This is a genomic window from Nocardiopsis sp. FIRDI 009 (genome assembly GCF_003386285.1).
Lineage (GTDB): Bacteria > Actinomycetota > Actinomycetes > Streptosporangiales > Streptosporangiaceae > Nocardiopsis.
On record NZ_QPNC01000004.1, the window covers coordinates 1 to 57,671 of the forward strand.

At 72.5% G+C, this 57,671-nt stretch carries 43 protein-coding genes (1 of these 43 running past the window's edge); 20 read left to right on the top strand and 23 right to left on the bottom strand.

Annotated features, from left to right (window positions below):
• Window positions 1–84: 84 nt before the first annotated feature.
• Window positions 85–1,293 carry an amidohydrolase family protein gene (locus DVR05_RS02365; protein WP_116244140.1) on the bottom strand — a complete coding sequence of 403 codons (1,209 nt, stop codon included), beginning with the start codon at window positions 1,291–1,293 and terminating at the stop codon, window positions 85–87.
• 373 nt (window positions 1,294–1,666) lie between these two features.
• A complete protein-coding gene (hflX, locus tag DVR05_RS02370; protein WP_116244141.1) occupies window positions 1,667–3,199 on the bottom strand; it encodes a GTPase HflX in 1,533 nt (510 codons plus the stop codon).
• 337 nt (window positions 3,200–3,536) lie between these two features.
• Between hflX and aceB the strand changes: the two genes are divergently transcribed.
• The 3 genes from aceB (at window position 3,537) to DVR05_RS02385 (ending at window position 7,989) form a co-directional block, all read left to right on the top strand.
• On the top strand, window positions 3,537–5,141 hold the full coding sequence (gene aceB, locus DVR05_RS02375; RefSeq protein ID WP_116244142.1) for a malate synthase A: 1,605 nt from the start codon (window positions 3,537–3,539) through the stop codon (window positions 5,139–5,141).
• Window positions 5,142–5,251: 110 nt separating this feature from the next.
• Window positions 5,252–6,715: an FAD-binding oxidoreductase gene (locus tag DVR05_RS02380; RefSeq protein ID WP_116244143.1), complete on the top strand. Its 1,464-nt coding sequence runs from the start codon at window positions 5,252–5,254 to the stop codon at window positions 6,713–6,715.
• A gap of 68 nt (window positions 6,716–6,783) precedes the next feature.
• Entirely contained in the window at window positions 6,784–7,989 is a 1,206-nt protein-coding gene (locus DVR05_RS02385) for an FAD-binding oxidoreductase (protein WP_116244183.1), read from the top strand.
• A gap of 15 nt (window positions 7,990–8,004) precedes the next feature.
• Here the strand turns inward: DVR05_RS02385 and DVR05_RS02390 are convergent, their stop codons facing one another.
• The 4 genes from DVR05_RS02390 to DVR05_RS02405 all read right to left on the bottom strand — a co-directional run bounded on the left by DVR05_RS02390 (window position 8,005) and on the right by DVR05_RS02405 (window position 12,524).
• Window positions 8,005–8,604 carry a GNAT family N-acetyltransferase gene (locus tag DVR05_RS02390; RefSeq protein WP_116244184.1) on the bottom strand — a complete coding sequence of 200 codons (600 nt, stop codon included), beginning with the start codon at window positions 8,602–8,604 and terminating at the stop codon, window positions 8,005–8,007.
• 109 nt (window positions 8,605–8,713) lie between these two features.
• Complete coding sequence (gene dapF, locus DVR05_RS02395; protein WP_116244144.1) at window positions 8,714–9,538, bottom strand: diaminopimelate epimerase; 825 nt, start codon at window positions 9,536–9,538, stop codon at window positions 8,714–8,716.
• Between the two features lie 89 nt (window positions 9,539–9,627).
• Window positions 9,628–10,626, bottom strand: a complete 999-nt coding sequence (locus DVR05_RS02400) for an enediyne biosynthesis protein UnbU (RefSeq protein ID WP_116244145.1) — start codon at window positions 10,624–10,626, stop codon at window positions 9,628–9,630.
• The gene (locus DVR05_RS02405) at window positions 10,623–12,524 is read right to left on the bottom strand and encodes a VCBS repeat-containing protein (RefSeq protein ID WP_116244146.1); all 1,902 of its coding nucleotides are present in this window, start codon (window positions 12,522–12,524) and stop codon (window positions 10,623–10,625) included. Before DVR05_RS02405 ends, DVR05_RS02400 begins: the two co-directional genes overlap by 4 nt.
• A 205-nt stretch (window positions 12,525–12,729) precedes the next feature.
• Here DVR05_RS02405 and DVR05_RS02410 point away from each other — a divergent pair, with 205 nt between their 5' ends.
• Window positions 12,730–13,158, top strand: coding sequence for an SgcJ/EcaC family oxidoreductase (locus DVR05_RS02410; RefSeq protein ID WP_116244147.1), 429 nt, complete (start codon window positions 12,730–12,732; stop codon window positions 13,156–13,158).
• A 182-nt stretch (window positions 13,159–13,340) separates the two neighbouring features.
• On the opposite strand, the gene DVR05_RS02415 is transcribed toward DVR05_RS02410, so the two are convergent.
• Genes DVR05_RS02415 through DVR05_RS02425 form a run of 3 tightly spaced genes read right to left on the bottom strand, consistent with a single transcriptional unit; the run spans window position 13,341 to window position 17,087 of the window.
• Window positions 13,341–14,501 carry an epoxide hydrolase family protein gene (locus tag DVR05_RS02415; protein WP_198659006.1) on the bottom strand — a complete coding sequence of 387 codons (1,161 nt, stop codon included), beginning with the start codon at window positions 14,499–14,501 and terminating at the stop codon, window positions 13,341–13,343.
• Window positions 14,498–15,898 carry an NAD(P)/FAD-dependent oxidoreductase gene (locus tag DVR05_RS02420; protein WP_198659007.1) on the bottom strand — a complete coding sequence of 467 codons (1,401 nt, stop codon included), beginning with the start codon at window positions 15,896–15,898 and terminating at the stop codon, window positions 14,498–14,500. Before DVR05_RS02420 ends, DVR05_RS02415 begins: the two co-directional genes overlap by 4 nt.
• Before the next feature lie 16 nt (window positions 15,899–15,914).
• The gene (locus tag DVR05_RS02425; protein WP_232831942.1) at window positions 15,915–17,087 is read right to left on the bottom strand and encodes an acyl-CoA dehydrogenase family protein; all 1,173 of its coding nucleotides are present in this window, start codon (window positions 17,085–17,087) and stop codon (window positions 15,915–15,917) included.
• Window positions 17,088–17,299: 212 nt separating this feature from the next.
• Between DVR05_RS02425 and DVR05_RS02430 the strand changes: the two genes are divergently transcribed.
• Window positions 17,300–18,658 carry an extracellular solute-binding protein gene (locus DVR05_RS02430; protein ID WP_116244149.1) on the top strand — a complete coding sequence of 453 codons (1,359 nt, stop codon included), beginning with the start codon at window positions 17,300–17,302 and terminating at the stop codon, window positions 18,656–18,658.
• Entirely contained in the window at window positions 18,655–20,196 is a 1,542-nt protein-coding gene (locus DVR05_RS02435) for a methyltransferase domain-containing protein (RefSeq protein WP_116244150.1), read from the top strand. Before DVR05_RS02430 ends, DVR05_RS02435 begins: the two co-directional genes overlap by 4 nt.
• Window positions 20,197–20,274: 78 nt before the next feature.
• Here the strand turns inward: DVR05_RS02435 and DVR05_RS02440 are convergent, their stop codons facing one another.
• Window positions 20,275–21,633, bottom strand: a complete 1,359-nt coding sequence (locus DVR05_RS02440; protein ID WP_116244151.1) for a condensation domain-containing protein — start codon at window positions 21,631–21,633, stop codon at window positions 20,275–20,277.
• 243 nt (window positions 21,634–21,876) lie between these two features.
• On the opposite strand from DVR05_RS02440, the gene DVR05_RS02445 reads away from it, so the two are divergent.
• The 10 genes from DVR05_RS02445 to DVR05_RS02490 all read left to right on the top strand — a co-directional run bounded on the left by DVR05_RS02445 (window position 21,877) and on the right by DVR05_RS02490 (window position 34,225).
• Window positions 21,877–23,112, top strand: a complete 1,236-nt coding sequence (locus DVR05_RS02445; RefSeq protein WP_116244152.1) for an acyl-CoA dehydrogenase family protein — start codon at window positions 21,877–21,879, stop codon at window positions 23,110–23,112.
• The gene (locus DVR05_RS02450) at window positions 23,112–24,464 is read left to right on the top strand and encodes an FAD-binding oxidoreductase (protein ID WP_116244153.1); all 1,353 of its coding nucleotides are present in this window, start codon (window positions 23,112–23,114) and stop codon (window positions 24,462–24,464) included. Before DVR05_RS02445 ends, DVR05_RS02450 begins: the two co-directional genes overlap by 1 nt.
• A 15-nt stretch (window positions 24,465–24,479) precedes the next feature.
• Window positions 24,480–25,700 carry a cytochrome P450 gene (locus tag DVR05_RS02455; protein WP_116244154.1) on the top strand — a complete coding sequence of 407 codons (1,221 nt, stop codon included), beginning with the start codon at window positions 24,480–24,482 and terminating at the stop codon, window positions 25,698–25,700.
• Between the two features lie 245 nt (window positions 25,701–25,945).
• On the top strand, window positions 25,946–27,466 hold the full coding sequence (locus DVR05_RS02460; RefSeq protein ID WP_232831943.1) for an MFS transporter: 1,521 nt from the start codon (window positions 25,946–25,948) through the stop codon (window positions 27,464–27,466).
• A gap of 156 nt (window positions 27,467–27,622) precedes the next feature.
• Complete coding sequence (locus tag DVR05_RS02465) at window positions 27,623–28,639, top strand: alcohol dehydrogenase catalytic domain-containing protein (RefSeq protein ID WP_116244156.1); 1,017 nt, start codon at window positions 27,623–27,625, stop codon at window positions 28,637–28,639.
• 14 nt (window positions 28,640–28,653) lie between these two features.
• Complete coding sequence (locus DVR05_RS02470) at window positions 28,654–30,021, top strand: ABC transporter substrate-binding protein (protein ID WP_116244157.1); 1,368 nt, start codon at window positions 28,654–28,656, stop codon at window positions 30,019–30,021.
• A complete protein-coding gene (locus DVR05_RS02475; protein ID WP_116244158.1) occupies window positions 30,011–31,783 on the top strand; it encodes a non-ribosomal peptide synthetase in 1,773 nt (590 codons plus the stop codon). The genes DVR05_RS02470 and DVR05_RS02475 overlap by 11 nt, the downstream gene beginning before the upstream one ends.
• Window positions 31,780–32,856, top strand: a complete 1,077-nt coding sequence (pdhA, locus tag DVR05_RS02480; RefSeq protein ID WP_116244159.1) for a pyruvate dehydrogenase (acetyl-transferring) E1 component subunit alpha — start codon at window positions 31,780–31,782, stop codon at window positions 32,854–32,856. The genes DVR05_RS02475 and pdhA overlap by 4 nt, the downstream gene beginning before the upstream one ends.
• Window positions 32,853–33,845, top strand: a complete 993-nt coding sequence (locus DVR05_RS02485) for an alpha-ketoacid dehydrogenase subunit beta (RefSeq protein WP_116244160.1) — start codon at window positions 32,853–32,855, stop codon at window positions 33,843–33,845. Before pdhA ends, DVR05_RS02485 begins: the two co-directional genes overlap by 4 nt.
• 5 nt (window positions 33,846–33,850) lie before the next feature.
• A complete protein-coding gene (locus DVR05_RS02490; protein ID WP_116244161.1) occupies window positions 33,851–34,225 on the top strand; it encodes a biotin/lipoyl-containing protein in 375 nt (124 codons plus the stop codon).
• Window positions 34,226–34,281: 56 nt separating this feature from the next.
• Here the strand turns inward: DVR05_RS02490 and DVR05_RS02495 are convergent, their stop codons facing one another.
• The 9 genes from DVR05_RS02495 to DVR05_RS02535 all read right to left on the bottom strand — a co-directional run bounded on the left by DVR05_RS02495 (window position 34,282) and on the right by DVR05_RS02535 (window position 44,284).
• Window positions 34,282–35,820 (bottom strand): 4-hydroxyphenylacetate 3-hydroxylase family protein, encoded by a 1,539-nt coding sequence (locus DVR05_RS02495; RefSeq protein WP_116244186.1) that lies wholly within the window; start codon window positions 35,818–35,820, stop codon window positions 34,282–34,284.
• A 90-nt stretch (window positions 35,821–35,910) separates the two neighbouring features.
• Complete coding sequence (locus DVR05_RS02500) at window positions 35,911–36,726, bottom strand: TIGR03084 family metal-binding protein (RefSeq protein ID WP_232831944.1); 816 nt, start codon at window positions 36,724–36,726, stop codon at window positions 35,911–35,913.
• On the bottom strand, window positions 36,723–37,754 hold the full coding sequence (locus tag DVR05_RS02505) for a carboxymuconolactone decarboxylase family protein (protein WP_116244162.1): 1,032 nt from the start codon (window positions 37,752–37,754) through the stop codon (window positions 36,723–36,725). The genes DVR05_RS02500 and DVR05_RS02505 overlap by 4 nt, the downstream gene beginning before the upstream one ends.
• 29 nt (window positions 37,755–37,783) lie before the next feature.
• A complete protein-coding gene (locus DVR05_RS02510) occupies window positions 37,784–39,436 on the bottom strand; it encodes an FAD-dependent oxidoreductase (protein WP_116244163.1) in 1,653 nt (550 codons plus the stop codon).
• Complete coding sequence (locus DVR05_RS02515) at window positions 39,433–40,002, bottom strand: DUF5987 family protein (RefSeq protein ID WP_116244164.1); 570 nt, start codon at window positions 40,000–40,002, stop codon at window positions 39,433–39,435. The genes DVR05_RS02510 and DVR05_RS02515 overlap by 4 nt, the downstream gene beginning before the upstream one ends.
• A gap of 43 nt (window positions 40,003–40,045) precedes the next feature.
• Window positions 40,046–41,392 carry a cytochrome P450 gene (locus tag DVR05_RS02520; protein WP_198659008.1) on the bottom strand — a complete coding sequence of 449 codons (1,347 nt, stop codon included), beginning with the start codon at window positions 41,390–41,392 and terminating at the stop codon, window positions 40,046–40,048.
• Window positions 41,389–42,393, bottom strand: a complete 1,005-nt coding sequence (locus tag DVR05_RS02525) for a DUF1702 family protein (RefSeq protein ID WP_369974487.1) — start codon at window positions 42,391–42,393, stop codon at window positions 41,389–41,391. Before DVR05_RS02525 ends, DVR05_RS02520 begins: the two co-directional genes overlap by 4 nt.
• Before the next feature lie 88 nt (window positions 42,394–42,481).
• The gene (locus DVR05_RS02530) at window positions 42,482–43,456 is read right to left on the bottom strand and encodes a DUF1702 family protein (protein ID WP_116244166.1); all 975 of its coding nucleotides are present in this window, start codon (window positions 43,454–43,456) and stop codon (window positions 42,482–42,484) included.
• Window positions 43,457–43,459: 3 nt separating this feature from the next.
• Window positions 43,460–44,284, bottom strand: coding sequence for a helix-turn-helix transcriptional regulator (locus DVR05_RS02535; protein ID WP_198659009.1), 825 nt, complete (start codon window positions 44,282–44,284; stop codon window positions 43,460–43,462).
• Between the two features lie 788 nt (window positions 44,285–45,072).
• On the opposite strand from DVR05_RS02535, the gene DVR05_RS02540 reads away from it, so the two are divergent.
• A complete protein-coding gene (locus DVR05_RS02540) occupies window positions 45,073–45,729 on the top strand; it encodes a TetR/AcrR family transcriptional regulator (protein WP_116244167.1) in 657 nt (218 codons plus the stop codon).
• Here the strand turns inward: DVR05_RS02540 and DVR05_RS02545 are convergent.
• From DVR05_RS02545 to DVR05_RS02560, 4 genes are read right to left on the bottom strand one after another with little or no spacing between them, the layout of a single operon-like run.
• The gene (locus DVR05_RS02545; protein ID WP_198659010.1) at window positions 45,726–47,348 is read right to left on the bottom strand and encodes an acyl-CoA carboxylase subunit beta; all 1,623 of its coding nucleotides are present in this window, start codon (window positions 47,346–47,348) and stop codon (window positions 45,726–45,728) included. The two genes, DVR05_RS02540 and DVR05_RS02545, sit on opposite strands and share 4 nt — an antisense overlap.
• Window positions 47,345–47,863 carry a flavin reductase family protein gene (locus DVR05_RS02550; RefSeq protein ID WP_198659011.1) on the bottom strand — a complete coding sequence of 173 codons (519 nt, stop codon included), beginning with the start codon at window positions 47,861–47,863 and terminating at the stop codon, window positions 47,345–47,347. The genes DVR05_RS02545 and DVR05_RS02550 overlap by 4 nt, the downstream gene beginning before the upstream one ends.
• A 1-nt stretch (window position 47,864) precedes the next feature.
• Complete coding sequence (locus tag DVR05_RS02555; protein WP_116244169.1) at window positions 47,865–48,341, bottom strand: thioesterase family protein; 477 nt, start codon at window positions 48,339–48,341, stop codon at window positions 47,865–47,867.
• The gene (locus DVR05_RS02560; protein ID WP_116244170.1) at window positions 48,341–54,187 is read right to left on the bottom strand and encodes a type I polyketide synthase; all 5,847 of its coding nucleotides are present in this window, start codon (window positions 54,185–54,187) and stop codon (window positions 48,341–48,343) included. The genes DVR05_RS02555 and DVR05_RS02560 overlap by 1 nt, the downstream gene beginning before the upstream one ends.
• 255 nt (window positions 54,188–54,442) lie before the next feature.
• On the opposite strand from DVR05_RS02560, the gene miaA reads away from it, so the two are divergent.
• From miaA to DVR05_RS02575, 3 genes are all read left to right on the top strand, one after another.
• Entirely contained in the window at window positions 54,443–55,447 is a 1,005-nt protein-coding gene (miaA, locus tag DVR05_RS02565) for a tRNA (adenosine(37)-N6)-dimethylallyltransferase MiaA (RefSeq protein ID WP_116244171.1), read from the top strand.
• 158 nt (window positions 55,448–55,605) lie between these two features.
• On the top strand, window positions 55,606–56,442 hold the full coding sequence (locus DVR05_RS02570; RefSeq protein ID WP_116244172.1) for a TetR/AcrR family transcriptional regulator: 837 nt from the start codon (window positions 55,606–55,608) through the stop codon (window positions 56,440–56,442).
• Window positions 56,439–57,671: the 5' portion of a cytochrome P450 gene (locus tag DVR05_RS02575; RefSeq protein ID WP_116244173.1), read on the top strand. The gene runs 45 nt beyond the window's last position; the window shows 1,233 of its 1,278 coding nt (coding positions 1–1,233); the start codon lies at window positions 56,439–56,441; its stop codon lies off the right edge, out of view. The genes DVR05_RS02570 and DVR05_RS02575 overlap by 4 nt, the downstream gene beginning before the upstream one ends.

Consider the following 57,671-nt stretch of genomic DNA (forward strand, 5'->3'; position numbering starts at 1 on the left):
AGGGCGACGAAGAGGGAGGCGCCGCGGCCGAAGGCCGTCCGTTGAGGGTGGTGGAGGGCGACGGGCGGGCCCGGACGGACACCGCTAGTGGATCGTCCGTCCGCCCTGCCACACGCGCAGGGTGTTCAGACCCATCGACCATGCGAACGCGCCCTCGTGGTCCGCGTCCCACTGCACCAGGTCGGCCAGGGAACCGGGGGTGAGCACACCCCGGTCGACCAAGCCGAGCGCCCGCGCTCCGCCCGACGTGGCCGCGTTGAGCGCCTCCTGGACGGTCATCCCGAACATGGCGACCGCCAGGGAGATGACCAGCGGCATCGACGTCGCCCCCGCCTGCCCCGGGTTGTGGTCGGTCCCCAGGCCCACCGGCACACCGTGGTCGAGGAGCGTGCGCACGGGCGGGGTGCGGCGTTCGTGCAGCGACGTGGTGGGACAGGCGACCACCGGGGTGCGCGTGGCGGCCAGCGCGAGGATGTCCTCCTCGTCGGTCTCGTGCAGCAGGTCCACCGAGGAGCAGCCCAGGTCGGCGGCCATCCGCACGGCGCCGTGCCGGGGGCGGGAGCAGGCGTGCAGGGTGGTGCGCAGCCCCACGGACTGGCCCACGCTCAGCAGCATCCGCGCGTCGTCGGTGGTGAACTGCTGGTTGTCGCAGTACACGTCGACGCCGTCGGCTCCCGCCACGGCGGCGTCGCTCAGCCAGGACGCGGCCGTGCTCACGTACTCTCTGGGGCGGCCGAAGAACTCGGGCGGGACCCCGTGCGCCGGGAAGAACGTGACGTGCAGGCGCGGCATCCCGGGTTCCTCCTCCAAGGACCGCAGCAGGCGCACGTCGGCCAGTTCGCCGTCCCGGGTCAGGTGGTAGCCGGTCTTGGCCTCCACCGTGGTGGTACCGGTGATCACCCAGTGGCGGAGCCGTTCGCGCACCGCGTTGCACAGGGTCCAGGGGTCGGTTCCGCGCGTGATGGTCACCGTGGTGGACACCCCGCCGCCCGCGGCGAAGATGTCCCCCTTGGAGGCGCCCTTGGCCCACATGTTGACCTCGGCGTACCGGTCGCCGGCGTACACCGGGTGGCAGTGCGCGTCGACCAGCCCCGGTGTGATGAGGCCGCCGCCGATGTTCACGACGTCGTCGACGTCGGTGAGGTCGTCGAACACACCGGGGAGGCGCTGGGGCAGGTCGGCCGCGGGGCCGACCCAGGCGACCCGGTCGTCGTTGATCAGCAGGGCCGCCTTGGTCAGCAGCTCGTTCCCGGTCCACAGCCGACCGATGTTGGTGAGGAGTACCAGCGTCATGGGTTCGCGTCCGCCGGTCAGGTCCGCCGCTGGGGGCTGGCGACACGGTCGTGGGGTACACGGGCGGACATGGCGACCTCGTATCTGGAGCGAGCCGACTGAGCCGGGTGGGGCGGCCGCGGGGCCGCCGGGGCCGTGTCAGCGGTAGGGATCTCAACCGTCGGAGGGGACGGCGGCCGCTGACGGCCGGTGTGATCCAAAACCGTAGTCCATTCCCGGACCCCGTGTACACCTCCCTGGAGGACGAATGCGAGTGTTTCCCTGCAATACTCGCGAGTCGCGAGGGTGACACACGCCACCACGACACACGACGGCCGGGGCACCCGTGTGCCCCGGCCGTCTCACGCAGCCCGCGGATGCGGGCAGTCGTCCCTCACGCCGTGCTGGGCGCGTACTCCCCCAGCTTGGCGGCGAGCAGTTCGGGAACGAACGCGTGCAGCCGCGTGCCCTCCCCGGTGTGCTCCTCGCTGAGGACACGGCCCTCCGCGTAGGCCTTGGCCACCAGGTCGCCGCGCGAGTAGGGCACCAGCGCGCGTACCTCGTGCGCCAGTTCGGGCAGCGCCTCGGCGAGCGCCGTGACGAGCCCGGCGACGCCCTCACCGGTGCGTGCCGACACCTCGACGACGTCGGGGTAGCGGGTCCGCAGCACCTTGAGCACGTCGGGGTCGGCGGCGTCGACCTTGTTGACCACGATGATCTCGGGGACGTCGGTCGCGTCGATCTCGGAGAAGACCTCGTGGACCGCCCTGATCTGCTCCTCGGGATCGGGGTGCGAACCGTCGACCACGTGCAGGATCAGGTCGGAGTCGCCGACCTCCTCCAGCGTGGACCGGAACGCCTCCACCAGCTGGTGCGGCAGGTGCCGGACGAAGCCGACGGTGTCGCTCAGGGTGAAGCCGCGGCCGTCGGGCGTGCGCGCCTGGCGGACGGTCGGGTCCAGGGTGGCGAACAGGGCGTTCTCCACCAGCACCCCGGCGCCGGTCAGCCGGTTGAGCAGGCTCGACTTGCCCGCGTTGGTGTATCCGGCGATCGCCACCGACGGGACCTCACGGGTGCGACGCACGTCGCGCTTGACCTCGCGGGCGGTGCGCATGTGGGCGAGCTGCCTGCGCAGCTTGGCCATCCTGTCGTTGATGCGCCGTCGGTCGGTCTCGATCTTGGTCTCACCGGGTCCGCGCAGACCCACACCGCCGCCGGAGCCGCCGCCGGAGCCGCCCGCCTGACGGGACAGCGAGTCACCCCAACCGCGCAGTCGCGGCAGGAGGTAGTTGAGCTGGGCGAGTTCGACCTGCGCCTTGCCCTCGCTGCTGCGCGCGTGCTGGGCGAAGATGTCCAGGATGAGGGCGGTGCGGTCGATGACCTTGACCTTGACGACGTCCTCCAGCTGACGCAGCTGGCCGGGGGTGAGTTCTCCGTCGCAGATGACGGTGTCGGCCCCGGTGGCCTCGACGATGTCGCGCAGTTCGGCGGCCTTGCCCTTGCCGATGTAGGTGGCCGGGTCCGGCTTGGGGCGGCGCTGGGTGAGCCCCTCCAGGACGAGTGCCCCGGCGGTCTCGGCCAGGGCCGCGAGTTCGGTGAGCGAGTTGTCCGCGTCGGTCTGGGTGCCGTTGGTCCACACTCCGATGAGGACGACGCGTTCCAGGCGCAGGGTCCGGTACTCGACCTCGGTGACGTCGGTGAGCTCGGTGGACAGACCCTGGACGCGGCGCAGCGCGTGACGCTCGGCGAGTTCCATCTCGCCCCGGTCGGGCGTGTCCCCCGGGGCGGTGCCGCGATCACCGCCGACCGTGTCCCGTGAGACGGTCGGACCGTCCTCGGCCCCGGCGGTGATCGGCTCGCGGAGCGGCTCCTCGACGGGGGTGGTGTACCCGGCCGACGCGCCTCCGCGGTTGTCAGAAGTATTCATATCCCTCCAGGTGGGTCAACGTCCTGGCCCCCGCGGATCTTCCCGGTGACGGGGCGTCGGCGGCCGTGACTCGATGGTCGCACCTCGGCCGCCCCCAGGCACGCGATTATCGCAGGTGGCCCGGAACGACGGTGGGGGCGAGGGAGTGAGATGAAGCCAACACATCGGATGCGATACTGAAGAACCGCCGAAGTTACGGTGAGAAGTTTCCGAAACCTTCACATAGGCGAAAGTTCGCCTGACCTGCGACGCGCGCCACGCGTTGACCGCTCGACATCAAGATAGTAGCTTCTTTTCCACATACCAGAAGCTTGTTTCGTATTGCGGAAGGTTATCCATGGGCGCCACGCACGGGGTCGAGATCACGGGCCCCCTCAACGACCGTTTCGACCAGATCCTCACCGACGAGGCCCTCGCCCTCGTCGCCGAGCTGCACCGGACCTTCGAGGGGCGCCGCCAGGAGCTCCTCGCCGCCCGCAAGACGCGCCAGGAGCAGATCTCGGCCGGTGCCGACCTCGACTTCCTCCCCGAGACCAGGCACATCCGTGAGGACGACAGCTGGAAGGTCGCCGACCCCGCTCCCGGCATCACGGACCGCCGGGTCGAGATCACCGGCCCCACCGACCGCAAGATGACCATCAACGCGCTCAACTCCGGCGCGAAGGTCTGGCTGGCCGACTTCGAGGACGCCAACACCCCGCTGTGGGAGAACATGATCGGCGGGCAGCTCAACCTGCGCGACGCCCTCGACCGCCAGATCGACTTCACCTCCCCGCAGGGCAAGACCTACGCCCTCAAGGAGGACTCCGAGCTCGCGACGATCGTGGTCCGCCCGCGCGGCTGGCACCTGGACGAGAAGCACATCCTCGTCGACGGCCAGCGCACCAGCGGCGGCATCGTCGACTTCGCCCTCTACTTCTTCCACTGCGCCCAGCGCCAGCTGGACAAGGGCAAGGGCCCGTACTTCTACCTGCCGAAGATGCAGAGCCACCTCGAGGCCCGCCTCTGGAACGACATCTTCGTCCTCGCCCAGGAGCGCCTCGGCATCCCCCGCGGCACCATCCGCGCCACCTGCCTCATCGAGACCATCCCCGCCGCGTTCGAGATGGAGGAGATCCTCTACGAGCTGCGCGAGCACTCCGCGGGTCTCAACGCCGGCCGCTGGGACTACCTCTTCAGCATCATCAAGACGCACCGCACCCGCGGTCGCCGCTTCCTGCTGCCCGAGCGCAACGCCGTCACCATGACCGCCCCGTTCATGCGCGCCTACACCGAGCTGCTGGTCAAGACCTGCCACAAGCGCGGCGCGCACGCCATCGGCGGCATGGCGGCCTTCATCCCGTCCCGCAAGGACGCCGAGGTCAACAAGGTCGCCTTCGCCAAGGTGCGCGACGACAAGTCCCGCGAGTCCGGCGACGGCTTCGACGGCTCCTGGGTCGCCCACCCCGACCTGGTCCCCGTCGCCAGGGAGATCTTCGACGGCGTCCTGGGCGAGCGCCCCAACCAGATCGACAAGCAGCGCCCCGAGGTCGAGGTCTCGGCCGCCGACCTGCTGGCGGTGGACAAGACCGAGGGCGGCGTCACCCTCGCCGGTCTGCGCAACAACATCAACGTCGCGCTCCAGTACCTGGCGACGTGGATGGGCGGCAACGGCGCGGTGGCGATCCACAACCTCATGGAGGACGCCGCGACCGCCGAGATCTCCCGCTCCCAGATCTGGCAGTGGCTGCACAACGACGTCACCCTCGACGACGGCCCCAAGGTCACCGCCGAGCTCGTCAAGCAGATCATCGACGAGGAGCTCGCCACGATCCGCGGCGCCCTCGGCGACGCCTTCGACGAGGCCCTCTACCAGCAGGCCAGTGAGCTGTTCGCGGAGGTCGCCCTCGCCGACGACTACGTCGACTTCCTCACCCTGCCCGCCTACGAGCGCATGCCGTAGCCGGCCTCGCGGCCGGCCCTTCGGCCGAGGACACCCGCACGGCGCCCCTTGCCCCGGCGAGGGGCGCCGTCGTACGTTGCGATCAACACGCCGCGACGACGGGGGCGCCCATGTCCGAGTCCCTGACCTCCCTCATCCCACGGCTCCGCGACATCTGCGGTCCCGACGGGGTGCTCACCGACCCCGAGGACCGCCGACACTACGACCACGACGGCCTCACCCACCGGCGGTCGCTGCCCGGGGTCGTCGTCCTGCCGACCACCACCGACCAGGTCGCCGCCGTCGTCCGCCTGTGCGCCGAGACCGGCGTCCCGTTCGTCCCGCGCGGCGCCGGGACCGGTCTGAGCGGCGGCGCCCTCCCCCACCGCGAGGGCGTCCTGCTCACCACCGCGCGGATGCGCCGCGTCGTGGAGGTCGACATCGCCAACGAGTGCGCCGTCGTCGAACCCGGCGTCCCCAACCTCGACATCACCACCCTGGCCGCGCCGCACGGCTACTACTACGCCCCCGACCCCTCCAGCCAGGCGGTGTGCTCGGTCGGCGGCAACGTCGCCGAGAACTCCGGGGGCGCGCACTGCCTCAAGTACGGGTTCACCGCCACCCACGTGCGCGGCCTGGAACTGGTCACCCCCGCGGGTGAGGTGGTGCGCCTGGGCGGCAAGGCGCCCGACGCGCCCGGCTACGACCTGGTCCGCGCGATCGTCGGCTCCGAGGGCACCCTGGGCATCGTCACCGAGGTCACCGTCGGGCTGACCCGGCTGCCCGAACGGACCGTGACCCTGTTGGCCGCCTTCGACTCCCTGGACGCCGGCGGAGCGGCGGTCAGCGCGATCGTCTCCTCCGGTGTGCTCCCCTCGGCCATCGAGATGATGGACGCCCTGTCCATCGAGGCGGTCAAGGCCGTCGTCGACTGCGACTACCCCGCCGACGCCACCGCCGTGCTCATCGTCGAACTCGACGGCCCCGCGGCCGACGTGGCGGCCCACCTGGCCCAGGTGGCGGACCTGTGCACGGCCCACGGAGCGCGGTGGACCCGCACCGCCGGCGACGAGGAGGAACGGGCCCGGATCTGGGCCGGGCGCAAGGCGGCCTTCGACGCCGTGGGCGAGATGAGCCCCGCCTACATCGTGCAGGACGGGGTGGTCCCCCGTACCGCCCTGCCCGACGTCCTGCGCCGCATCGCCGCGCTGTCCGCCGAGACCGGTATCCGCGTGGCCAACGTCTTCCACGCCGGTGACGGCAACCTGCACCCCCTGGTGATGTTCGACGACGCCGACCCCGACGGGTACCGCCGCGCCGAGGAGGTCTCCGCCGCCATCCTGGAGATCTGCGTGGCCCACGGCGGGTCGATCACCGGCGAACACGGCGTGGGCACGGACAAGGCGTGCTCGATGCCGCGCATGTACTCCCCCGAGGACCTCGACACCTTCGACCGCTTCCGGCGGGCCTTCGACCCGCGGGGGATCGCCAACCCGGACAAGCTCCTGCCCACCCCGCGCCTGTGCGGGGAGCGGCCGGGGGTGCGCAGGGGCGTGCACCCGCTGGTGGAGTCGGGCCGGGCGACACAGTTCTGAACCGGAGGAGCCACGTGCGGCCAGCCCGACCGACCCCCGACACCGCCGAACCGTCCCCGCTCGCGGACCTGACCGCGACCGGGGCCGAACCCCGGCCGGGCACCGCCGACGACGCGGTCGGCGGACTGGTGCCCTCCCTGGTCGCGCGTCCCCCGGACGAGTCCGCCGCGGCCCGGGTCCTCGCCGCCGCGGCCCGCCACGGCCTGAGCGTGGTCTTCCGGGGCGGCGGCACCGCCCTGGACTGGGGCGGACCGCCTCGCTCGGCGGACCTGCTCGTGGACACCACCGCCCTGACCGGGATCGAGCACACCGCCGACGACCTGGTGGTGACCGTCGGCGCCGGAACCCCCGTGTCGGAGCTGGCGGAGGTGCTGGCGGCGGCCGGGCAGCGGCTATCGGCCGACCCCGTGCGCGTGGGCGGCACGGTGGGCGGGACGGTCGCCACGGGCGTGTGCGGCCCGCGCCGCCTGCTGTACGGAGCGCTGCGGGACCTGGTGATCGGGATGACCTCGGTGCGCGCCGACGGCGTGGTCACGCGCACCGGGGGCCGGGTCGTGAAGAACGTGGCCGGGTACGACCTGGCCAAGCTGCACACGGGCGCCCTGGGCACGCTGGGCCTGATCACGTCGGTGACCTTCCGTCTGCACCCGGCGCCGCCCGCCCTGCGGGTGGTCTCGGCCGCCGTCCCCTCCCGGTCCCACGGGGAGCGGATGGCGGCGGCGCTGCGGGCGCGGGCGGTGGTTCCCTCGGCCGTGGCCCTGGAGTGGCCCTCGACGGGCCCCTCGACCCTGCACGTGGTCCTGGAGGGGATGGCCGAGGGGATGGCCGCGCGGACCGCCGAGGTACGCGAGGCGCTGGGCGGGGACGCGGCGGTCACGGAACGGCTCCCGGAGGGGTGGGGGCTGGTCCCCGGGCGGGGGACGCTCGCCCTCGTGTCGTGTCCCCCCGCCGAGGCGGTCGCGGCCGCGGCGCGGATCGCCGAACTGGCCGACGCCGCGGGGACGGCGGTGCTCGTGCGGGGCTCTGTGCCCAGCGGGGCGCTGCACGCCGCGTTCCCCCAGGGGACCGGCGCCTCGGCGGTCGCGGAGGTCGCCGAGGGCGTGCGGTCCCGGCCGGGCTGGTCGCTGACGCTCCCGCGCGCCGAACCCCACGTGCACGAGGCCGGTGTCGACCTGTGGGGCCCGGTCCCGGGGCTGGAGCTGATGCGGTCGGTCAAGGACGCCCTGGACCCCGACCGGCGGCTGGTGCCGGGACGGTTCGTCGGAGGGATCTGAGCGGGGGGGGAACGCTCAGCGGGGGTCCCGGCGCATGCACCACGTGCGGGGTCCGCCGTCGGGGAGCTCCGCCTCGGCGGTGACCGTGAAGCCGAGACGCTCGTAGAACCGCACGTTCCGCTCGCTGGAGGTCTCCAGGAACGCCGGATACCCGGCTCGTGCCGCCGCCTCGATCCCGGGGGCCAGCACCGCGCCCCCGAGTCCCCGCCCCTGGGCCTGGGGGGCGACCCCCACGGTGTTGAGGAACCACACCGGTTCGCTCGGCCGGTGGGGTTCGAGGGCGGCCTCCGCGGACTCGAAGGCGGGGGCCCGGTCACCGGTGAGCTCGCCGAGCCGCGCGCCGATCTCCGCGAAGGCGGGCGAGGGGTCCTGTTCGGGTGTGGCCCAGACCGCGACCGCGCGGCCCCCGTCGGCGACCCACACCCGGCCGTGCACCATCCCGACGCGGGTCAGGCAGAGCTCCTGGAACCGCCGGATCCGCTCGCCGTGGTCGTCCGCGGCGATCACGTGCCGGGTGAACGGATAGTCGGCGAAGGCCCTGGTGAGGGTCTCGACGGCGGTGGGGACGTCGGTGTCGGTGATGGGGCGGACGTCGGGAGTCTGGTCGTCGCTCATGCCGGTGAAACGGCCGCCCCGGAACCCCGGTTCCCCGGAACCCCCGGACGGGACACGGGTCACACCGGGGCGGCCGGCGCTCCGGGGCTGGGCGCCCTCCGCGCCCGGATCAGAGCAGGGAGGTCTCCCCCTCGGCCACGATGACGGCGGGGCCGCTCAGCCGGGCGCCGTCGGCGTCGAGGAACACGGTGCACTCGCCACCGGGAACCCGCACGGTCCACGTGGCGCCCTCCCCCTCCGGGGTGGCGGCGGCCGCGGTGGCGACGATCCCCGTGCCGCACGAGCGGGTCTCCCCCGAGCCCCGCTCGTACACGCGCATCTCCAGTACGCCCGGCGCGACCTCGGCGTACACCTCCACGTTGGCACCGCGCGGGAACGCCTCGGCGTCCAGTTCCGGTGCCCGGGTGAGGTCGACCCCGGCGACCGGCCCCTCGACCTCGCAGGCCAGGTGCGGGTTGCCGACGGAGATCTGCGCTCCGTGCACGACCTGGCGGGCGAGCTTGGCCGAGGAGGCGCCCTGCCGCTCGATCCGGCCCATGTCCACGGTGACGCGGCCGTCGGACCCGACCCGCACCTCCTTGGCCCCGTCGCGGGTGCCCACCTCGAAGCGGTCGCGGTCGACGAGCCCGGTGTGCCGCAGGTAGCGCGCGAACACCCGTACCCCGTTGCCGCACATCTCGGCGACGGTGCCGTCGGAGTTGCGGTAGTCCATGAACCACTCGCACCGCTCGGCGGTGCGTGCCGCCGGGGCGAGGGCCTCACCGAGGGCACACGTGCGCACCACGCGCAGGACGCCGTCACCGCCGATCCCCGCCCGGCGGTCGCACAGCAGGCGGACAGTCTCCTCCGTGAGGTCGAGCTCCCCGTCCGGGTCGGGGAGGATCACGAAGTCGTTCTCTGTTCCGTGGCCCTTGGCGAATCGCATGCCGCCCATCCTAGGGCCCCGGGCCACGCGGGGCGGGCGCCGTCCGGCCCCGCCCCGCGTGCGGGCCGCCGGACGACGCCCGGTTCCGACGGTCTCCCCTACGCCGGGGCCGTGCCCGTGGAGCGCCCGTCGGCGGTGGCCGGAGCGCTCGGACGGGAGAACCAGGGGGCGCTCACCAGGACCACGCCCCGCAGCAGACAGGTGATGACGAGGGCGAAGAAGAGTCCGAAGACGACGTGGAAACTGACCAGGAGGCCGTACACCAGGGCCGTGGTCAGACCGAAGACCATCTGGTTGCGCGGCCTGTTCGGCGTCGTCCCGGGGTCGGTGATCATGTAGTTGGTGAACAGGATGAAGGCCACCCCGGTCAGCGGCGCCAACGCCGCTACCAGCATGTGGTCGAGGAACAGCCACCGCAGCACGGCCTGCAGAACGAAGCCCCCCACCCAGGCGAGGATCAGCGGCCACCGCTTGGTGAGGTTGACGTTGAGCATGGTCCCGGCCATGAGGATCCCGAGCGGGATCAGCCAGTCCACCGTGCCGAAGGTGTCGTTGGTGAAGTGGTAGGGCGGGGCGATCCCCACCCACGGGAAGAGCAGCAGGGTCACCGCGATCCCGAGGTTGGAGGGGTTGAGGAAGTGCCGCCTGCGGCCGTTGACGGGGATGCGCAGGACGTACTTGTTGGCCACCGCGATGGACACGGCGAACAGGTACGGCCACAGCGAGGTGTTGCCCCACAGGAGCATCGCGCAGGCCAGGGCCGCGATGTGGGTCGGCAGCAGGTAGTCGACCAGCTTGCCGAATCCGCCCACGTATCCGGGCGTCCGGTTCGCGGCCCGGGCGTCCAGGGTCTCCAGGGCGAGGTCGAACGCGTAGCCGAACAGCAGGGCGACGATGGGCGTCACGGGCGACTGTTCGAAGCCCAGGAACAGGTGCCCCACGATGTTGAACACGGTGATGGAGGTGGCGAACATGCGCAGCGCCTTCAGGCGCCGGTCCACCGGGGGTTTCGCGGTCGGCTCGGAGGTGGTGGGGGTCCCCGCCGGTTCCCCCGCGGTACCGGCGGGGGGCCCGCCGTCGGATCTGGTGACAGTCATCGGACAACCGCCGTTCCGTCGTCGTTGAGGAGGATCGTCTGGGTTCCGGGCTCGACCACCAGCTCGGCGGTGTGGGTGCCCCCGTCGCCGTCCCGCCAGGAGACGGTGACCGGCAGGTCGCCCTCCGGGGCCGCCAGGTGGACGATGGAGTCGGAGGCCCCCACGTGTCCGTTGGCCGGGAAGAGCTGGCGGGTCTGCGGGGGGTGCCCCTCGCCGTCGACCACGGCCGAGGCGCCGATCGCCGGTGTGGGCGCGCCGTCGACCGCCCCCGGCCGCACCAGTCGGAGCACGACACCGGGTGCGGCGTCGGGCGCGGCGTTCAGCAGCAGGCGCGAGTCCTGCCACTGGTTGGCGACCATGACGTCCAGGAGCCCGTCGCCGTTGACGTCACCGAAGGAGAAGGCGCGGGTGACGTCCTCCTCGGCGATGCCGAGCGGCTCGGCCAGGTCGTCGTAGACGCCGTCCTCGTTGCGCACCCAGAACGGGTTGGACTCGTGTCCGGACAGGTCGTCGCCCTCGGCGAAGGTGGGCCAGACCCAGGGGTACTTGAGCAGCTGGTCGTTGCCCATGGCGATCTCCTGCAGCTCCGGCCAGCGCGTGTTCTCGCCCTGGAGGAAGCCGGTCGCCTGGAACAGCTCCTCGGTGCCGTCGTTGTCGAAGTCGCCGGCCTTGACGTCCCAGGACCACCCGCTGCGCGCCAGGCCCAGTTCCTCGCTGGCCTCGTCGAAGGGCACGGAGCCCTCCAGCAGGTCGGCGCCCTCCCCGTCGGGCACGAAGGCGAAGTTGCTCTCGTGCAGCGCGTAGGGGCTGGTGATGTTGCTGACGACCATCATCGGCAGGTCCTGGCCGTCCACGTAGGTGAACGCGATCCCCATGCCCTTGAAGGATCCGTTGCCCAGGACCTGGGACTTGGGGGTGGTCATGTTCCGCTCGCCCTCGACCAGTTCCAGCCGGACGTCACCGGGGGTGGAGGTGTTGACGAGGAGGTTGTCGTTGCCGAAGTCGTTGCCCAGGTAGATGTCGGGCAGGCCGTTGCCGGACAGGTCCTGGAAGCCGATCGCCAGGGTCCAGGCCGTCATCACCCGCTCGGGGAGCGCGATGGTGGCGTCCGTGACGGTCGGCGGGGCGTCGGCCTCGCCGGTCGGGTCGGTGAGCAGGACGCGGTTGCGGCCGCCGTTGGTGGCCAACCCCATGCTCTGCTGCATCTCCATGCGGGTCTCGTCGTCCGCGTCGGGGTCCAGGACGCGGGCGCCGTCCGGGAAGTAGTTGCCGACCAGGACGTCGAGTCCGCCGTCGCCGTCGATGTCGGCCACGTTCAGGGCGGTCGTGTTCCAGACCTGCATCGGCTGCACGAACTCGTGGGCGGTGAAGTTCCCGGCCGCGGGGACCGCCCCGGGTTCCGCCGTGTTCAGGAACAGGACGGGTGAGCGCCCCCAGTAGTAGACGATGACGTCCTGGTCTCCGTCCTCGTCCATGTCGGCGGGGACGCAGCCCATCGGGGCCATGGTGTGGTCGTAGGGCAGGCCGTCGGGCAGCAGTTCGACCACGGGGTAGTCGTCCTGTCCACTGCCGGGGGCGTTGCGCAGGGTGACGCTGTCGTCGCGCGGGTCGACCAGGCAGGCGTCCGAGGACGTGCCCAGTCCGCGCAGGTCGAGGAGGGCGCCCCCCGCACCGACCGAGGAGATCCACCCCCGGAAGTGGTCCAGGTCGGGCGCCACGACCCGCTCGTGTCGGGCGTCGTCGGGCGCGGAGTTCAGGGCGAGTGTCTCGAAGGCGAAGGGCGCGGCCCGCTCCGCCTGTTCCTGTTCACTCGCGGAGGGGCGGACGGTGAAGGCGCCGAGGGCGCCTATGAGCGCCAGAGCCAGCGCCACCGTCGCGACGCGGTACATCAGCCGCATTCGGAGCTCCTTGGAGGCGGGTGGTCCGGCCACCCGTCGGGATCGGGACGCTCCTCAGGTTCGCCGTCACCCCCCGCACAGCTCCATATCCATTCTTGCGACGCCGAAAAAGGCAGGAATAAAGCACGCAATCGAGAGGATGCCGCTGAACTCACGGTCGTTCACGATCAAAGAAAACATCCGTCGATTCTTCACGGGAGAACACATGACCAGTACGAACGGCGCCGCCATCCCCGGACTTTCCGCGGCGGACTCGGCAGACGTGGCGAAACTCCCGGGGCAGATCGTCGCCGCCTGGGCCGACCACGACGCGAAGGCGTTCTCCGAGGTGTTCACCGAGGAGTGCACCATGGTCCTGCCCGGTGTGCTGTGCCGCGGCCGGGAAGAGGTCCGCGAATTCATGGCCTCCGCCTTCGCCGGTCCCTTCAAGGGCACGCGCGTCACCGGAACCCCTGTCAGCGCGAGGGCTCTGGGAGCCGACGCCGCGGTACTGGTGACGCAGGGCGGGGTCCTGGCCCCCGGTGACGAGGAGGTCTCCGACGCCCGCGCCATCCGGGCCACGTGGGTGGCCGTGCGCACCGACGGGGGCTGGCGGCTCGCCGCCTACCAGAACAGCCCCCGCGACGCCGCCTGAGAACGGCGGCGCCGGCGTGTCACGGGGCCCGGATCCGCCGACTCTTCGGTGCGCGGATCCGGGCCCGTCCGTGCGGTCGCTCGCCCGCGGGACGGCACAGGCGGCGCGCCGCCCCGGGCACAGCGCTCGGAGGGGTCCGGTGCGTTCGCACCGGACCCCTCACGCCCGCCCGCGGGGCTCCGCTACCACTCCAGCGTGCGGCAGAACTCCCGCACGTCCCGGACCAGCTCCTCGGGGCGTTCCAGGGCGGCGAAGTGGCCTCCGGAACCGAACTCGGTCCAGTGGGTCAGGGTGGGCAGGATGCCCTCGGCGTAGCGGCGGATCGCGCGGACGGCGTCCTTGGGGAAGCAGGCCACGCCCACGGGCGCCCGCAGCGGCCACGGTCCCGCCCACGTACGCACGAAGTTCTCCGTGGTGTGGTTGGACTCGAAGTAGAGCTGGGCGCTGCTCCCCGCCGTGGCCGTGAACCAGTAGACGCTGGCGTTGGTCAGTACCCGGTCCCGATCCACCGCGTCCTCGGGAACCTTCGCGGAGTCGGTCCACTCCCAGAACTTCTCCCAGATCCAGGCGAGCTGGCCCACGGGCGAGTCCGTCAGGGCGTAGGCGAGGGTCTGCGGGCGCGTGGACTGGATGTGGCGCCACCCCGCGCCGTCCTCCTCGAAGCGGGCCGCGAACCGCAGCCGCTCCGCGTCGGCGGCGTCCGGCTCCCCCGCGTCCGGCGGCGGCACGGTGACGAGCATGTTCACGTGGACGCCCGCGACGTGGTCCGGGTCGGCCAGGCCCGTGCGCAACGAGATCACCGAGCCCCAGTCACCACCCTGGGCGGCGTAGCGCCCGTACCCCAGACGGCGCATCAGCTCCGCCCACGCGCGGGCGACCCGCTCGGTGTCCCACCCGGGCTCGGTCGGTGCGCCGGAGAACCCGTACCCCGGGATCGACGGGATCACCACGTGGAACGCGTCGGCGGCGTTCCCCCCGTGCGACACCGGGTCGGTGAGCGGACCCACGACGTCGAGGAACTCGACCGGCGATCCGGGCCAACCGTGGGTGAGCAGCAGGGGTCTGGCACCGGGCTCGGCCGAGCGCACGTGCAGGAAGTGCACGTCCACCCCGTCGATCTCGGTCACGTACTGGGGGAACGTGTTCAGGTGCGCTTCGGCTGCGCGCCAGTCGTATCCGGTCCGCCAGTACTCGGCGAGTTCACGGAGGTAGTCGAGAGGGACCCCGCGCTCCCACTCCGGTCCGGGGCCCTGCCGGGGCCACCGGGTGGCCGCGATCCGGGCGTGGAGGTCGTCGATGTCGCTCTGGGGGATGTGGACCGTGAAGGGACGGATCCGTGTCATGTGTTGCCCTTCCTGGGGAGAGCGGAGCTGAGCCGGGGGGACTGGGGGCCGGGGCGGCCGGGCCGGATGAGGGAGTGCCGGGCCACCCGCAGAAGCAGGGACGGACGCATGATGGACTGCGGCGGCGCCACCAGCCCGGCGGCGCGGACGAAGGCTTCCGAGAGCCGCGCGTCGTGGACGGCGGCCTGTTGGAGGCGGGTCGTGTAGGCGTTGACGAGGCGGGTCAGGGGTGTCCTGCGCCCCTCCACCCCGGGGTAGCCCAGGTCGGAACCGGCCGCCAGGTCCCACGGCGCCTGCACGTCGCGCGCCACGTCCGCGAAGAAGCGGCGCGCCGAGAGCGGACGTGGCGCGCTCACGTGCCGTCGGAGGGTGAGTGCCTCGCGCGCGGCGACCGTCATGCCCTGGGCGTAGACCGGGTTGAACGAGCAGACCGCGTCGCCGACCACCACGAACCCCTCCGGGAAGCGGTTCAGCGCCTCGTAGCGCCGACGGACGCTGGCCGGGAACCGGATGGTCACGGGATCGTCCAGGGGTTCGGCGTCGGCGATGGCGCGGTGGATGTCGGGGATGGGCAGCGAGCGGACGTAGTCGGTGTACCCCTCCGGGTCGGTGGGCGGGTGGTCGCCCAGGACGCCGGTCAGGGAGAGTTGGACGTGCCCGCCCGGGACGGGATAGAAGAAGGCACCGCGCGGGTGCGAGGGGGTGGCCGCCGGGATGATGGCGATGTCGTCGCCGAAGGGGTCGCAGTTCAGACGGTAGTGGCGGGTGGTGTACGCGAGGCGGATGCCGACGCGCTCCTCCGGCGGGCGTTCGTAGCCGAGTTCCTCCAGCCAGACCGGGGTCCTGGACCCCCGGCCCGTCGCGTCCACCACCAGGTCCGCCTCCAGGGTGGTCGGCTCTCCGCCCTCCGGCGTGACCCGGGCTCCGACCACGCGCCGTCCGCCCCGGTCCGTGACCAGTCCGTCGATGCTGTGCCCGGTGCGCGTGACCACCCCCGGGATCGCGAACACGCGCCTTCGCACGCGGTCCTCCAGCACCGGCCGCGTGGCGGCCAGGGAGAGCAGTCCCGAGCGGGTGGGCCGCATCCTCCTGCCGCCGAAGTACCAGCGGATGTCTCCGCTGAAGTCACCCACCTGCACGCCGGCGCCGATCAACTCCTCGGTCAGGCCGGGGAAGAGGCCCTCCAGGATCTGCTGGCCCTGGGCCACGAGGCCGTGGGCGTGGCGGCCCTGCGGGACGCCGCGCCGCGGCCCCGTCCCGTCCGTCAGCGGATCTCGGTCCACCACGACGACCTCGCCGAAGGAGTCCGAGAGCGTCCGAGCGGCCAGGAGACCCGCCATACTCCCGCCCAGGACCACGGCACGACCGCCCGAGCGGCCCGTACTCGCCCCTGTCATGGTCGCCTCCCCGCCCTCAGACGTAGTCCGTGTTGGGAGCGAGGCCGCACATGGTCCGGCCGTGGAGCTCGAAGTTGGTCTCGGGGTGCATGATCGCGTGCAGGGACAGGGTCCTCATGTCGCGCTCCACCCGCTGGATGGGCACCGAGGAGTAGACCGACGAGGCTCCGCTGGCGTCGGCCAGGAGCGTCACGGCCTCACGGGCCCTGCGGCAGGCCGCCCCCATGTGCAGGCGGACCTTCGAGCGGTCCTCGATCGTCCATCCCTGCGGGCCGCCGAGGTCCGCGATCTCCGCGGCCCTGCGCGTGTGGAAGTCCGCCTCCTCGATCGCGGCCTCGGCCTTGGCCACCGTCAGGTGGGTGACCGGGGCCTGGGCCTGGTCGTCGTAGGAGGTGTAGGTGATCTTGCGGCCCGGGAGGCGCTCGAAGAACAGATCGCGGGCCGCCAGGGCCAGGCCCAGGGCGACGCCGCTGATCGTGGCGCAGGCCGTGGGCATGAAGGGGACGGCGTACGCGGGCGCGGTGTCCTCCCCCTCGTACGAGGGCTGGCCCTGGATGACGGGCACGATCGACAGGACGCGCTCCTGGGGCACGAAGAGGTTCTCCGCCGTGGTGGACACGCTCCCCGACCCCCGCAGGCCGGCGGTGTCCCAGTCGTCCACGATCTCCAGGTCGTCGACCGGGATGGCGAGCATCACCGGCTCGTAGCCGCCGTCGGGGAGGGGGCGCACGGCGGCGTTGGTGTTCCAGTGGCTCTGCTGGACGCCGGTGTTGAAGGACCAGCGTCCGTTGACGACCACGCCGCCGTCCGCCGGGGTGGCGACCGCGGTCGGGCCGATGATGCCGCACACCCGGGTGTCGGGGGAGGAGAACACCTCGTCCCGCACCTTGTCGGGGAAGCGCGCCATCATCCAGGCGCTGATGGACCACACCGCGGCGGTCCAGCCCGTGGAACCGTCTCCGCGGGTCAGCTGGGTGACCACGTCGGTCACGGTACGCGTGTCGGCCTCGTGCCCCCCGTACCTGGCGGGTCGGCGCAGCCCGAGGAGCCCGGCTCCGTCGAGGGCGTCGACCACGTCGTCGGTGAGGCGGCGTCGCGACTCCACCTCCGCCGCGTTCTCACGCAGCAGCGGAACCAGACCCTCGGCTCGCGCGACGAGTTCCGCCCTCGTCGGTGTGGAAACAGTCACCAAAAACCCCTTTCGGTCTTCTCCCATGCGGGACAACCGTTTCATCCCGCCCCACGGAAATCATCTTTTCGATTGCTTTCGCGAACCCGGGGCGTCCTGGACCGGAGGCGGACAGGGCAACCGGGGAGTCGCTCTGCCATCCTCCGGTACCCGACGATGGCCCAAGAAAAGGAGAGACGCACCTCCCCTTCCCGAGATCACGAGGGAGCGCCATGGAGAGCGCAATCGAGGAGAACGGCAGAACCACGATCGAGGCGTGGTTCCACTACTACATTTCTCCGGACTTCCTGGACGGCGTCCGGTCGGTGGCTGCGGAGTTCGAGAAACGCCACCCCGAATACCGGGTGAACATCACGGGGCACCATTTCGGGAGAATGCCCGAGGCCGTGGCCGAGGCCGCGGCGCGGGGGGAGCCGCCCGCCCTGGCCGAGTACCTCTACCTCTCCAGCAGGGAGGCGCTGGACACGCGGGGCAGGGACGGCCGGCCGCTGTTCCGCCCGGTCCAGCGGGCTCTGGGGCGACGCGAGGAGGTCCTGGGAGAGCGCGCCGTCCTGATGGACGTGCTCCCCTCCGCGCGCGACTACTTCAGCTACGGCTCGGAGGTCGTGGCCATGCCCTGGATGGTCTCGACCCCGCTGATGTTCGTGAACCGTTCGCTGCTGGAGCGGTCCGGTTCCGAACGGGTCCCGGCCACCTGGCGTGAACTGGCCGAGGCCTGCGCGGCGGTGCGGAACGCGCCGGGCGGGCCGGAGCACGGAGTCACCTGGGCCAACTACGGCTGGTTCTTCCAGCACGCGGTGGCCCAGCAGGGAGGTGTGCTGGCCGACCGGGGCAACGGACGCGAGGGCCGACCCACGCGCGTGGTCCTCGACTCCCCCGAGATGCTCTCCTACGTGCGGTGGTGGCGGGGGATGCACCGGGACGGCCACTACCTCTACACCGGCACGAAGGCCGACTCCACCAGCACCCCCCAGGCCTTCGCCGAGGCGCACGCCGCCTTCGCCGAGCAGCGCGTCGCCTTCGTCATGGGCTCCTCGGTGGAGGCCGACCAGGTGCTCGGGGCGGGGCGGGCGCACGGTTTCGACGTCACCGCCCACCCGCTCCCGCACAACGACGAAGTCCCCCACGCGGGCAACCTCATCGGAGGGGACGCGCTCTGGCTCGCCGACGGCCTGCCGGAGCGGGTGGAGGCCGGAGCCCTGGCCTTCCTCCAGTTCCTCAACTCCCCCGAGGTGGCCGCGCAGCGCCACCGGTCCACCGGGTTCAGCCCCGTGACGAGGGGCGCGGTCGACCTGCTCACCCGGGAGGGCTGGTTCGACCGGAACCCGCACCTGCGCGTGGCCGTGGACCTGTTGGACGTCCACGCCCCGACGCACGCGGCTCGCGGCGCCCTCCTCCAGGGTTTCTCCGGGGTCCACGACGTCATCACCGACGCCATGCACGACGTGCTGGTGGCGGGCGCCGACCCCGGGGAACGGTTCGGCCTGGCCACCACGCGCGCACAGGCCCTCCTGGACGAAGCCGCTCCGACCGCGCCCACGACCCGAACCGCTGGAAGGACCGATCGATGACGACCTCTCCCTCAACCGTCTCCCCCCACCGCGCCCGGACGCTGGTCCGCGAGTTCGTCGGGGCTCCCGGGGAACGACGCGACGCGGCCTTCGACACCCTGGTCCGGGCCGTCTGGCACGAGGGGCGCACCGTCCCCGCCGCCGTCGCTGCGGCCGACGAGGCCCTCGGTGCGTTGGAGGGCGCGCCGACCGACCGCCAAGGGCTGCTCGCCGTCCTGCTCGGACTGCTCTCGGGGGCGGACGAGGACGTGCGCGCGTCCGTACGCGCCCGCCTCGACGTCCCGCTGCGCCTGCTCGACCGGACGGGGGGCGGCCGCCCCCTCACCCTGGCGCTGCTGTACCTGCTCGGCCACGTCCCGGAGGAGCGGAAACGGATCCTGGCGGCGTTCGAGCCCCTCGGCCTGGCGGAGGACGACCGTACCCGGCTCGAACGGTGCCTGCGCGCCTTGGACCGCGACGACGTCGTCCTGGGCCGCGTGTGGCCGTCGCCCTCCGCCTGGCCGCTCAGCGAGGAGGAGCGGGCGGCGGACCGCGCCTGGGTGGCCGAGCTGACCGACGAACAGGTCGCCCTGGCGTGGGACCGCGACACCCGTTCGGTGCGCTCGCACGCGGGCGCCAGGGCGCTGTGGGCGGTGCGCTCGGGCATCATGCCGACGGTGGTCACGGACGACAGCCCGCACGCGGACGTCCCCGGGGCGGGGGACGGCGCCCCTCCGGGGCCCGGACCGCGCGGCGGGGAGCCGTCCCCGCTGCGCTGCCCCTCCTGCCGGGGGGTGCTGGCGGAGGAGGGACCGGGCCTGACCTGCCGGGGCTGCGCCCTCGTGTACCCGGTGGAGGAGGGGATCGCCGACCTGCTCAACCCCCTCTCCCCCACCGGCGGTGATCCACAGGACGTGCTCCGGCACGCCCAGGTCATGCCGCGCGTGGGACACCACTACGAGAACGGTCTGCGCCCGGCCTTCCTGCGCTCCATGGGGTCCAACTGGGGCGGCGCCGTCACCCCGGCCGACGAGGACGCCTACCTCACCGACCACCTGCGCCCGGTCGCGGGACCCGTTCTCGACCTGGCGGCGGGAGCGGGCCGGTGGACGGCCGTCGTCGCCGACGCGGTGGGCGCGGAGCGGGTCGTCGCGCTGGACGCCAACCCCTCGATGCTCGCGTGGCTGCGCCGGCGCCTGCCGAACGTGGAGTCCGTGCGGGCCAGCGCCCTCGACCTGCCGTTCGAGGACGCCTCCCTGGGTGCCGTGAACTGCTGGAACTCCCTGCAGGCCATGCCGGATCCGAAGCGCGTCATCACCGAGGTCGGACGCTGTCTGCGGCCGGGAGGCACCTTCACCCTGATGACCTTCCTGCGCTCCCCGGACCCGGTCTACCGCCACTTCCAGACGACCCAGAACTTCCCGGGTTTCCCCGACGGCATGCCGCTGTTCGAGCGCGATGACATCGTCTCGTGGCTGCGCGCGGCGGGGATGTCGGTCCGCGACGAGCGGAGCCCGGAGACGTTCCTGATCATCACCGCGGAACGGGACGCGGGGTGAGTCCGGGCGTGTGACGGCCGCGGCTCCCGTACCGAGCGGTACGGGAGCCGCGGCCCGTGCGGGGTCACCGGTGCCGTGTCACAGGCGCGCGTCCGGGTCCGCCGCCCCGTCCAGGAGCGTGCGGCAAAAACTCTCCGCGGCCGCGGCCACGGTCGACTCCTCGAACAGGTCGGTGCGGTACTGGATCGAACCGAACATCGCGCCCTCGGGCGGCAGGTGGATCGTCCACAGGGCGCCGTCGGGGACGTCCGCCCCCCGCTCCACCGAGGTCGTCCGGTCCTGGATCTCGGCGAACTCCACCCCGGCGAACGACTCGCCGTCCAGCGGGTACGGCGTCGGGAAGACCTGGAAGACCACCGGCGCGGCGTCGTCGGCCATACCCGGTTCCATCAGCCGGGGCGCCTCGGCGAAGACGCGGACCGCCGGGATGTCCCGGACGTAGTCCTCACCGCACGCCGTACGTGTGCGACGCAGTACCTCCCCGAACGTGGCGCAGTCCCGGATGTCGGTGCGCAGCGGAAGGAAGTTGAAGAACGGGCCCACCGTGTCGTGGAAGCGCGGGTCCGGCCGTCCGGGGGTGAAGGTGGGCACCACGAGGTCGGTGACCCCCGTCAGACGCGACAGGTGGATGCCGTAGCCGGTCAACAGCACCATGAACGGTGTGCTGCGGCTCCGCGCGGCGAGGTCCAGGACGGGCCGGAAGCGCTGCGCTCCGATGTGGAACCGGTGGATCGCGGTCCTGGGCTCCAGGCCCTGTGACCTCCGGTGGTCCGTGGGCGTCGCCGTGAGCCGCGCCCCGTCGAGCCTGCGCCGCCAGTACGCGGCGCCGGCCTCGTCGTGCTCGGCCCGGACCCGCTCCTCCCGCACGTGCTCGCAGTACTGGGGCACATCGGGCACGGCGGGGGGCCTGCCCTCCCGACGGGCCGCGTAGTGCTCGGCGAGGTCCCGCACGATCACCCTGACCGACCATCCGTCGGTGGCGATGTGGTGCACCAATAGGACGAGCACCGCGTCCCGGTCGTCGAACCTGGCCAGCACGGCGCGCAGGTGCGGCACCTCGTCCGCGGCCTTGGTCCCCGCCTCGACCTCGCTCACCAGGTCCTCGGCCTGTCGCGCCCGCTCCCCGGGGGTCCCCGCCACCAGCGTGCGCTCCTCCAGCCGGACCGGGCCCGGGGCCAGGACGCGCTGGTGGTACTCCTCCCCATCCCTGACGATCACGGTGCGCAGCGCCTCGTGGCGTGCGACCACGTCGTCCAGGGCCGCTCGCAGGTCGGAGGCGTCCACCGGCCCGCGCAGCCGCCATCCGTGCACGATGTGGTACCGGGGACCGAACGGGCCGTGTTCGTCCCCTCCGTCGAAGACGCTGACGAACTGCTGGTTGAAGGACAGCGGGAGACGGTCCCGCTCCACCTGGACGTCGGTCGTTCTCACGGTCACGGTGCGTCACCTCTCGACGGTTTCCGGAGACGGCGCGGCCCGGCCCTACGGCGCCCGGAGGGCCGCCCCGTCCACGAACGCTAACAAGCGACCGGCCGGCGCTCTTCTCTCCACTTGCCTCCCCACCAGGGACGACACGGGGACGACCGGACGCGGCGCTGCGCAATCGGTGAGACGTCACGTTCCTCCCCAGCGTGTGAGGCTGCTTGACGAGCTGGCACACGGACTGAGGAGCCGAGCACGATGACAGTCACCGGGAGCCCCACGGAGCGCGGCGGGGACACACCCGCCGCCCCCGCACCGACCCACCGGGACATGGTCGCCCGCGCGGAGGCCTTGGCGCCGCGTCTGGTCGAGGCCCAGGCGGACACCGAACGGCGGACCCACTACTCGCGCGAGACGCACGAGGCGTTCGCCGACGCCGGTTTCTACCGGATCCTGGTGCCGCGCCGGTTCGGCGGCCTGGAGATGGGGGTCCGCACCTTCCTGGAGGTGTCGCGGACCCTGGCGCGCGCCTGCCCCTCCACCGGGTGGATGTACTGCCTGGGGGCGACCCACGCCCTCGCGGTGGGCACGCTCTTCGGGGAACGGGCCCAGGCGGAGATCCTCGCCGCCGGGGACTTCGTCTGCCCCGCCACCATCGTGCCGGGGGGCGAGGCCAGGCGGCTGCCCGACGGCGGTTGGGAGATCGAGGGGACCTGGCGGTACTGCTCCGGCTCCCCCTACGCGACCCACTTCATGGGGCACGCCCTGGTGCCCGGTGAGGACGGCGCTCCCCCCTCGCCCCTGCTGTTCGTCGCCCCGCGCGATCAGTGGGAGCGGCTCGACGACTGGGGCGGGCAGCTCGGACTGCGCGGGAGCGGATCCCACGGTGTCGCGCTGCGGGCGGCGCGCGTCCCGGACCACTGGACCCTGCCCGTCCACATGAGCGAGGTGTCGGCGGCCGACGATCTCCCGGGGCGGAAGCTGCACGGCCCCCACTACGGCGGCGGCCCCCTGAGCTTCATGAACCTGGAGATCGCCGCGCTGTCGGTCGGGATGGCCCAGGGCGCGCTCGACGCCTACGAGGAGCTCATGCGGTCCCGGGTCACGCTCCTGCCCCCCATCGTGGGCCGGGGCGAGGATCCCGACTACCAGTCGTGGTACGGGGAGGCCGTCGGACTGATCGACACGGCCGGGGCCGCGATCTCCGACGCCGTCCGCCAGTGGGAGGACCTGTGCGAGGAGGGACCCGAGGCCTTCACCCGTGAACAGGACCTGCGGCTCGCGACGATGTGCCGCCAGATCATCCTGCTGTCCTGGCGCGCGGTCGAGGGCTACCTGTTCCCCACCGCGGGGTCGAGTGCGGTCCGCGACGGGGAGCGGATCGAGCGGGTGTGGCGCGACCTGTCGACGCTCCACGGGCACACCGGCATCTCCGTGTTCCTGCCCACCCGGGCCATGCGCGACCTGGCGCGGGTCCGCTTCGGAGCCGCGTGATGCCCCGGACGTGGGACCCGGCGGGGTCGGCACCGGGTGAGCGGGGCTACGCGGAGGCCACGCGGGTGTTCAACACCGCGCAGCCCGCGCGCCCGGCGTACGCGGTCACGGCCCGCTCCGTGGAGGAGGTGCGCACCGCGGTCCGCCGGGCCGCCGACAAGGGGCTCGCCGTCCGGACCCACGCGACGGGACACGCCTCGGGCTCGGGCCCGGACATGGGGGACGCGCTGCTGGTGCGCACCCTGATCGGCGGAGGGGTGGGCGTCGACGCCCGGTCCCGGCGGGCCCGTGTGCCCGCAGGGACCACCTGGGGCGAGGTGGTCGACGCCTGCGCGCCCCACGGGCTGGCCGCGGCCCACGGTTCCTCACCCGTGGTCGGGGTGGTGGGCTACCTGTTGCGCGGGGGACTGAGCTCCTACGGCCGGTTCCGCGGGGTCGCCTCGAACGGCCTCCGCGCGGTGGAGCTGGTCACCGCCGACGGCGGAACCGTCCGGGTCGACGCGTCGACCGACCCGGAGCTGCTGTGGGCCCTGCGGGGCGGGGGCGGGGGGCTCGGGGTGGTCACCGCCGTCGAGATCGACCTCTTCCCGCTCACCGAGGTGGTCACCGGCGCCGCCTTCTGGCGCCCCCGGGACGCCGAGCGCGTGCTCCGGGCGTGGCGGGAGTGGCTTCCCGGCGCCCCCGGGACGGTGACCACCTCCCTCAGGGTGATGCGGCTCCCCGACGCCCCCGGTGTCCCCCGCGAACTCCGGGGCGGTCCGGTGCTGTGCGTCGACGGGACCGCCGTCCCGGACGGTTCGGGGCAGGACGCGGCCGCGGCGGCCGAGTCCCTGCTCGGCCCGCTGCGGGCGGCCGCCCGGCCGTTGCTGGACACGTGGCGTGCCGCGACCCCCACCGAGGTTCCGCTCTCCCACATGGACCCCGTCGACCCGCTGCCGCTGGTCAACGACCACATGCTGCTACGGGAGACCGGGGAGGAGGGGGCCGGCCTGTTCCTGGAGACGGCTCTGGAGGACGCCTCCGCGCCCGTGGCCAACCTCGAACTCCGCCACCTCGGCGGCGCCCTGTCCTCGCCGGACGTCCCGGGGGGCGCCGTGGACCGGTTCGACGCCGCCCACGCCTACGTTGCGGGCGGCGTCGTCGTCCGGGATCCGGGGGAGGTCAGCGCCAGGCTCTCCGACGTCCGGCGGCGCCTCTCCCCCTGGGACACCGGCCGTACCGCACCCACCTTCGCCGGATCGGACGGTGCGCCCGCGCTGTCCGAGGAGACCGCGCGGCGCGTCGCCGGGGTGCGCCGCCGCACGGACCCCTCCGGGCTCTTCCGCGGCGACGCGCACCCCTGCTGTACCTGACACGAAGGAGTTGCCATGGGATCCCGAACGACGGTGGCCATCGACCCCGCGGGCACCGACATCCACGGTGAGGCCGAACGGATCCGCGCGCTCGGACCGGTCTCGGAGATCGAGCTTCCCGGAGGTGTCCGGGCCTGGTCGGTGACGGGCTACGAGGCGGCGAGGCGGGTCCTGGCCGACCCCCGGTTCTCCAAGGACCCGCGCAAGCACTGGACGGCGTTCGCGGAGGGCACCCTCGACCCCGACTTCCCCCTGATCGGGTGGGCCCTGATGGAGAACCTGACAACGACCCACGGGGAGGACCACGCCCGGCTCCGCCGCCTGGTGACCGGTTCCTTCACCGCCAGGCGGATCACCTCCCTCCGCCCGCGTATCGCCGAGGTGACCGCGCGGCTGCTCGACGGCCTGGAAGCCACCGGGAAGAACGGCCCGGTGGATCTGAGAGCGGGCTTCGCCGAGCCGCTGCCGCTCCACGTCATCTGCGAACTGCTCGGTGTGCCGGAGCGGATGCGCACCGACCTGTTCCGCGGCGGGGAGGCCAACGTGGACACCACGAACACCTCCTACGAGACCGTGACCAGCATGGAGCGGGTCCACGAGATCGCCGGCGACCTGATCGCGGCCAAGCGGGAGGATCCCGAGGACGACCTGGTCAGCGCGCTGATCCGGGCGCGCGACGAGGACGGTTCACGGCTCAGCGGAACCGAGTTGATGGGCACGGTCCTGTTGCTGGTCTCCACCGGCACGGAACCCGTCAAGAACCTGCTCACCAACGCGACCGCGGAGCTCCTGACCCATGCCGAGCACCGCGCGGCCGTGATGGAGGGCCGCCTGACCTGGGAGAGCGTCATCGAGGAGACCCTGCGCGTCCAGGCCCCGGTCGCCCATCTGCCGTTCCGCTTCGCGGTCGAGGACGTCGAGGTGGCCGGTGTGACCGTTCCCCGCGGCGAGCCCGTCCTCGTCCACTACGCGGCCGTGGGCCGGGACCCGTCGGTACACGGACAAAGCGCCGACGTGTTCGACCCCGGCCGGGCGGACAAGCGCCACCTGTCCTTCGGGCACGGCGTCTACCGCTGTGTGGGCATGCCCCTGGCCCGGTTGGAGGCGGAGATCGCCCTCACCATGCTGTTCCAGCGCTTTCCCGAGATGCGGCTGGCCGTGCCTCCGGCCGACCTGAAGCGGCAGAGCACGTTCATCATGAACGGTTTGGCCGCGCTGCCGATTCGGACACGGTAGAACACACCCGACCGCAAAACGGACAATAAGGGACAAGTGAGACATAAGTAAATACCAAAGATTCGGATGACACGACAGAATACCTTTGATAACATGCGCTCGCATCTTTTCATGACGAAATTTTGAATCGTCCTTCGCGCAAAATAAGAGCGAACTCCCAACATCCCCCCTGAGAAGGGCCCATGAAAGATTCAGCGCAACCCGAATCCGCCCCGCGAGCAGGACTCCGAGAATGGTTCGGCCTCGTGGTCCTGGTACTGCCGACACTCCTCGTTTCCCTGGACATCGGTGTCCTGTTCCTGGCGTTGCCCCACCTGAGCGCCGACCTGGGGGCCAGTAGCACCCAGCAGCTGTGGATCACGGACATGTACGGCTTCATGCTGTCCGGTTTCCTGATCACCATGGGCTCGCTGGGCGACCGGATCGGGCGTCGGCGCCTCCTGCTGATCGGCGCGGCGTGCTTCGGCGCCGCCTCGGTCGCCGCCGCCTACTCGCCCACCCCCGAGACGATGATCGTCGCCCGCGGCCTGCTCGGCGTCGCCGGAGCGGCGATGATGCCGTCCACCCTGTCCCTGATCACGACCCTCTTCCAGAACGACCGCCAGCGGGGCCTGGCCATCGGCATCTGGGTGAGCAGCATGATGTCCGGCGCGGCCCTGGGACCGGTCGTCGGCGGTGTCCTCCTCCAGCTGTTCTGGTGGGGGTCGGCCTTCCTCCTCGGCGTTCCCGTCATGGTCCTGCTGCTCGTCTCCGGCCCCCTGGTCCTCCCCGAGTTCCGCAACCCCGGCGCCAGTCGGATCGACCTGCCGAGCGCGGTGCTCTCCCTCGCCGCGGTCCTGCCCGTGGTCTTCGCCGTCAAGGAGGTCGCGGTCCACGGCCTCGACACGGCGACCCTCTCCGGGGCGGCGCTGTTGGTCGGCCTGGTCTTCGCGGTCGTGTTCGTACGGCGGCAGCTGCGCCTGGACGATCCGCTCCTGGACCTGCGCCTGTTCGCCGAACGCCGCTTCAGCGGCGCACTGCTGGCCATGCTCTTCACCGCTGTCTCCCTGGCCGGAACGTTCCTGCTGGTCAGCCAGTACGTACAGTCCGTGGAAGGGTTCTCCCCCGGCCAGGCCGGGTTGTGGCTGGCCCCGGCCGGACTCTCGATCGCCGTGGGCTCCCTGACGGCGCCGATGCTCACCAGGAGGATGAGCCCCGGTGCCGTGATCGCCGGAGGGCTGGTGCTCGGGACGGCCGGCTTCCTCATGATCAGCCAGGCCCCCGTCACGGGCGGAGCGCTCCTGGTCGTCGCGGGCATCTCGGTGGCGCACCTGGGCGCCGGGCCCGTGGTGGCCCTGGGCGCGAACCTGGTGGTGAGTTCGGCGCCCCAGGAGAAGGCGGGGTCCGCGGCGTCCATGTCGGAGACCGCCAACCACTTCGGTTCCACCCTCGGGCTCGCCCTGATCGGCACCCTGAGCGCCGTCGTCTACCGGCGGGCGATGGCCGACGCCTTCCCCGAGGGCGCACCGGGCAACGCGGGCGAGACGCTGCCGGGGGCCGCGGAGGCCTCCGCGGAGCTCGGCGGAGGCGCCGGGGAGGCGCTGCTCTCCTCCGCGCAGTCCGCCTTCACCTCGGGGCTGAACGCCGCCGGGGTGGTCGGAGCCGTGATCTTCGTGTGCCTGGCCGCCCTCGCCATGCTCGTCCTGCGCACGCCCCGTGGCGACGCGGCCGCGGAGGCGGCCCCCGGCGACGACGTGCGGGACCCTGCCGGGGACAGCTCCGGCTGATCCGGCCGACAAGCCGCCGAAAAGGCCCCGTGGTCGTTTCATATCTGATTCGGCCACGGGGTTTCCTGTTGCAAAAAAATAAGAGCAACGACGAACAAGCCGACCAGAAGAATGGACTTAGGATCGGCGCAGCAAAACTCCTGGGGAGGAATTTTCATGAAGGCTGCGGTCGTACCAAGCCCGGGGAAGGAATGGGAGATCACCGAGGTCCCCCGCCCGTCCCCCGGACCGTGCGAGGTCCTCGTACGAGTCCACGCATGCGGTCTGTGCCACAACGACGTCCTGATCGGCCGGGGAGCGTTTCCCTTTCTCGGGGACGGGCCGATCATCACCGGGCACGAGGCCGTGGGCGAGATCGTGGAGGTGGGAGCGGGCGTGACGACCCGCGGTGTCGGCGACAGGGTCGGGGTTCCGTGGGTCCAGGCGTCCTGCGGACGCTGCGAGCACTGCTCCCGCGACACCTCCCTCACCGGGTTGACCGCCATGGCCTGTGCGGCGCCCCGGGCCACCGGGGTCACCGTCCAGGGGGGACACGCCGAGTACATCGTCGCCGCGGCCGACGGGACCGCGCTCCTTCCCGAGAGCCTCTCCTACACCGCCGCGGCACCGATCCTGTGCGCGGGCTACACGGCCTGGAGCGCGCTCGTCGATGCCCGACCCCAACCGCTCGACCGGGTGGCCGTCGTCGGCATCGGCGGGATCGGGCACCTGGCGCTCCAGTACGCGCGGACCTGCGGCTTCGAGACGATCGCGGTCACCCGGTCCCCGGACAAGGCCGAGCTCGCGTCCGTGCTGGGGGCTGACGAGGTCGTCTCCGACGGAGCCGGGCTGCGCGCCGTCGGCGGCGCGGACGTCATCGTGGCCGCCACCCCGGACCACCGGCAGTCGTCGGACGCGCTCCAGGGCCTCAACGCCAGGGGGCGGTTCGTCCTGGTGGGCATCGACCCCGAGGGCACCTTCACCCTCGGAGCCCGCAGCCCCCTCTGGGCACGGGGGCAGCAGATCATCGGCAGCACCCAGGCGGGCCCCGAGCGGCTGGCCGAGGCCCTGGACATGGCCGCGTCGGGCCGGGTGAGCGCCATGGTCGAGACCTTCTCCAAGGAGAGGGTCGCCGAGGCCGTCAACCGCATGGTCGAGGGCCGGACACGCTTCCGCGCCGTCATCACCTACTGACCGGAGGAAACCCCATGACGTCGGAGGTCCCATCGGGCACGGACACCTCACGCACGCGTGTGGAGGTCTGGCTCAACGAGTACCCGCTCCCCGACCACAGTGACGGGATACGGGAGGCGGCCCGCAGGTTCGAGCACGAGCACCCCGACATCCGGGTGGACATCTCCACCCACGATTTCCGCTCCCACCCCTCGGCCGTACGCGAGTCGGTCGCCCGCGGAGCGCGGCCGGCCGTCGTCCAGTACTTCTACTCCGCCGCGCAGGAGGCGAGGGACGCCGTCCTCGACGACGGAACACCCCTGTTCACTCCGATCGACAAGGCCGTCGGAGGTCGGAGCGAGATCCTGGGCGTGCCCGTCGTCCACGACGACCTCATCCCGGCCGTGCGCGACTACTACAGCTACGACGGCTCGTTCACGGCGATGCCGCTGCTCACCTCCACCACGCTGCTGTACGCCAACACCTCCCTCCTGCGCGCCGCGGGCGTGTCCGACCTGCCCAGGACCTGGGCGGAGCTGGAGGAGGCGTGCCGCAGGGTCACCGCCGCCCCGGGCGGCCCCCCGCACGGGGTGACCTGGCCCAACCACGGGTGGATCATCCAGCAGTTCGTCGCCCTGCAGGGCGCCCTCCTGGCGGACGGGGCCAACGGCAGGCACGGCCGGGCCAGGACGGTGGACCTGACCTCGGAGGCGATGCTGGCCTACGTCGACTGGTGCCGGCGCCTGCACTCGGACGGCCTGTACCTGTACACCGGGAACTGGGGGGACGGGCCGGGGTTCGCCAGCTGGCGGGACAACTTCGCGGTGTTCGCCGAACAGCGGACGGCCTTCGTGCTGAGCTCCTCCGTGGACGCCGAGCAGATGGTCGGGACCGGTCGGGAACAGGGTTTCTCCGTGGCCCTGGCCCCCCTGCCGTACAACGGCGACCGGCCGCGCGCGGGGACCATGGTCGGCGGCGACTCGCTCTGGCTGTGTTCGGGGCTCGACCCTCGGGTCGAGGACGCCGCCCTGGCGTTCCTCCAGTACCTCCTGTCCCCCGAGAACATCGCCGCGCGGCACCGCCGGGTGCGCTCCGTCCCGGTGACGCGCTCCTCGGTCGAACTGCTCGAACGCGAGGGCTGGTTCGCCCAACACCCGCACGAGCGCGTGGCCGCCGACGCGCTCTCCGCCTCCTCCGGGGCGCCCGAGACGCTCGGCGCGGTCCTCAGCGGCTTCGACGAGATCCAGGACGAGATGACCCGGGCGGTGCACGACATCCTCACCGACGGCACGGAGCCGAGGGAACGGCTCCTGCTCGCCTCGCAACGGGCCGGGGACGTGCTCAGCCGGGGCGAGGCACACCCGCACGACCCGCGATCCTCGGAGGGCCGAGATGACACCTGACACCGCACACGACCTCTTCTCCCTCAGGGCCCGTGAGGCCCCCGACTCCGTCGCGGTGGTCTCGGGCGGTCGGCGTACGAGCTACCGGGAGCTGGCGCAGGACTCCGACCGGCTGGCGCTGCGCCTGCGGGCCGCGGGGGTGCGACCGGGGGATCCGGTGGCACTCCTCATGGAGAGGTCCACCGCGCTGTTCACCGCCGTGCTGGCCGTCCTCAAGGCGGGCGCCTGCTACCTCCCGCTGCACGACGCCCACCCCGACCCACGGCTGGAGCGGATCCTCGAACGGGCGGGCCGTCCCCTGGTCCTGGCCGACCGCGCCTCGGTGTCGGCCCGCCCGGAGCTGACCCGCGGGGCCCTCGTCGTGGACGACGGCGGGACCGCCCGGGCGCCAGGCACCGCCGACACGGCCGCCGCGCCAACCGCGGAGGTCTCCCCCGACTCCCCCGCCTACGTCATGTTCACCTCCGGATCGTCGGGGGAGCCGAAGGGCGTGTGCGTCAGCCACTCCAACGTGCTCGACTTCGTGCGCGACCCCTGCTGGGACACCGGACACCACCTGCGCGTCCTCATGGTGGCGCCGCACGCCTTCAGCGTCTCCACCTACGAGGTACTGGTACCGCTGCTGCGGGGCGGCACCGTCGTGGTGGCACCGCCGGGGCCCGTCGGGGTCACCGACCTGCGCCGGTTGCTCCGCGAGCACGAGATCACCGGGCTGCACCTCACGGCCGGACTGTTCCGGGTCGTGGCCGAGGAGGACCCCGACTGCCTGGCACCGGTCCGCGAGGTCCTGACCGGCGGTGACGTGGTCTCCGCTGACGCGGTCAGGCGTGTCATGACCGCCTGTCCCGACGTGGTGGTCCGCACGACCTACGGTGCCACGGAGACGACGCTGTTCACCGTCAGCGCGCCCGTCCCCGAACCGCCAGACCCCGGAACCCGGCTGCCCGTGGGGCGCCCGATGGCCGGCGTCGACGCGCGCATCCTCGACGAGGAGGGCCGACCGGTCCCGAAGGGGGTGACGGGTGAACTCCACCTGAGCGGCCCGCGCCTGTCGCTCGGCTACCTCGGCCGCCCGGACCTGACCGACGAGCGGTTCACGCGGGCGCCCGACGGCTCCGGCCGGCGCACGTTCAGGACCGGGGACCTGGCCCGGTGGACCGACGACGGCATGATCCAGTACGTGGGCCGGATGGACCAGCAGGTGAAGATCCGCGGCTTCCGCGTCGAGCCGGGCGAGGTCGAGGCGATCCTGTCCGGGATGCCCGAGGTCGCGCACGCCACCGTCGTGCCGAGGGAGTTCCGCCCCGGGGACACGCGGCTGGCCGCCTACGTCGTTCCCGCGGCCGGGCGCGTGGTGGACCTGGACGAGGCGCGTGCCCTGCTCAGGAGTCTGCTGCCCGACTACATGGTCCCCGCGGGGTTCGCGGTGATGTCGGCGCTGCCGCTGACCCCCAACGGGAAGGTGGACCGCGCCGCGCTGCCCCCCGTCACCGCCGACCGGGGCGGCGGCAGGGAGACTCCGCGCACGGCCACGGAGAAGACGGTGTGCGCCCTGTTCGCCGATGTGATCGGCGCGCGGGACGTCGGACCCGACGACGACTTCTTCCAGCTCGGCGGTCAGTCCCTCCTGGCCGTGCGCCTCCTGAACCGGCTGGAGGCGGAGACCGGCGTGGCGTTGGGTGTCAACGTCCTGCTGGACTCCCCCACCGTCAGCGCGTTGGCCGCCGAGGTGGACCGGCGTGTGACGGGGGTCCGGCAGTGAGCGGGGCGGAGGGGCAGCCCCTGCGGCTGCTGGACGCCGAGGGCGTCTACCGGGACCACCCCGACCTGCGGGCCGACTTCGACGAGGCGCAGATCCGGGGCCTGTACCGGGACATGGCGATGGTCCGGCGCCTGGACACCGAGTGCCTGGCCCTGGCCAGGCAGGGGGAGCTCGCGGTGTGGACCCCCCTGAGCGGCCAGGAGGCGGCCCAGGTCGGATCCGCCCGTTCCCTGCTCCCCGGGGACATGGCGTTCCCCACCTACCGCGACCACGGCGTCGCCTGGTGCCGCGGGGTGCCTCCGGCGGCGCTGCTGGCGCACTTCAGGGGCGTCGCTCACTCGGGGTGGGATCCGCGGGAGTACCGGCTGCACCCCTACTCCGTCGTCGTGGGCGGCCACGCCCTGCACGCCGTCGGGTACGCCATGGGTGCGGCGGCCCAGGGAACGGCCGACGCGGCGATCGCGTACCTGGGCGACGGCGCCATGAGCCAGGGCGAGGTCAACGAGGCCTTCGTCTGGGCGGCCGCCCGGCGCGCCCCCGTGGTCTTCGTGTGCCAGAACAACCAGTGGGCCATCTCCGAACCGGTGGAGCGGCAGTCCGCCGTGCCGCTCGCGGAACGGGCGCGGGGGTTCGGTTTCCCCGGAGTCCGGGTGGACGGCAACGACGTGCTGGCGTGCCGGGCGGTGGTCCGCGACGCCTTGGCTCGGGCCCGGTCCGGGCACGGCCCGACGTTGGTGGAGGCCGTCACCTACCGCATGGGGCCGCACACCTCGTCCGACGACCCGCGGCGCTACCGGACGGCCGAGGAGGAGCGGGTCTGGCTCCGGCGCGACCCCCTGGCGCGGCTGAGGACGCACCTGTCGCGGACCGACACGGATCCGGAGAAGTTCCTGGCCTCCGTCGACGAGGACTGCGACGCCCTGGCCCGGGAGCTGCGACACGCCTGCCGGACCCTGCCCGACCCCCGGCCCGGGGAGATCTGGGAGCACGTCTACGCGCAGACGCACCCGCTCGTCGCGGAGGAGCGGGGCTGGTACGCCGACTACCTGGACTCGTTCGAGGAGACCCCATGACGACGACGACCGAGCCCTCGACGGGGACGACGATGTCCCTGTCGCGGGCGCTCAACACCGGCCTGCGCGCGGCCCTGGCGGACGACCCCGCCGTCCTGGTCATGGGCGAGGACGTGGGCACCCTCGGCGGGGTCTTCCGGGTGACCGACGGCCTGGCCGCCGAGTTCGGCTCGGACCGTGTCATGGACACGCCGCTGGGGGAGGCGGGGATCGTCGGCACGGCCGTCGGGATGGCCCTGCGTGGACTGCGGCCGGTCTGCGAGATCCAGTTCGACGGCTTCGTCTTCCCCGCGTTCAACCAGATCACCACCCAGCTCGCCCACCTGTCCTCGCGTACCCGGGGGGCCGCACACCTCCCCCTGGTCATCCGGATCCCCTTCGGGGGCGGCATCGGCGCGGCCGAGCACCACGGCGAGTCCCCCGAGGCCTACTTCACCCACACCCCCGGCCTGCGGGTCGTGGCCTGCTCCACACCGGCGGACGCGCACACGATGATCCGCCAAGCCGTGGCCTGCCCGGATCCGGTCGTGTTCTTCGAGCCCAAACAGCTGTACTGGGAGCGGGGCCCCGTCGACACGGACCTGGGCTCCGCGCCGGCCATGGACCGCGCCGTCGTCGTGCGCGAGGGCTCTGACGCCACCCTCCTGGCCTACGGGCCGACCGTACGCACCTGCCTGGACGCGGCCGAGGCCGACGAGGAGCGTTCCCTGGAGGTGATCGACCTGCGCTCGCTCAACCCCCTGGACACGGCGACGGTGGCCGCGTCGGTGGCCAGGACCGGCGGGTGCGTGGTGGTGCACGAGGCCCCGGTCTTCGGGGGGTACGGTGCGGAGGTCGCCGCGAGGGTCACCGAGCACTGCTTCGACGCGCTGCGCACTCCGGTCCGGCGGGTGGGCGGATTCTGCGCCCCCTACCCGCCCTCCCGTCTGGAACACCACTACCTGCCCGACCTGGACCGCGTCCTGGACGCGGTCGACCGGACCTGGTGAGGCGTATGGGACGACGTTACTTCCGCCTGCCCGACGTGGGTGAGGGGCTCACCGAGGCGGAGATCCTCCGGTGGCTGGTCGCCTCCGGGGACAGGGTGGACGTGAACCAGCCGGTGGTCGAGGTCGAGACCGCCAAGTCCGCCGTGGAACTGCCCTGCCCCTTCACCGGAGTCGTCACCGAACTCCTGGTGGAGGAGGGGACCGTCGCCGCGGTGGGCACCGCGCTGATCTCCGTCGAGGTCGGGGACGGCCCGGACGACGACGGTGGCGCCGAGGCGCCGATGCTGGTGGGGCACGGCGCCCGGCGCCACCGGCCGACGCGCAGGCGCCGCCGCAGGCCCCAGGGCGGGGGCCAGGACGCGGAGCGGGAAGGAGGCTGAGACGTGTGAGACGGGAGGGGCGGGGCGCACCGTCGGTGCGCCCCGCCCCTCCCGTCTCACACGTCGTCGGATCCGTCGCGGAGCAGGTCCCTGCCGGCCTCCCGCAGTCCGTTGAAGGAACGCAGGTCGGGAACGGTCCACCCGGTCAGGTCGTACTCTCCCATGCAGGTGTCGACGAACTCCTTGAAGGCGTCCATCTCCCCCGAGGAGACCTGCGACCGGAGGAGTTCGATCCGGGTGTTCTCGTGGCTGCCCGCGTAGTTGCGTTCGTAGAGTTCGTGGCGCCCGCCGAACTCCGTCCCCGTGGCGTCCCACAGCAGCTTCATGACCTTGGTGCGCTCCTCGGCCCCCGCCCCGCCCGTCCCGCGGACGTACCTGTCGAGGTAGGGCCGCACCTCGGGGGACAGCAGGTCCTCCACCCCGGAGCTGACGTACACGAGGGCGCTGGCGACGTCCTGTCGGACGATCTCCACCACGCGGGGGTAGCCGACCTGCATGAACCACCGGTAGGCCATGACGTAGCGCCGGTTGGGCAGCAGCGCGCCGTCACGCCACTCGACGGGGTTGCGGGCCGCCGCGTCGGACAGGCCCCAGAAGAGGTCCTTCCAGGCGAGCACCTCGCCCAGGCGGCTCTGGACTCCCCGGTACTCGTGCGTGCCGGTCATCTCCAGCGCCCTGGCGAGGAGGCCGGCGATGAACTCCAGCTTCACCGCCAGGCGGGTGCAGCCGTGGAAGGTGAACCTCTCCGTGAACCCCGAGTGCTCGGCGAACATCTGGACCTTGCCGACGTTGCCGTAGACGAACACGTTCTCCCAGGGGACGAGCACCTTGTCGAGCACCAGGATCGTGTCGTTCTCGTCCAGGCGCGAGGACAGGGGGTGGTCGAACGGACTGCCGGTGACGGCCGACGCAGCGGTGTAGGAGGGACGGCACAGCAGTTTCACCCCCGGGGCGTCCATGGGAATGGTCGCCACCAGCGCGAACTCCCGGCGCCTGATCGGCAGTCCGTAGTGGGCGACGAAGTTGTAGTGCGCGAGGGCCGACCCCGTGGCCACCACCTTGGCGCCGCTGACGACCACACCCGCGTCCGTCTCCCGTTCGACGCGGACGAACACGTCCGAGACCTCGTCGGGGGAGCGGTTCCGGTCGACCGGCGGGTGGATGATGGCGTGGTTCCAGTACAGGACCCTCTCCTGGGACTCCCTGTACCACCGGCGCGCGTTCTCCTCGAAGGGCGCGTAGTAGTCGGCGTTGACTCCGAGGGTGCCGAGGAAGGACGCCTTGTAGTCGGGGCTGCGTCCCATCCACCCGTAGCTCAGCCGCGACCACGCCGCGATGGCCCGCTGGTCGGCGACGAGGTCGTCCACGGAGCGGGACGCGGTGAAGAACTTGTGGGTGAACCCGCCCGAACCCGTGTCGGTGGGCGCGACGAGATCACCGTTGGTCTCGGGGTCGTGCAGGGCGTCGTACAACCGGGCGGTCATCCGCACGGGGTTGTGGAAGGCCGGGTGGACGGTGACGTCCTTCACACGCTCGCCGTGGAGGTAGACCTCGCGGTCGTCCCTCAGGCTGTCGACGTACTCCCGGCCTGTCATCGGTCGGTTCATACGGGAACGCTCCACTTCTCACGCGGGGACCGTCCGGGGCGGACGCCGCCCCGGACGGGCCCCTCCGCTCCGGACGGGTCAGGACGAGAACTGGCCGGGCTTCCGGCCGGGCCCGGCCGGGCCCCGGTAGGCCTGGGCGATGTCGAGCCAGTGGTCGGCGTCGGCTCCGACCGCGGAGACGTCGAGGTCGTCGCGGTGGCGGCGGCGGGTGACGAGCAGGCAGAAGTCGGCGGCGTCCCCGGTGATCCGCTGCTCGGCCTCGGCGGGGCCGAACTCCCACTTGTCGCCCGAGGGCGAGGTGAGCTCGAAGCGGAACTCGGTGTCCGGCGGGGTGAGCCCCCGGGACTGGTAGCCGAACTCCCAGACCATCACGGCGAACCCGACCACGTTGCCGATCCGGTCGGTGCGCTCGGGGACGACGCCCAGCGTGTCGGCGATGTCCTGGCCGTGGGCGAGGACCTCCATCATGCCCGCGCAGGCCAGGACGCCCGGGGGGATGGGACGCACGAGCCAGGGCACAGGCTGGTCGGCGGGGGCCGCCGCGAGCGCCTCCACCGCGAAGTCGCGGTCGGCGCGCCAGCGGGCGAGCAGCTTCCCGGGGTCGTCCAGGGGGTAGGTCCGCAGGACCGCGTTCACCGCCCCGTCGAAATCCTTGCCGGCCTCGGCCGTCATGGCGGCGAAGGCGTCGGCGTCGAAGGCCGCGGTCCCGGCCAGCCGGAAGACGAAGGAGAGGTGGGCGACCTGGTGGGCCACGGTCCACCCCGGGGCCGGGGTCTCGCGCGCCCAGTCGGCCGGGTCCAGGTCGGCCACCAGGGCGTCGATCTGGGCCGCCTCCGCGGCCAGGTCGTCGATGACGGCGGGCAGTTCGGTGATGACGTTGGGCAGGTTGTTCACGTCTGGTTCCCTTGCTTGGGTTCGGTGGGGGGTACGGATGCGAGGGTGCGGGCGGTGGTGTGGCGGGCCGCAGCCATCGCGGCCCAGGAGACGGCCCTGACCAGGTCGGCGTCGTCGAGTCCGACGCGGCGGCACTCGGCGACGGTGTCGTCGCCGACCTGGAAGGAGGCGCGCGCGGTGAGCAGGACCAGCCGCCCCAGGGCCCGGTCGGACGCGGGCAGCGCGGCGACGGGCTCCTCCGCCCAGGCGCGGCTGACCCCTGCGGGGGCGGTGCCGTGCTCGCGGAGGTGCTGGTGAACCAGGTCCCGGACGGAGCCCGGGAGGACCCGGGCCCCGGCCTCGTCGACGGCGGCGGCCACCCCGGCCAGGACGCGCTGGATCCGCGGTTCCCCTGCGGCCCAGCGCAGGTCCGGGGGGACGGGCGCGTTCCGGGCGGTCCGGGGCAGCAGTTCCAACGACGTGTCGGGGGCCGGCGGCGGGCCCGTTCGGGCGGCGATCACCGCTCCCGTGGCGCTCCGCAGCCGCCCCCGTACCGGCCCGGGCGCGAAGCCGGGCAGGGGCGAGTCGGGCAGGAAGACGTTGACCAGCCGGTTGATGTGGTGGAAGGTGAATTCGACCGCGCCCAGTTCGGCTCCCTCGGCGGGGGTGACCGGTCTGAGCGACCGCGGGTCGGGGGTGTCGGCGCCGTTCCCGGTCCCGTCGAGGGAGCCGAGGGTCGCGCCGTGCACCTCCACGCAGTAGGGGCAGGTGTTGGCCCGGGACACGGCCGTGGCGACGGCCTCCCGCTCGTCCCGTGTGGTCCGCCCCGGCACGAGGAGCGACTCGCGCAGCGCCGTCCAGGTCGCCGCGGCGCACTCCGGGGCGGGCGAGAGCATGGCCACGGGCGGGGCGAGGACGCCGAAGTCCCGCTCCACCCGGCGGTGGAGGTCGGCGGCCCGGCCGCGCGCCCGCCCCGGTGGGTCGGGACGGATGTGGCGCACCTCGTTCAGCGACCGGCGTACGGCCGCCCGCAGGATGGAACGGAGCACGGGGCCTCCTCCCGTGTCGGAGTGTCCGGTCAGGCCGAGGACCGGTCGGCCAGGTGGAGGACGCCCCCGCGCCCCGACGTGGCGCCGTCGGGAGCGGGAGCGCCGTAGGTGACGTCGACGCCGCGCGCTCGGGCAGCCTCGACGATGCCGGGCACGGAGCGCTCGGCGAGGGCGGCGATGGTCATCGCCGGGTTGACGGTGAGGGCTCCGGGCACCGAGGAGCCGTCGGTGACGAAGATCCCGGGGTGGCCTCTCAGCTCGTGCCGGTCGTCCAGGGCCGAGGTGTGCGGGTCGTCGCCGATCCGGCACGAGGCCAGCGGGTGCACGGTGTAGGCCCCGACCAGGTCGTTGGTCCAGGGGGCGACGCTCGCGATCCCGTCCTTCTCCAGGATCTCCTTGACCTCTGCGTCGGCGCTCGTCCAGCCGTGCCAGGTGTTGGCCGTGGGCCGGTAGGTGAGCGGACCGCGGCCCAGCATCTGCTGGGACAGGCGCACGGCGTTGCCCGTGGGCGGGGGCGCGCCGAAGACGCCCTCGTTGTCGTCCTCGCTCATGGTGAAGATGATCAGCCAGGACTTCCAGCGGCGGAGCATCTCCTTCTTGTCGGCGCCGAACCACGACGGTGTCGGGGCGCCGGGGGTCTGGGCGAGGATGGTGCCCAGGGCCGGGGGGAAGTAGAGCTGTTCGAGCGAGTAGCGGGAGTACTCCGGCAGCGCCGGGTCGAGGCGGTCCCAGTTGGCCACGCAGGGGCCCTTGCCGACCTGGAACGCCTCGTAGGCGCGTTCGTCGTCGCGGGACAGGCCGAGGACGTCGCGGACCCGGTCCTCGTTGATGACGGCGGTGTTGAGCCGCTCTCCGTTTCCGGAGAAGTAGCGGCCCACCGCGTGCGGCATGGTGCCCAGGCGCTCCTCGGAGCGCTTGAGGATGACGGGTGTGGCTCCGGCCCCGGCCGCGAGCACGACGATCCTGGCGTCGATGGCGCCCGAGTCGGTGGTGACCCGGTAGTCGCTGTCGTCGATGACGTTGTAGTGGACCCGGTATCCGCCGTCGTCGAGCCGTTCCAGCCGCTGGACCTCGTGCAACGGCCGGATCCGCGCCCCGTGTGCGACGGCGGCGGGCAGGTAGTTGAACACCAGGGACTTCTTGGCCTCGAACCGGCAGCCCGCCATCATCCAGTTGCAGTTGACGCAGGCGTCCTTGTCGATGGCGACGGGGACCGGGTTGGCCGTGCGCCCGGAGTGGTCGCAGGCCGCGCCCCAGAGCCCGCCCGCGTAGCTGACGTCGGACCAGTCCTGGGTACGCACCCCCAGTGCCTCGGCGACGCGGTCGTACCAGGGGTCGAGGGTGTCGCGGCTGATCGAGGAGGGCCACATGCGCCGCCCGATCGAGCCCCGCCGCTCGAAGACGAACCGGGGCGCCCGGGGCAGCGCGGCGAAGTACACCATGCTCCCGCCGCCCACGCAGTTGCCGCCGAGCACGCTCATCCCGTCGCCCACGGTGAAGTCGAAGGCGCGGGTGTACGAGGAGCCGAGGAGGAAGTCGTGTTCGAGCTCCTCGGTCTCCAGCCAGGGACCGCGTTCGAGGACGGTGACGCGCGCACCGCCCGCCGCGAGGTGGTAGGCGGTGATGGCGCCGCCGAATCCGCTGCCGACGACGAGGACGTCGGTCTTCTCCGTGGCCGTCATGCGGGGCTCCCCGAGGGTGTCGTGTCCGGGTGGAGGCGGGCCAGGGGCCTGCCGTAGGAGTACTCCTTGAAGCGCAGCAGCCCGTCAGGGTCGGGGGCGGCGAAACCCATCGCCGTCAGCCCGGGGTGCCCGGCCGCGATGGCGGCGGGCGTGCTCATGTGGGCCGCGCTGTCGAAGGCCATGTTGCAGAAGAGCGCGAGCATCACCCAGAACTCCTTCTCCGGGTGGCCGGGCGAGGTCAGCGCTCGGACGAGGGCGGTGCGGTCCTCGAAGGAGAGCCGGACGAAGGACGGGAGCCGCCCGCCCGTGGGCAGGCCGTGCTCGCGCGCGTACCGTTCGGCGTGCCCGTTGAGGAGTTCGACGAACTCCGCGAGCCCGGACGTCAGGCCCGTCGCGGGGGTTCGCAGCAGCTCCAGCGCTCCGGCCTCGACCGAACCGGCGTCGTGCGAGTGCCCCGCGACGCTCACGTCGTCCGGTCCGCGCTTCGCGCCCGGGAGGATGGTGTCGGCGAACGCCTCCAGAGTCAGTGTCTCGTCACTTTCCGTGTCGGGGGTTCCCCTCGGCATGGTCGTCTCCTGTCGTGGTGGGGCGCGTCGTGTGTCCGGTGTCCTAGACCTCGTGGACGTGCATCGGGAGGCCGCCGCGTACGCGCAGCGAGAGCATGGCCTCAGGGAACGCCCGGTGGCCCGGTGGGAGGGTGAGGCGCAGGTCGCGCGCGATGACCGCGAGCACGAAGACGGCCTCCATCATCCCCAGGTTGCTGCCCACGCAGACCCGCGGTCCGGCACCGAAGGGGATATAGGCGTAGCGGTGCCGGTCGTCGCGGCGGTCCGGGGCGAAGCGTTCGGGGTCGAACCGCTCGGGGTCGCTCCAGGAGTCGGCGCGACGGTGCAGGGTGTAGGGGCAGATCAGGACGTCCGATCCGGCGGGCACGTGGTAGCCGCCCACCTCGTCGTCGGCCAGCGCCACGCGCGGCAGGATCCACACCGCCGGGTACAGGCGCATGGTCTCCTGGACGACCATCGTGGTGAAGGTCAACCTGTGGAGGTCCTCGTGGGTCGGCGCGCGGTCCCCGAGGACGCGCACCGCCTCCTCCCTGAGCCGCTCCGCGGTACCGGGATTGCGGTCCACGAGGTAAAACGCCCAGCTCAGGGTGCTGGCCGTGGTCTCATGACCGGCCAGCAGCAGCGTGACCAGTTCGTCGCGCACACGGCGGGAACGGAGCCGCGGGTCGGTCTCCGAGGCGGCGTCGGCCAGTACGCGCGAGAGCGCGTCGTCCGCGTCCCCGTCGGCGGTGTGCTCCCGGACCAGCCGTCGCACGATCCGTTCGAGTTCCGCGCGGGCGCGCCGGAACCGCGTCTGGGTGCGGAAGGGCAGCCACACCGGGAGGGAGTTCAGCGTGACCATGTCGAACATGGCCTGGTCCTGGACGGCCTCGAAGGCGGCGCCGATGGTGTCGAAGGCGTGCAGGTCGGTGTCCAGGAGGGTCCGGCCCAGGACGCCCAGGGTCAGGGAGGTGGCCTCCTCCACCAGGTCCACGGTGCCCCGTCCGGCCCGTGCCCTCAGCCGGTCGGCGAGGGCGACGGCCTCCTTGGCCACCGCGTCCGCCTGGGCGGCGATCCTGCGCTGCTGGAACACCGGGCGGATGGTCCGGCGCTGGGCGCGCCACAACCCGTCCTCGCTGGTCAGCAGACCGTCACCGAGGGCCCGCTTGGCGTGGACCTGGCCGATTCCCTTGTGGTAGTTGCCGTGGTTCTCGGCCAGCACGTGTTTGGCGTGGTCGGGATGGTTGAAGAGGTAGAGGGTCTTGGGCCCGGCGGCCATGCGCACGGCGTCACCGTGGCGTTCGACCGCTGTGGACATCATGGCGAGCCGGTCGGTGAGGAGGTCGCGCAGCATTCCGGGGATCGCCGAGGGCGGGGTCCGCGGCGGGTGGCGCCGGTCCGTCCGGGTCACGAGCTCGCACCTCCTCCGTCCCGGAGTGCGAACTCGTCGACCAGGCGGGCCCGCCACTCCTCGTAGTGGGGACGCGCGGGATCCTCGGGGCCGGACGCCTCGGGACGCAGGTCCCGGGAGAGTCGGGCGGCCTTCTCCGCGTCCATGCCGCACAGGACCCGGGCCGCCGTCTCCGTGTGGGGGACGACCAGGTCCGCGCGCACCCTGGCCTCGGCGGCGAAGGAGCCGCCCTGCGCGAGGTGGTGGACGTGTTCTCCCGCGTGTTCGCGAAGCCGGTGCAGCTCGTCCGTGTCGGCGCCGCCCGCGTAGGTGGCGGCCAGCCCCACCCCGGCATAGAGGTCGGCCCGACGCCGCCAGGGGAACGATCCGACCAGGTCGGCGACCCGGTCGACATCCGTCCCGCCCACGAACCACAGGGCCCGGCCGATCCCCTGGTCCGCGGCCCGGAGCCCGTAGGCCCCGTCACCGGTGTACTTGGCCGCGCGACCGTCCACCGCCCGCCGATGCACGTGTTCGTCGGTGTGGAAGTAGGCCTGGTGGAAGCCGTAGCCGTCGTGGACGAGCCAGCGGAGCAGGGGGTCGAGGTGGCCCGTGTCCGGCCACAGCGGCCTGGGAAGACGGGCCATGGCCCACCCGATGCCGACGTAGGCCATGTAGATGTGGGGCGCGCCGGGTCCCTCCAGGAAGCGCCGGATCCGCCCGCCCCGCAACGACATCGCGTCGACCAGGGCGAGCCCCATCGCCGCGCCCTCGTAGGCGAAACCCTTGTAGCGGGCCGGGAGCGGGGCGAGGCGTTCGTCGGTCCGTTCCGCCGACCCCGTCTCCAAAGCGTCGCCGAGGCCGGTCAGAAAAGATTTTCCCACCGTTTCCAGAACATCACGGCCAGCGGGACCCTTGTCGTGGAAACCACGTTTCTCCAACGTGGTCTCAGTCGTTTTCGGCGTGATGATCCGGCGCCTGAGCACACCGATCACACTGGCCATTTCGTCCTCCCGCCACATGCGACGGACACGGTCGATTTCTTTTTTCCATGCTGCCGACACCGGTCGGCGCGGGGCTACTCCGCGATTGCGGCGCCCCGGATGTACGTCAGCTGAAATGTTCGCGAATTCCGGATCGCCACACCTCGTAGGCGGGCACACCGCCGTACTCCCCGGGTTCCACCGCGTGGTCGTCGGCCAGCGCGGCCGCCGCGGCCGCACTCAGTCCGGTGAGCGCGCGGACCACGGACTCGGTGTGGTCGGGAACGCACCCCGAGTACACCCGTGCCTTGGCCGCGAACACCGCGCCCTGCGCGACGTGGGGCGCCTCCGGACCGGCCGCGCGGAGCAGCTCTGCCAGCGGGGCGGGCTCGGCGCCGCCCGCGAAGGCGGCGGCGAGTCCCACCCCGCTCCACAGGTCGGGGCGGCGCCGTCGTGGGAAGGCGCGCACGGCGTCGGCGACCGCCGCGCACCGCGCGCCGTGGACGAACCACAGCGCGCGGCCGACCCCCTGGTCGAAGGCTCGGGGGAAGTAGTCGGGTGCGCCGAGCCACGGATACGTGTGGGGCGCGTCCTGGCGGTCCACCCAGCGCCGTGTGTCGAAGTAGGCGAGGTCGAACCCGTAACCGTCCACGGCCAACCAGCTCATGGTGGGGTGGTAGGGGTTGTCCGTGAGTTCGGGGAGGACCCCGCGCCACAGGCGCCGGGGCAACCGGGCCATGGCGAACCCGATCCCGATGTAGGCGAGGAAGGTGTGCGGTCTGGCCGGACCGTCCATGAGGTCGCGGGTGCGGTCGGAGCGGCCGGCGGGGAGGGCGTCGCGCACGGTGAAGGCCATGACCGTGCCCTCGTAGGCGAACCCGCGCAGCGCGGCGTCCACCGTCTCCAGGCGGTGTTCGGCCTCCCCCAGGTGTCGTGCCTCCATTCCCCACTCGAAACCGCAGACCACGGCTTCGGGGATCCGCTCCAGGTTCCGTGCCGCGGGCGCGTCGCGACCGGGAAAGCCCCGACGCGCGAATCCGACCTCGGCCAGGGGAGGTGCGAGCAGTGCGCGCGCCACCGCGCGCGGGATCCGCCCCACCACGGTTCAGGCCACCGTCGGCTGGAGGCTCAGGTCCGCGGTCCGCTGGGAGTCCGCGCCGGCAGCCGAGACGTCGGCGAGTGTCACGGCCATCGGTGTGACCGTCTCCTCGGTCGGCCGCGCCGACAGGGACACGTACGTGTTGAGCCCGGCGGCGATCGTGACCTGTCTACGGGTGTTGGCCGTCAGGACCCGACCGGCCGCCGCGCCGGCGCCGTGCGGCATGGCCACGGCGATGACGTGGTAGGAGCCGCTCGGCACACCGGTCACCTCGAACTCGGTCCGCCCGTGGGCGGTGAAGGCTTCGAAGGCCACCGGAGCCCTCTGGGGTGCCGCGTCGTGGAACAGCCCCACCACGGCGTCCGCGCCGCACACCTGGGAGGGGATCTCCAGGGTGCCGCGCAGGGTGTTGGTCGCCCCTGAGGCGCGGGACCGACCGCGGTTGGCCTCGATCATGTCCCCGAGGTCCGGCATGCGGGCGAAGTCGTCGGAGGCGGCGACCGTCAGTCTGGCGACGGCGGGGGACCGGTACTGGGTCGGGGACATGCCGACCGCCCGGGTGAACCTGCTGGTGAAGGTGCCCACGCTGTTGTATCCGACGCTGCACACGATGTCGGAGACGGTCAGGTCCGTGGTCAGGAGCATGCGTTTGGCCGCGAACAGGCGGACCGCCGTCAGGTAGCGGCCGGGGGTGAGGCCGATGGTGCGCGAGAAGATCCTTGAGAAGTGGTAGGGGCTGACGAAGACCTCAGCAGCAACCTCGCTGAGGGTGATGGGCTCGTAATAGCGGCTACGGATGAACGCGACAGCTTGACGGACGGAACTCTCCACTGCTCTCTCCCAACTCGGGATCAGCCTTCGGACATCGGCGAACGGAAGCCCTCACAGCACGGTGGGAACGGCCGGGCCGAACACGGGTATCGGCGATCAATACTCAGGCCCGCTGAAGCCGGAATCCGGATGTCGGCGAAAGCGAACTCGGACTGGACGGTGAACCCACGAAAACCTCACTCACGCCAGGAGACGGTGGGACCACGGTTCGTGGCATCCCAATAATCGGGCGGACACAACATCCTTTCCGTATCGCCACCATGCCCTCACCCTTCGGAACAGGCACCGCCCCATCGTCACACCACCGCCGCCGCACCTCATCTCCAAAATTGCGACGCACACACTGAAACCACACAAAAGTACCCCTGAACAGGGCTCCAACGAACGAAAGAATCAGGCACACAAAGTCACGCAGCATCCACGATCCGTGAAACTCCCAGGGTGGGGACAGATCTCTATCAGAAAGCACCTAAGCCACACCAGCGGACTTGACCCAACTCCAGTCGAGGAAGATTAAACCGCCAGAGAAACGGGAAAGATCATTTCTCCCCCGACCATCGATAGTTTGATTATTGGTTTCTTGGTCAGATATCGACCAGAGCGGGAAAGGGACCGCCAAGCGGCGCCGGGGGCCCCGCCGACCGGCGGGGGTCGTCCCACTCCGGGATGCCCCGGTCTCCGGCTCCCGGCGGACCCGGTGCCCGGATGCGGCGGCGTCGCCCGGGGCCGCCGCGAGGAAGGCTGAGCACGAGTAGAGGGGCCGGGGCCGGGGATCCGATAGTGATTCCATGAGTCCACGTAAAGCAGACCCGCGGCTACGTACCTCACTGATCGACACGGCCGCCCGGCTCCTCTCCTCGGAGGGTCCCCAGGCCCTGTCCACCCGCAGGATCGCCCGCGAGTCCGGCAGCTCCACCATGACCGTCTACACCCACTTCTCGGGCATCGGCGGACTGGTGCACGCGATGGTCCGCGAGGGCTTCGCCCGCCTGGAGGAGAGCCTGGCCCGGGTCCGTCCCACCGACGACCCCGTCCGCGACCTCGCCCTCCTGGGCCGGTCCTTCGTCGACAACGCGTCCAGGAACCGGCACCTGTACCCGGTCATGTTCGGCGGCTGCTCGATCGCGGGCTTCAGCCTGTCGGAGGAGGACCGGCAGCACGGCCGGTACACGCTCCGCCACGTGACCACGTGCGTGGAGCGCTGTGTCGGGTCCGGGCGGTTCGACCCCGCTGACCCGGAGCTGGTCGCGCACCGGCTCTGGATCGCCATGCACGGGCTCACCGCCCTGCACCTCGGCTCCTACCTCATCCCGCCCTACGACGCCGAACGCTGTTTCGAGGACCAACTCGTCTCCCTGATGGTGGGGTGCGGCGACGACCCGACGTCCGCTCGGACGTCGGTCGCCGCGTCCGCCGGCCTCCTCCCGCCTCCGTGCGACGCCTAGAGCGGCACGTTGCCGTGCTTGCGCCTGGGCTGCTCCCTCCTCTTGTCCCGCAGCACGGCCAGCCCCCGCAGGACCGCCAGCCGGGTGTCGGCGGGATCGATCACGTCGTCGACGAACCCCTCCTCCGGGGCCCGGTAGGGGTGCATCAGCCGCCGCCGGTAGTCGGCCACCAGCCGCGCCCGGAGCGCCTCCGGGTCGGCCGACGACCGCAGCTCCCTGCGGTGGACGACGTTCACCGCGCCCTCCGCCCCCATCACCGCGATCTCGTTGCCGGGCCAGGCCAGCGACAGGTCCGTACCGATGGAGCGCGAGTCCATCACGATGTAGGCGCCCCCGTAGGCCTTGCGCACGATCACCTGGACGCGCGGCACCGTCGCCTCGCAGTAGGCGTAGAGCAGCTTCGCCCCGTGCCTGATCACCCCCGAGTGCTCCTGGTCGGTCCCCGGCAGGAAGCCCGGGACGTCCACCAGCGTCACGAGGGGGATGTTGAAGGCGTCGCAGAAGCGGACGAAGCGCGCGGCCTTCTGCGCGGCGTCGCTGTCGAGGACCCCGGCCAGGACCATCGGCTGGTTGCCCACGACCCCGACCACGGCGCCGTCCATCCGCGCCAGGGCGCACAGCACGTTGGGCGCCCACCCCTCGTGGACCTCGAAGAGGTCGCCCTCGTCCACGAGTTCGGCGATGACCTCGCGCATGTCGTAGGGCCGGTTCGGCTCCGCCGGGACGATCTCGGCCAGCCGGGGCCGCCGCTCCCCCTCCGGGTCCCCCGGTCGGGGTTCCTCGGGCGGGGAGGAGAGGTTGTTGTCCGGCAACAGGGAGACGAGGTGGCGCACGTCCGCCAGGCACTCCTCCTCGTCGTCGTGGACGACGGTCGCCACCCCGGTGCGCAGCCCGTGGACGTCCGCGCCGCCCAGCTCCTCGGGCCCCACCCGCTCACCGCTCACCGCGGCGATCACGTCCGGGCCGGTCAGGAACATCCGGGCCGTGCCGCGGACCATGAAGGTGAAGTCGGCCAGGGCGGGCGAGTAGGCTGCGCCGCCCGCGCAGGGGCCCAGGATCACACTGATCTGGGGGATGATCCCCGAGGCGGCCACGTGCCGCCGGAAGATCCCCCCGTACCCGTCCAGCGAGGCCACGCCCTCCTGGATACGGGCCCCGCCGCTGTCGTTGAGGCCGATGAGCGGCGCGCCGTTGTCCAGGGCCAGGTCCATCACCCGGTGGATCTTCCTGGCGTGCTCGGCGCCGAGTGATCCGCCCAGGATCGTGAAGTCCTGGGCGTAGACGAACACACGCCGCCCGTCGATGGTCCCCGCCCCCGTGACGACGCCGTCGGTGTACGGCCGTCTGCCCTCCGTGGCGGGCCCCTCGTCGCGGCGGCGGCGGAACACCCCCAGTTCAACGAAGGACCCCTCGTCCAGGAGCAGGTCCAGCCGCTCCCGCGCCGTGCGTTTGCCCAGGGCGTGCTGGCGTTCGACGCCGGTCGGGTCGCCCGCCTCCGTCAGCCCGCGCAGGGTGTCGCGTTCGGAGCGCAACTCCGCCATGGTGCGCGCCGGGGCCGCGCCCGGCCGCGCGGGCCGGGACACGTCCACGGGTCTGAGGTCGGCCTCGGAGGTGCTCATCGCGACCCCACCCGGCCGTTCACCTCACCGGTCCGCGGCCCGGACCCCAGCCCCTGGAAGGCGCCGCCGTGGAAGAGCAGAGCCGACCGGTCCGCCCCGACCTCCGTGTGCAGGACACGGCCGACGAACACCGAGTGGTCGCCCGCCTCGACCTCCTCCGTCACCCGGCACTCCATCCATCCCAGGGCGTCGGCGATCAGGGGCGCCCTCGTGCTCGGCCCGGGGAACCACTCCACCGAGGCGAACTGCTCCAGACCCTCCGGCCGGCCGCGGCTCGCGAAGTACCGGGCCGTGTCCTCCTGCTCGGCGCACAGCACCGACACCGCGAAGTGCCCCTGCGCGACGACCGCCTTGTGCAGCCGGGCGGTCCCGGAGACACAGCACAGGACCAGGGGAGGGTCGAGGGAGACCGAACAGAAGGCGTTGGCCGTCATGCCGTGGGGGGTGTCTCCGCCGACCGTGATCACCGTGACCCCGGTCGCGAACGTGGACATCACCCGGCGCAGGTCCACCACGTCAGGCCACCACCCCTCGCTCGGGCACCCGGCCGACCGCCGCTCCGCCCCCGTCCGAGGCATAGGGGGCCAGGGCCGCGCGCAGCTCCTCCGGGACGCGGGTGGGCACGGTGGCCGTGTTCGGCCCCCGCATACAGGCGATCCGCTGGGACCCGCGGGCCACCAGTGTCTCCCCCTCCGGGTCCAACCGGACGTAGTCGAAGGAGAACCCCACCTGCGTCTGGGTCAGCTCCCCCAGCCGCATCCGGACGGACAGTTCGTCGAAGGCGGTGATCTCCGCGAAGAACTCGCAGTCCACCCGGAGCGTGAACAGCTTCAGATCGTCGCGCAGGTCGGCCAGGACGCCGGGGGCCCGCTCCTTGAGGAACATCTCCCGGCAGCGCCCCTGCCAGCGCAGGTAGTTGACGTAGTAGACGTTGCCCACCAGGTTGGTTTCCTCGAAACCGACGGTGTGGCGGATCTCGTAGTAGTCGGACATCAGCTCTCCTCTCCGGCCAGGAAGGCGAACACCACCGGATCGGGGTCGCCGTTGAGGGTGGTCACCCAGGTGGCGACGCGCAGGCCGCCGGACGCCAGGACCACCCATCCGTGCTCCAGGACCGACTCCAACGTCAGCGCCCGGCTGGTGTCGCCCGCCTTGCGCAGACACTCCAGGGCGCCCCACAGCCGCGCCGCCGCGACGTGGACCGACTCGTCCGCCTCGGCCGCGACCAGGTGCCGCACCGACGCGGCGTCCCGGCCCAGCAGCCCGTCCCACTCCCGGTCGGAGCGTTCGACGACGGTCTCCACGTCGCAGGCGAGGCGCTCCTGGCCCACGACCGCCAGGGTCAGCCCGGCGCCGTGGGAGGCGGAGACCCGCACCCCCGGGACCTCCGGTCGGCCGTCCGGCCTGCGGCGCACCCGCACGGGTCGGTTCAGCGCCCGGCCGACCGCCAGTTCGGTCCGGCCCGCGCGGTCCTCGCTCCCCCCGCCTGGGCGGGGTTCGGGGTCGGGGTCGACGACCACGGCCCTGGCGCCGCCGAGCACCGTCTCCAGCTCCCTCTCCAGGTGGGGGCCGAGCAGGGCGGGCACCCACGGACCGGCCCCGCCGCTCCTGCGCACCGCCCGCAACCGCAGGCCCTCCCAGCGTTCGACCACCCGACCGGAGGTGTCCCGCAGGTCCACGTCGTAGACGTAGGAGTCCCCGTCCTGGAACCGTTCGCGGGCGGCCAGGAGGACGCGGTCGGACCCCTGGTCCTCCGGTCGTGCCAGGACGATCCGGTCCACGCCCTCGGGCAGGAGGGTGCCGTCGGGGACGCACGCCTGGAGGACGTGCATGGCGGCGTCCCGCACACCCGGGTCGGCCAGGACCCGCTCCTGGGGCAGGAACGAGCCGAACCAGTCGCCCGGTGCGGTCGTGGACAGCTCCGCGACCACGTGCCGGGCGCTCACCCTGCGGTAGGAGAGCAGTCGTTGGAACCTCTTGCCCTGGAAGAGCACGTCCCCGTACATCTCGGCGGGGTCGATCGGGACGCCGGGCAGCAGGGTCTCCGCCGCCTCCGCCCCGGTCCGACCGTCCTCCGGTTCCGGGCGCGGCCAGCGCAGGAGCGCGCGGAAGTGGTCGGCGTCGTAGCCGGTCTCCTCACTGCGGATGACGACCTCCACCGTGTGGGCGTCGCGCACCAGGGCGGCCACCCTCAGCGTGGTCCGGCCCCCGGGGCGGACGGCCACGGGCCGCAGGAACCGCGCCTCCTCCATCACGGGCGGGCCCTCGTGTCCGCTGACGGCGGCGGCCACCTGGGTCATCGCCTCCATGCCGATCACGGCGGGGAAGAGCATGTCGCCGTCGAGCAGGTGGTCGTCCAGGTAGGGGTCGTCGGTCGAGGACAGCTCGGCCTCGGTGACCAGCTCGACCCCCGGGTAGTGCACCAGGACCCGGTCCGTGAAGCGGCCGAGGGGGAGTTCGCGCTCCTCGGTCGCCAGCGTCGGCAGGCCGCCGGTGCGCCCGCTGACCACCAGGACGGGACCCGCGGAGGGGTCGGCCAGCACCCGGTGGAGGACGGCGATCCCCTCCTCCGCGGAGACCGGAGTGATGCCGTCCCGCAGCAGCGCCTCGACCACCCCGAGGCGCTCCCCCATCCCCGCGCCGGACCAGACCGACCACTCCAGGGCCAGGACCCGCGTGTGCGGGTGCTCCCGCCCGTACTCGACCGTCATCTCGGTGAGCCAGTCGTTGGCGGTGGAGTAGTGCGCCTCACCGCGCAGTCCGGCCCGGCCGATGATGCTGCCGAACGTGACGAGCAGCCGCAGGCGCTCCGGATCCAGGGCGGCGAGGACGGCCTCGAGCCCGTCGGTCTTGGGTGCGAGCGTGCTCCGGAAGGCCGGTTCGGTGAGGCCGCCCACGGCGGTGGGCTCGTTGCGCCCGGCCCCGTGCAGCACCGCGGTCACGGTCCCCAGTTCCTCCTGGAGGGACCGCACCGCGCTTCGGACCTCCTCCTCCCGGGTGACGTCGGCTCGGGCGTAGCGGTGGTGGACCCCGGCCGCCGCCATGCGCTCCAGGTTGGCGGCCAGTTCGGTGTCCTCGTCCCGGTCCGCGCGGCCCAGGAGGGCCAGCCGGACCCCGTACTCGGCGGCCAGGGACAGGGCGCACTCGGCGGTGATCCCCTTACCCCCACCGGTCACCAGCAGGACGTCGTCCGGGCCGAGCGGGGCGGGGGCCTCCTGCGGGGCGTCCGCGGGGAGCACGGCGCGCAGGACCGGCACGGTGCGGCGGCCCTCGGCGTCGTAGCGGGACTCCGCGTACGCCGAGGCGGGGGTGGCGGCGGTCTCGGCGACCACCCGGCGCACCGCCTCGGCGCGCGCCTCCGGGGACGCGGGGGCGGGGTCGTGGAGGGTGACCACGGTGGTGGTCACCCCCGGCAGTTCCTGGTGCAGCGTCCTGGCCACCCCCGACGCGCCGCGGCGGCCCTGGACCACGACGAACCGCGTCCGCGCGCCGGCAGCCAGCACCGAGCGGGCGGCGTCGAGGAACGTCCCCACCAGGTGGGCGCCGCCGTCGGCGGGCAGGCACAGCAGGACGCCGTCGCCGACCCCGGAGAGCGCTTCGCGCAGCGGTTCGGCCAGGGGGTGGTCCGGGGAGGCGTACACGCTCCACCCCGAGCCGTCCGGGTCGGGCGCGTCGGCCGCCGCGGTCTCGGGCGCGTCCGCGCCGACGTGGGCGACCTCGAAGGCGCGGACCCAGGGGGCCGCCCCCGGCACCTGCCCCGACGCGGCCCTGCCGTCGTCGGTCCGGGCCAACGCGTCGACGGTCTCGGCCAGCTCGCGCAGGCTCGACGTGGCGTACCCCGAGGTCGCCCCCATCGGGGGCAGGCCCAGCCGCTGGGTGACCTCGTTGACGATCTGGCCGACCGTGATGGAGCTCAGGTGGAGGTCGTCCAACGGGCGCGTGTCGTCGCCCACCATGGACTCGGGGAGTTCGACCCGTTCGGCCACGAGCGCACGCAGGAGCCCCAGCGTGTCCGCGCTCTCGGGTGCCGCCTCCGGTGCCGCGCCGTCCGACCGTCGCACCTCGTCGCCCTCCACGGACGCGGCCGCCTCACCGTCGGTGCGGCCGATCCCGGTGCTGGGGGCGGTCTCGCACGGGCTGGCCAGGAACTCGAACTCCTCCGGGAAGGCGCGGACCAGCCGCCCGGAGAAGAGCGCGCGGACGTCGACCGGTGCGCCGAGGACGTAGGCCGCGGCCACCGCCCCGAGGAAAGGCTTCAGCGACGCGGAGTCGGTGTCCACGGAGACGGCGGGCACGTCCGGAACGGCCGCGCCCGCCAGGCCGGTGAGGACGCGTCCGGGCCCCGCCTCGATGAGCAGGTCCGCCCCGCGCGCCAGCCGGGTGACCGCCTCGTGGAAGCGCACCGGGCGCACGACCTGGTCCCGCAGGAGCGCACGCGGATCGGTGTCCTCGCCCAGATCGGTGCCGGTCACCGTGGAGACCACGCCCGGGGACAAGGGGCCGAAGGCGGTCTCGGCGAGCCTGCGGTCCAGCACCTCGGCGGCGGGCGCCACGAACGGGGAGTGGAAGGCGTGCGAGACGTTGACGCGGGTGGCGGTGACCCCCTCGGCGCGCGCCCGTTCGCGGACCCTCTCCACGGCCTCGGACGTGCCGGAGACCACCGTCTGCTCCGGGCCGTTGTAGCCCGCGACGACCACGTCGGTCTCGCCGTCGATCAGGGCCGCCACCCGCTCCGGCGGGGCCGACAGTCCGGCCATGGCGCCGTCGTCGCGCCCCGTCTCGGCCATGGCGCGGCCGCGGACGGTCGCGAGGTCGATGAGGTCGGGCGCGGCCAGGGCGCCCGCCCAGTGCAGCGCGGTCAACTCGCCGAGGCTGTGCCCGACCGCCCCGTCGGCCCGGACGCCGATGTCGCCGAGGACGGCGAGGGCGGCCAGGGAACCGGCCACGATGCGCGGCTGGGCGACCTCGGTGGCCACCTGGTCCCCGCCCTCGGGGAGTCCGGCCGAGGCCAGGACCTCCTCGGCCCGGGCGAAGCGGCGCCGGAACGCCCCGGGACGGCCGCTGCCCGACCCCTGACCGGGGAAGAGGTACCGGATGCTGGGCGGGCTGTCGCGGTGGGCGAGGAACATCCCCTGGGCCGGGGCGACGACCTCCCGCTCCCCCGCGTCGATCCGTTCGATGAGGACGCCCACCGCGCGCGCCGCGGCCTCGGGCGAGGAGGCGACCACGGCGGCGCGGGCCAGGCCCCCGGAGGACTCGGCGGCGAGCGCCGCCGCCAGGTCGGTGAGTTCGGCGTAGGAGAGCTTGGGCAGCACGTCGGCGAGCTCCGCCAGGCGTCGGCGCACCCCGGGCAGGTCGGCGGCGTCCACCACCAGCAGCTCGGCGTCCTGCCGTCCCGAGACCAGTTCGCGGACGCGGGCCGTCACGCCCGCGCTCCGGGCCCCGGGGGCCGACTCGACGGTGATGTGCGTGTTGACCCCGCCGAAGCCCATCGCCGAGACGCCGGCGCGCACGGGTCGGCCCTCCGGCCAGGGCAGCGCCCGGTCGGGCACGCGCAGGGGCGCCGAGTCCTCCTCCAGGATCGGGTGGGGGTCGTGGTGGCCGGTGGCGGGTGGGATGACCCGGTGATGGACGGCCAGGACCGCCTTGATCAGGCCGGCGACGCCCGCCGCGGCCTTGGTGTGGCCGATGTTGGCCTTGATCGTGCCGAGCGCCGCCGGAGGCGCCGAGGGGTCGGACGCCGCCCTGCTCCCGCCGAGCGCGGCCAGCTCGGTGGCGTCGCCCAGGGCGGTCCCGGTGCCGTGCCCCTCGAAGTAGCCGACCGTCTCGATCCCGTACCCGGCGCGATCGTAGGCGCGCTCCAGGGCCCGGCGGTGTCCGCTCTCCTCCGGACGGGTGATGCCCCCGCTGCCGTCGGAGGAGACCGCCCAGCCCGTGATGACGGCGTAGACGCGCTTGCCCTGGGCGAGCGCGTCCTCCTCGCGCATGAGCACGAGCGCGCCGGAGCCCTCCCCCGGCCAGAAACCGTTGGAGTCCTTGTCGTAGACCTTCATCTCACCGGTGGCGAGGGCGCCGGTCTTGGCGAACCCGATCACCTCGAAGGGGTCGATGGACAGGTCCACCCCTCCCGCGAGGGCGGCGTCCAGGTCCCCCGAGGCCAGGGCGTTCGCCGCCGTGGCGACCGACAGCAGGGACGACGAGCAGGCGCCGTCGACCGTGTACCCCCCGCCGCCGAGGTCGAAGTGGTTGCAGACCCGGCCCGCGATGGTGTTGGACAGCCCCCCGGCGAGCGTGTCCTCGTCGATCCGGGGGAACGGGGACTTGTAGGACGTCTCCAGGTCGGCCAGGAAGGCGTCCGCCTCCTCCTCCGCCCATCCGCGGTCGAGCAGGGCGGAGGCCACCGTCCGGCGCACGTAGGGCCAGCGCAGCCGCATCGTGTTCGCCCGCGAGAACTCACCGGTCAGGCTGTTCCCGATGACCACGCCCGTGGATCTGCGGGGAAGCCCGTCACCCTCGGGGAATCCGGCGTCCGACAGGGCGCGGGACATCGTCTCGAGGGCGAGCCAGTGCGTCATGTCCGTGGACCGGAAGGAACTCCCGGAAACCCGGTAGCGCGCCCTGTCGAAGGTGAATCCGCGAAGCACCGCGGCCTTCTCGGAGTAGAACCGGTCCTCCGCGGACGGGTCCTCCGACCAGTAGTCATCCAGGTTCATCCGCTCACTGGGCAGACGCCGAAAAGCCCTTCTCCCAGCCAGTACGTTGTCCCACAGATCCGCCGGAGAATTCGCGTCAGGATAACAGAGACCGATTCCCACAACGGCAATTCTGGTGTTTTTCATACCCCACCCGCAGACGATTTCAGAAAATTACCCATAGACTGGGGAACACCGTTCAATCATGCGTTGTACGGGGTGGCGTGTCTTCTTCCTTTATGCGCCCCGAAGGAACAGCTATTCCATAACAGCGTGATTATTGCTATGCGCCTGGCGGTTCCGCCCACCGGCCGCCCCGACACGGCCGCCGCCCCGCGGCACCTCGGGGACGTGTCGGGACGGCAGCGGTCCCGGTGGCCGAAGCCCCCTAGTCTTGGGAGCATGATCAAGGTGATCGCGGTCGTCGGACCGACCGCTGTGGGCAAGTCGGACCTCGCCGTCGAGCTGGCGCTCCGGTTGGAGGAACGCACGGGACTGCGCGGGGAGGTGGTCAACGCCGACTCCATGCAGCTGTACCGCGGCATGGACATCGGCACGGCGAAGATCACCCGCGAGGAGATGCGCGGCGTCCCCCACCACCTGCTGGACGTGTGGGAGGTCAGCGAGCCCGCGGACGTGGCCAGCTACCAGGAGATGGCCCGCGACCGGATCGACGAGTGCGCCGAACGCGGAGTCCTGCCCGTCCTGGTCGGCGGATCGGGGCTGTACGTGCGCGCGGTACTGGACCGCCTGGAGTTCCCCGGCACCGACCCCGAGGTACGCGCGCGTCTGGAGGCGGAGCTGGCCGACCACGGTCCCGGCGTCCTGCACGCCCGCCTGGCCGAGCTCGACCCGGAGGCCGCCCGCACCATCCTGCCCGGCAACGGACGGCGCATCGTGCGCGCCCTGGAGGTCATCGAGCTGACCGGCGCGCCCTTCACCGCCAACCTGCCCGACCACGACACCCCCTACTACCCCTGCGCGCAGATCGGGCTGACCGCTCCGCGCCCCGAACTGGACGCCCGGATCGACACCCGGGTGGACCGCATGTGGGAGCGCGGGCTGGTGGAGGAGGTCCGCCGACTGGACGGGTGGGGGCTGCGCGAGGGTCGGACCGCCTCGCGCGCGCTCGGCTACGCGCAGGCGCTCGGCCAGCTCGACGGAGACCTGACCGAGGAGGAGGCCAAGGAGAGCACCGCCCGCGCCACCCGGCGGTTCGCCCGCCGCCAGGAGTCGTGGTTCCGCCGCGACCCCCGTGTGCGCTGGCTGCCCTACGACGCCCCCGACCTCGTCGAGCGCGCGCTCTCCCACGTCGAGGCGGCGATGACCGGCCCCCAGGAGTACCCCGGGGAGACGCTGGTGGACGTGGCGACACTGGTCCCCCACTCCCAGCACCCCGCGTCCTGACCTCCACCCCGCCCGAACCGCCCCCGGCCCCGACGATCCGGGCGGGGCGCGCCTCCGCCCGAACCCTTGCCCCGCGCCCCGCCCTGACCTAGCGTTGACCCTGTGACCGGATTCGGCATCTGGTCACGGGGTCACACCCCACGGAGGGAGATCCGGCTATGGTCCTGGCGACAACACCGGTGCACCCGGACCACGACCGGATCCCCCACACCCAGGAGTGCGCAGTGGCCCCGTCCACCCAGCCGACGTCCAGAACCGACAAGCGCGTCCGACGAGCCGAACGCATCCTGGACGCCGCGGGCGAACTCCTCGTCTCCTGGGGCTATCCCAGGATCACCATCGAGGACGTCGCCCGCCGCGCCGGGATCGGCAAGGGCACCGTCTACCTGCACTTCCCCACCAAGGAGGTGCTGTTCCTGGCGGTCCTGCTGCGCGCCCAGACCGCCATGACCGAGCGCCTGGTGGAGGCGGTGCGCCGGTCGCCCGACCAGATCTGGCCCAGCGCGTTCGCCCGCGCCACCGCCCTGGCCCTGCACGATTCCCCGATCATCGCCGCGGTGGTGACGGGACGAACCGAGACGCTGGGCACCCTGGCGCGAACCGCCGCCGAGTACAGCACGGAGCTCGTCGACCGTCGGCGCGCCACCCTGAACGCCTACTTCGACCTCCTGCGCGACCACGCGCTCATCCGCACCGACCGCTCGCGCGACGACCAGGTCCACGCCTACTCCGCGATCCTGACCGGCTTCCTCGTGGCCGAGCCCCTCCTGTCCGAGCAACCCGCCCCCGCCCCGGCGAGCACCGACGACCACCTCGACATCCTGGCCGACACCGTCCGCGCCGCCCTCGGCGAGTCCGACACCGACGGCGACCCCCGCGCCGTCTGGCCCGGGGTGATCGCCCTGTTCGAGGAACTCGCCCGGGGCGCACGCGCGGAGGTCGACCGCTACACCCACACCACGCGCGACAACCGACGACCGATGGAGTGCCGATGACGGCCACCACACCATCCGCGCCCGACGACACCATCAACCTGCTGGACCCGACCTGGAGCTCCGACCCGAGGGCCCTGGTCGACCGCGTCACCGCCGCGGGAGGATCGGCCCCGGCCCTGTTCGCGGACGGCTTCGAGGTCACCCTCTTCACCGACGACGAGGACGTGCGCACGATCCTGAGTGACCGGCGGTTCGTGGTCAACCCCGACAACGTGGGCTCGGGCTCGGCAACCCGCACCAAGGCCGAGGTCTTCGAGGCCCTGGGGATCGCCCCGGACCTGGCCGCGTACATGACCGAGAACATCCTCGCGATGGACGCCTCCGACCACACCCGGCTGCGCAAGCTCGTGTCGCGGTCCTTCACCGTGCGCCGCGTCAACGAACTGCGCCCCCGCGTCCAGCGGATCACCGACGACCTCCTGGCCCGTCTTCCCGACCACACCGAGGACGGCGCCGTCGACCTCCTCCGGCACTTCGCCTACCCGCTGCCGATCACCGTGATCTGCGACCTGGTGGGCGTTCCCGAGGAGGACCGGCCCCTGTGGCGGAGGTGGAGCAGCACCCTCCAGGGGTTCGACCCGACCAGGCCCGAACTGATGAACACCGTGCTGGGCGAGATGATCGACCACATCGGGGAGATGATCGGGCGACGCCGCCGGGCCCCGCACGACGACCTGCTCGACGCGCTGATCAGGGAACGGGACGAGGACGGCGGGAAGCTCAGCGAGGCCGAACTGATCGCCATGGTCTTCACCCTCGTCATCGCCGGGCACGAGACCACGGCCCACCTGCTCACCAACGGCACACACGCCCTGCTCACCCACCGCGACCAGTGGGACATGCTGCGGTCCGACCCCGGCCTGCTGCCCTCCGCGGTCCACGAGATGCTGCGCTGGTGCGGTGTCGCCCTGGTGGCCCAGGTCCGCTACGCGGCCGAGGAGGTACGGCTCAGGGGCGGTCAACTGGCCCCGGGCGACCGGGCGGTGGCCGTCCTCATGGGCGCCAACCGGGACCCGAACGTGTACCCGGACCCGCACCGGTTCGACATCACCCGCCACCACGGCAGGCCCGGTGAGGCGCACGTGGGCTTCGGCCACGGGATCCACTACTGCCTGGGCGCCGCCCTGGCCCGGCAGGAGGGCCAGGTGGCCTTCGGGTCGCTGCTCCGCGCCTACCCGGATCTGGACCTCGCGCCCGGGCGCGAGCCCGAGCGGGTGCCCTCTCCGGGA

Coding starts and splice junctions, on each gene's coding strand:
- DVR05_RS02465 (WP_116244156.1), top strand. CDS start 27,623: ATGAAGGCTGCGGTCGTACCAAGCCCGGGGAAGGAATGGGAGATCACC.
- DVR05_RS02450 (WP_116244153.1), top strand. CDS start 23,112: ATGCCCCGGACGTGGGACCCGGCGGGGTCGGCACCGGGTGAGCGGGGC.
- hflX (WP_116244141.1), bottom strand. CDS start 3,199: ATGAATACTTCTGACAACCGCGGAGGCGCGTCGGCCGGGTACACCACC.
- DVR05_RS02410 (WP_116244147.1), top strand. CDS start 12,730: ATGACCAGTACGAACGGCGCCGCCATCCCCGGACTTTCCGCGGCGGAC.
- DVR05_RS02405 (WP_116244146.1), bottom strand. CDS start 12,524: ATGCGGCTGATGTACCGCGTCGCGACGGTGGCGCTGGCTCTGGCGCTC.
- DVR05_RS02365 (WP_116244140.1), bottom strand. CDS start 1,293: ATGACGCTGGTACTCCTCACCAACATCGGTCGGCTGTGGACCGGGAAC.
- DVR05_RS02485 (WP_116244160.1), top strand. CDS start 32,853: ATGACGACGACGACCGAGCCCTCGACGGGGACGACGATGTCCCTGTCG.
- DVR05_RS02435 (WP_116244150.1), top strand. CDS start 18,655: ATGACGACCTCTCCCTCAACCGTCTCCCCCCACCGCGCCCGGACGCTG.
- DVR05_RS02570 (WP_116244172.1), top strand. CDS start 55,606: ATGGTCCTGGCGACAACACCGGTGCACCCGGACCACGACCGGATCCCC.
- aceB (WP_116244142.1), top strand. CDS start 3,537: ATGGGCGCCACGCACGGGGTCGAGATCACGGGCCCCCTCAACGACCGT.
- DVR05_RS02400 (WP_116244145.1), bottom strand. CDS start 10,626: ATGACTGTCACCAGATCCGACGGCGGGCCCCCCGCCGGTACCGCGGGG.
- DVR05_RS02430 (WP_116244149.1), top strand. CDS start 17,300: ATGGAGAGCGCAATCGAGGAGAACGGCAGAACCACGATCGAGGCGTGG.
- DVR05_RS02560 (WP_116244170.1), bottom strand. CDS start 54,187: ATGAAAAACACCAGAATTGCCGTTGTGGGAATCGGTCTCTGTTATCCT.
- DVR05_RS02445 (WP_116244152.1), top strand. CDS start 21,877: ATGACAGTCACCGGGAGCCCCACGGAGCGCGGCGGGGACACACCCGCC.
- miaA (WP_116244171.1), top strand. CDS start 54,443: ATGATCAAGGTGATCGCGGTCGTCGGACCGACCGCTGTGGGCAAGTCG.
- DVR05_RS02545 (WP_198659010.1), bottom strand. CDS start 47,348: ATGAGCACCTCCGAGGCCGACCTCAGACCCGTGGACGTGTCCCGGCCC.
- DVR05_RS02470 (WP_116244157.1), top strand. CDS start 28,654: ATGACGTCGGAGGTCCCATCGGGCACGGACACCTCACGCACGCGTGTG.
- DVR05_RS02475 (WP_116244158.1), top strand. CDS start 30,011: ATGACACCTGACACCGCACACGACCTCTTCTCCCTCAGGGCCCGTGAG.
- DVR05_RS02540 (WP_116244167.1), top strand. CDS start 45,073: ATGAGTCCACGTAAAGCAGACCCGCGGCTACGTACCTCACTGATCGAC.
- DVR05_RS02380 (WP_116244143.1), top strand. CDS start 5,252: ATGTCCGAGTCCCTGACCTCCCTCATCCCACGGCTCCGCGACATCTGC.
- DVR05_RS02420 (WP_198659007.1), bottom strand. CDS start 15,898: ATGACAGGGGCGAGTACGGGCCGCTCGGGCGGTCGTGCCGTGGTCCTG.
- DVR05_RS02515 (WP_116244164.1), bottom strand. CDS start 40,002: ATGCCGAGGGGAACCCCCGACACGGAAAGTGACGAGACACTGACTCTG.
- DVR05_RS02455 (WP_116244154.1), top strand. CDS start 24,480: ATGGGATCCCGAACGACGGTGGCCATCGACCCCGCGGGCACCGACATC.
- DVR05_RS02415 (WP_198659006.1), bottom strand. CDS start 14,501: ATGACACGGATCCGTCCCTTCACGGTCCACATCCCCCAGAGCGACATC.
- DVR05_RS02555 (WP_116244169.1), bottom strand. CDS start 48,341: ATGTCCGACTACTACGAGATCCGCCACACCGTCGGTTTCGAGGAAACC.
- DVR05_RS02525 (WP_369974487.1), bottom strand. CDS start 42,393: ATGTGGCGGGAGGACGAAATGGCCAGTGTGATCGGTGTGCTCAGGCGC.
- DVR05_RS02390 (WP_116244184.1), bottom strand. CDS start 8,604: ATGAGCGACGACCAGACTCCCGACGTCCGCCCCATCACCGACACCGAC.
- dapF (WP_116244144.1), bottom strand. CDS start 9,538: ATGGGCGGCATGCGATTCGCCAAGGGCCACGGAACAGAGAACGACTTC.
- DVR05_RS02510 (WP_116244163.1), bottom strand. CDS start 39,436: ATGACGGCCACGGAGAAGACCGACGTCCTCGTCGTCGGCAGCGGATTC.
- DVR05_RS02495 (WP_116244186.1), bottom strand. CDS start 35,820: ATGACAGGCCGGGAGTACGTCGACAGCCTGAGGGACGACCGCGAGGTC.
- DVR05_RS02490 (WP_116244161.1), top strand. CDS start 33,851: ATGGGACGACGTTACTTCCGCCTGCCCGACGTGGGTGAGGGGCTCACC.